Origin of the sequence: Citrobacter sp. TBCS-15 (assembly GCF_005280815.1) — a bacterium.
In the GTDB taxonomy this organism is placed as follows: domain Bacteria; phylum Pseudomonadota; class Gammaproteobacteria; order Enterobacterales; family Enterobacteriaceae; genus Citrobacter; species Citrobacter werkmanii.
This window is the reverse complement of record NZ_SZWK01000102.1, coordinates 633,171-689,329: the sequence shown is the minus strand read 5'-3', so window position 1 is coordinate 689,329 and position 56,159 is coordinate 633,171. Positions and strand designations below refer to the sequence as shown.

The following is a 56,159-nucleotide window of genomic DNA, read 5'->3' as shown; positions in this document are numbered from 1 at the left end:
GCGGCAATATGGCAAACGCTCAATACAGCTTGTTCGTAGCCTGCTATTACAAAGCGATATTTATCAATGGCTGGGTAAACCGGAGTTAACGCTGCAAATGCTGCTGCGAGCGCGGGCAATCATGAAAACATTTCCGGCGGGCACTTATCCGGGCGATCGGGCCGATATGTTTGAACACCTGGCGGCCTTTAATGTTTACAGTGACGATCGCCATATAGAGTATTCATCTACAGAGCAGTGGCGATACGAGATCAAGGTTGATTACCGTCAGCAGATAGCCTGGCAAGAGCAGGCATTAACGTGGCGGCTTAAAGACAAAAAGGCATCGACGAAGGCATTGGTTTATACCTTAAACAGGATGCGCGACGCTTATTTTTATGCGTTGGAAGAGTGGGATGTCGAATGTGATAGTGCGCGTAAAGCCTATTATTTGGCGAAGATAGACGCAACGGAGCGGCAGTGGCTGGGCGTTATTTCACGGGATAAAACCTGGGATAATCGTGAGCGCTACGCCTCTTTTTTGCAGCAGAAAGCGGGTATTGCTTATAATGCAGGGCATATTAGCGAGGCGATTAATGCGCTAAGTCAGGCGCTAAAAATTGAGCAAACGCTTTATGGGGCCGAATTCGGCGAAATGACGGTTGATAGCAATAATCTTGCTGGCTTTTATGCACAGGGCCATCATTATAAAGAAGCGAAAGATCTCTACCTTAAACTTATCGCGTATTACCAGAGCCGTTTAACGCCAATGGCGACGGTAATATCACGATTACGCTTTTATTTGCCCGAAAACATCGACCTGGACAGTACCTCCCCCTATCTCCCATTGCTGGCAGAATATAAACGTCGGCAGTCCGACGTATCCATGGTGTTGTATGGTATTTCTCTGCTTTATCAGGATAATCAACAACTTGAACAAGCAAAAGGCTTTGCGGAACGCGCCTTTGCGCTTGAAACTGCAGCTTATCCAGCAAAGATGCAGCATGGGCTATTACAGCAATTGGCTAATATTGCCGAAGGTCTTGGCGATAACGTACTGGCGCGACGTTACCGACAATTGTCATTTCGCCATCGAATGGCCCACTCGATTTATCCGGGCGATCCGCAATATAACGATTTCGCCAAACCTGGCGGCGATCGTTGTGGATAGTTTGCGTCAGCCCGGCGGTCGCCGGGCATTGCGATGTTCTTATCCTTCGAAGAACCAATACCCGCTATTAACCAGTGCGGCCAGCATGGCAAGGAAGGATGGATCTTCCAGCGCATCCTCAAAATTCTCGGCCGTCAGTACGATATGGCTGGCAAGGGCTTCAAGGGCAGGACGATGCGGCGAGTCAATTTTCTCACCATTGGCGTAGATATCATCGCCGATGCGCAATACACGCAATCCACCCAGACGCACTAATACATCCCCTTGCTTCAGGGCGTCGTAGATTTCGTCAGGCTGATACGGTGGCTCTGGCGGAGCAATATCCAGTTCATGACGAGACTGAGAAATAAACTCACCAAACCATTGTTGGAAATGTTCAGGTTGATTAATCAGCCCCAGCATCATTTCGCGCAGCTTGTCCATCTCCTGCGGTAGAACGTCAGCCGGATGATCGCGGGGCGGCAGATCCGGATCGCTGTAATATGTGCTGCCCAGTTCACGCTGTAAAACGTAATCGGCAAATCCGCTGATCAGCTCGCGAGTGTTTGGCGCACGGAAGCCCACCGAATAGTTCATGGCGTTTTCCAACGCGTAGCCTTCGTGTGGGAACCCTGGCGGAATATACAGAATATCGCCGGGTTCCAGCTCTTCATCGATGATGGCTTCAAACGGATCGACCTGCAACAAATCTGGGTGAGGGCAGTGCTGCTTCAACTGTAGTTTTTCGCCCACGCGCCAGCGGCGGCGTCCGGTTCCCTGAATAATAAACACATCGTACTGATCCAGATGCGGGCCAACGCCGCCTCCGGGTACGGAGAAGGAGATCATCAGATCATCGATACGCCAGTCCGGCAGCTCGCGAAACGGACGCATCAGCGCGGCGGTTGGCTCATGCCAGTGATTGACCGCCTGTACCAGCAGCGACCAGTTGTTTTCGCCAAGATGGTCATAGCTTTCGAACGGACCGTGGTTAACCTGCCATTTACCGTCCTGATGGCTGACGAGTCGGCTGTCGACTTCGCTTTCCATTGCCAGTCCAGCCAGTTCGTCAGGAGAGAGTGGATCAATAAAGTTGTTAAACCCGCGTTTTAAGACCACAGGACGTTTTTGCCAGTGGCGTTCCAGAAAATCGGGCCAGTTAAGTGTGAGTTGGTATTCCATAATGAGCATCCCGCAGGCTGGTATCTGCAACCGATTATAACGGATACTTAACCTCAAGCGTGAAGTCAGTACATATTTATTACATGCGGCGATTACTCGTCTTTCTGACCCGGCTGCTGGCGGCCAAAAATGACTTCCATGCGTGCGCCGCCCAGCAGGCTGTCACCTGCAATAATTTGCCCGTCGTACTGTTCGGTGATTTCACGCGCTACCGCCAGTCCGACACCTTGTCCTGGTCGTAGCGTATCGACTCGTTGTCCACGGTCAAACACTACTTCTCGTTTGCTGTGCGGAATGCCGGGACCATCATCTTCAACCAGAATATGCAGTTGATCCTCTGATAGTCGCGCTGAAATCTCGACGAACTCCAGACAATATTTACAGGCGTTGTCCAGCACGTTTCCCATCACTTCGACAAAATCGTTTTGCTCGCCTACAAAGCTGATTTCAGGTGAGATGTCGAGATTAATGTTAACGCCTTTACGCTGATACACCTTATTCAGCGCCGAGGTAAGTTTATCCAGCAACGGCGCGACAGGATGCAGTTCCCGGCTGAGCAGGGCGCTACTGCCACGCATGCTGGCGCGATGCAGGTAATAGCCAATCTGCTGGGAAATACGGCTGATTTGCTCGAGCATGATCGGTTCCGCGTCGCTTACGTTCATTTTTTCGTTACGCATCGAGCGGAGCGTGCTTTGCAATACGGCCAGCGGGGTCTTCAGGCTATGGGTAAGATCGGTTAACGTGGTGCGGTATTTGTCGTAGCGCTCACGTTCGCTTTTCAACAGCCGGTTGAGGTTGCGGACCAGACTGGTCAGTTCACGCGTGGTCGCGGGATTCAGCATTTCACGATGATGTTCTTCAAGCTCACGAACTTCACGCGCCAGCGATTCAATAGGTCGCAGGCTCCACCAGGCGGCCACCCATAACAGTGGAATGACCAACAACAGGTTGGCGACCAGCACATAAATGAACCAGCTCCAGACCATATACGAGCGCTTTAACTCAATAGGAATGGTATCGACAACCACAATGGTCAGTTGGGGCATTCTGGCGGTGGCAGGATAGACATTCACCGCAACCGAGTGGGTCATTTCAGCGTCGTCGTCATCTTCTCTGACTTCTTTTAACTGCTGCTGTGCGGAGTGATCTGCGCCCAGCAACGTGCTGGTGGCGTCGACATTGGCTTCAATTTCATGAAAGCCGTTCGTCTTAAGCCAGTCAGGTTGAATACTCTGGGTCAGCCAGGGGACGTTGCGCTGTGCCCACAGCAATTTGCCGTTTTCATCATAAATCAGCGACATTGTGGGGCTTTGCATATCGAGATTCTCGGGTAACTCGACATTAATTTTACCGTTATCCCATTTCGCCAGGGTATAGAACAGATTGCTTTCGCCGCGCAACAGGCGAAACGTTGTCTTATCAAAGCTGACGCTATAACCCACCAGGGCAACGATGCCGTAGGCCAGTGAGAGCACCAATACCACGCCAGCCGTTGCCAGTAAAAAACGTAGCCGAAGTGATAACGGGAAAAAATGACGCAATAGTTTATTCATTAGCGCAATTCAAAAAGATATCCCTGGCCACGCACGGTGGTGATGACGTCGTCAGGATACTGCGCCTGTATTTTTTTGCGCAAACGTCCCATCAGAACATCAATAGTATGACTTTCACGCAGCTCGGCATCCGGATAAAGCTGCAGCATGAGCGAATCTTTACTGACCACTTTGCCGTTATTACGGATGAGTGTTTCCATAATGGTGTATTCGAACGCCGTGAGCTTGATCACCTCATCATTGACGGATAACTCACGGCGAGAGAGGTCCACCTGAAAAGGTGGAAGGGAGATAATCTGCGATGCCAGACCGCTGTTGCGACGCATCAACGCCTGCATGCGCGCAGCCACTTCTTCAATGTGAAACGGTTTGGTGACGTAATCGTCGGCGCCGGCGCTGAGCACTTCCACTTTGTCCTGCCAGCCTTCACGGGCGGTTAATACCAGAATGGGGAGCGAAACGTCATTGCTGCGCCAGCGGCGGATCAGCGACAAGCCATCTTCATCAGGGAGCCCTAAATCAACGATCGCGATATCCGGCAGATGTTCATTCAGATAGTAGTCCGCTTCCTTAGCGTCCTCTGCATCATCCACCTGATGCCCTAAATCCTGTAACTGAACCTTGAGGTGGTGGCGTAATAAAGCATTATCCTCGACAACCAGTACGCGCATCATCATTACTCCCTATACGAACGGTATGAATAGTTTAACGCTGATTATGTGGCTGTGGGGATAAACATTTAATAAACCGGGGGAAGGGAGGCTATCACTGGCGAAAAAAGCCGGAAGGCGCTGACGCTTATCCGGCTTGCATACGACATAAACTGGTGGCCGGAACAGGCGCAATTGCTCTCCGGCGCAATACAGATTACTTCAGTTCATCAACCATAGTGACGGCGCGACCAATGTAATTGGCTGGCGTCATTGCTTTCAGGCGAGTTTTTTCGTCTTCCGGCAGGGCCAGACCGTCGATAAACTGCTTCATACCTTCAGCGTCAACGCGTTTGCCGCGGGTCAGTTCTTTCAGCTTCTCGTAAGGCTTTTCAATACCATAGCGACGCATCACGGTCTGGATCGGCTCGGCCAGAACTTCCCAGTTATGGTCCAGTTCATCCAGCAGATGATCGCGGTTCACTTCCAGTTTGCTCACGCCCTTCAGTGTGGATTGATACGCGATCAGCGCATAGCCAATACCGACGCCCAGGTTGCGCAGAACGGTTGAGTCCGTCAGGTCTCGCTGCCAGCGGGAAACCGGCAGTTTGCTCGCCAGATGTTGCAGTACCGCGTTAGACAGACCCAGGTTGCCTTCGGAGTTTTCGAAATCGATTGGGTTAACCTTGTGCGGCATGGTGGAGGAACCGATTTCGCCAGCGATAGTTTTCTGTTTGAAATGGTTCAGCGCCACGTAACCCCAGACATCGCGGTCAAAGTCGATCAGGATAGTGTTGAAACGTGCGATGCAATCAAACAGCTCGGCAATGTAGTCGTGCGGTTCAATCTGCGTGGTGTACGGGTTCCACTGGATGCCCAGCGACGTAACAAACTCTTCGCTGAACTGATGCCAGTCTACTTCCGGGTAAGCGGCGATGTGGGCGTTATAGTTACCCACGGCACCGTTGATTTTACCGAGAATTTCGACCTGGTTAAGCTGGCGGTACTGGCGTTCCATACGGTAAGCCACGTTAGCCATTTCTTTGCCCAGCGTAGACGGGGTGGCAGGTTGACCGTGGGTACGGGAGAGCAGAGGGATATCGCGATACTGTACGGACAGATCTTTCACTGCGTCGATAAGCTTACGCCAGTATGGCAGGACTACTTCGTCGCGAGCGGTTTTCAACATCAGCGCGTGAGACAGGTTGTTGATGTCTTCTGACGTACACGCGAAGTGGATAAACTCGGAAACGGCATGCAGTTCCGGGATATCAGCCACTTTTTCTTTCAGGAAATACTCAACTGCCTTCACATCATGGTTAGTCGTACGCTCAATGGTTTTGATACGCGCGGCATCTTCTTCATTGAAGTTAGCGACGATCGCATCAAGGAAACCGATTGCGTCGGCAGCAAAAGCAGGAACTTCCTTGATCGCTGCGTGCGCGGCCAGTTTTTGCAGCCAGCGTACTTCAACCTGTACACGGAATTTCAGCAAACCGTATTCACTGAAAATCCCGCGCAGCGCGCTGACTTTATCGCCGTAGCGTCCATCGACAGGGGAAACGGCGGTCAGTGAGGATAATTCCATAGATCACAACTCCGGGGTTAAATGAGCAAGAATTTGTTTTGCCTGAGTCGTCAGGCGATTACGAGAAAACATGAGTTGCAGACGGCCTCCACCAACCTGATGCCAGAGCACTGCTGCACGAATGCCAGCCAATAGCGAAGCGCGTACTTTGGCCTGAACTTGTGGGCTCTGGAGGATAGCAGGGGAACCCGTGACCTGAATACGCGGGCCGAGTGGGCTGATGACGTCAACATAAATGCCAGCCATCGCGCTCAGCAACGTTTCTGACTGCAAATCAAAATGGTCCAACTGGCGCTGTAAGCCGTTGATACGGTCTCCCAGCGTGTCCATAGCGCCTTTGGCCGCTGACAGCTTACGCTCCAGTACCATCAGGCTTAACGTGTAGCGGGTGAGTTCCGCGTTCAGCCCCTGACGACTGCTGGCGTTGAGCACGCCGAGCAACGTTTCAAGGCCAAGTCGCAGGTTCGCCTCACTCCCGCCAAAGACTCCAAGCGTCGAGCTGGGGTTCATGTCGATGATACTGTTAAGTGAAACGTGTAACGCATCGGCATCACAATGCCCCTGGTGCGCCAGTTCTTGCACCAGGCGTGCCGACTGGCATATACCTGCCAGGGCGAGGGTGATGTCATAATAATTCTTTGCCACGTTCACTGCTTCCTTGTATCAAATGTGTAAATAATTAGACCGGCAAAGGCAGGCGTTGTTCGATAATTCCGCCGCCGAGGCAGATTTCGCCATTGTAAAAGACAGCCGACTGACCCGGCGTTACCGCCGCAACCGGTTCGTCGAAAATGACTTCAATACGTTCAGCATCCAGCGCTTTAACGGTGCACGGAATGTCGGTCTGACGGTAGCGGGTTTTCACCGTGCAGCGCATTGTGCCGGTGAACGGTTCGCGATCGACCCAATGCAGCTGTTGTGCCACCAGGCCAACGGACATCAGGCGTGGGTGTTCGTGACCCTGAGCGACAACCAGAATGTTGTTCTCAACGTCTTTATCCACCACATACCATGGATCTTCCGTCCCTTCTTTCGTACCGCCAATGCCCAGACCTTTACGTTGGCCCAGAGTGTGGTACATCAGTCCCTGGTGCTGGCCAATCTCTTCGCCGTCAACGGTGATGATTTTGCCAGGCTGAGCGGGCAGGTAGCGACCAAGAAATTCGCGGAACTTACGTTCGCCGATGAAGCAGATACCCGTGGAATCTTTTTTCTTGGCGGTAATCAGACCGAGATCTTCGGCAATTTTACGCACCTGTGGTTTTTCCAGTTCGCCGACCGGGAACAGACTTTGCGCGATTTGCTCATGGCCGAGCGTATAGAGGAAATAGCTCTGGTCTTTATTGCCATCAAGCCCTCGCAGCAGGCGGCTTTTGCCGTCGACATCAGCGCGGCGCACGTAGTGACCGGTGGCGATGTAATCGGCACCTAAATCTTCAGCGGCAAATTCGAGGAAGGCTTTAAATTTTATCTCTTTATTGCACAGAATATCCGGGTTCGGCGTACGACCCGCTTTGTACTCTTCAAGAAACAGCTCAAAGACGTTGTCCCAGTATTCTGCAGCAAAGTTAACGGTATGCAGTTCAATGCCAAGTTTGTCACAGACAGCCTGTGCATCCGCAAGGTCGGCAGCCGCTGTGCAATATTCCTCGCCATCGTCCTCTTCCCAGTTCTTCATGAACAGGCCTTCTACCTGATAGCCCTGTTGTTGCAACAGCCAGGCAGAAACGGAGGAATCGACACCGCCGGACATGCCGACGATCACTTTTTTTGGGCTTTCAGACATAGGAATACTCACGACATTGAACTTCAAGGCGGCATATTCTAGCACGCAGCCCTTTACTTGACACCCTCTGTAAACGGCCAGTTAAATTCACCGATCATTGCCAGCGGATAGCGCTGCCCGCTCTGATAACAGAGAATGCTCTCGGCAACCAGCGGCGAGCGCAGGTTTGGCGCTGAGAGAATCTCTTCTGCGCTGACCCAGCGACAGCAATCAATATCACTGTCATGGGGTTCAGTAGCGCACATATTGGCAAGTTCGATAGAAAACAGAAAACGTAAAAAAGGCGTTCTGTCAGGCGCAATCCATTGGTGCATCCGAATGAAGTGCTGCGGCTGTGCGTTGATGCCTGTCTCTTCCCATAGCTCACGGGCGGCGGCCTGTACCAGGGTTTCGTCTGCTTCCAGGTGCCCGGCAGGTTGATTCCACAAGGCTTTGCCGTTTATGGTTTCCTCAACGACTAAAAATTTATCTTCTGCATGCACAATGCAGGCGACCGTAACGTGTGGTTTGAACATACCGATTCCTTATACAGTTGCATCCCGCCATTCGCCGTTAGCGAGATTATCCAGCGTGTAATTACCCATGGCATAGCGGATGAGGCGTAGCGTAGGAAACCCAACATATGCTGTCATACGCCGTACCTGACGGTTGCGGCCTTCATATAAGGTGACTTTTAACCAACTGGTGGGAATATTCTTCCGTTCACGAATGGGCGGGGTTCTCGGCCACAGCCAGGCGGGTTCTTTTACCACTTCAATGCCTGCAGGCAGCGTGGGACCATCGTTAAGCGTTACGCCAGTGCGCAGGGCTTCCAGCGCTTCGGGCGTAGGTTCTCCCTCAACCTGAACATAATAAATTTTCCCCGTGCGCTTGCCGGGCTGCGTTAACCGCGCCTGTAATGCGCCATCATTGGTCAGCACTAAAAGCCCTTCACTGTCCCGATCCAAACGACCCGCAGCATACACGCCTGGCACAGGAATAAAATCTTTTAACGTTTTGCGTCCCGCTTCGTCAGTAAATTGTGGCAAAACATCGTAGGGTTTATTGAACAAAACCACGCGTTTTGGCTGGTTTTCTTTACGCTGCTTAGTGACTTGTCGTGAGCTGAATCGCTTAACTTGGTGATTTCTAAAAGAAGTTTTTTGCATGGTATTTTCAGATTATGTCAATTGCCGCATTATAGCCTAAGAACGAGTGTCTTTCATGGCGACGAACAATAGGGTAGTATTGACACGCTCATTACAAATCATTAACAAAAAATTGCTCTAACGCAGTCGTGCAGCAGGACGCCAATGCACATGCAGCGCGATGACAGACGAGCAAACCAGAAGCGCTCGAAGGAGAGGTGAATGGAAAGCAAAGTAGTTGTTCCGGCGGAAGGTAAGAAGATCACCCTGCAAAACGGCAAACTCAACGTTCCTGAAAATCCGATTATCCCGTTCATTGAAGGCGACGGTATCGGCGTTGATGTAACCCCACCGATGATCAAAGTTGTCGATGCTGCTGTCGAGAAAGCCTATAAAGGCGAGCGTAAAATCTCCTGGATGGAAATCTACACCGGCGAGAAATCCACTCAGGTTTATGGCCAGGACGTCTGGCTGCCTGCTGAAACTCTTGATCTGATTCGTGAATATCGTGTTGCCATCAAAGGTCCACTGACCACGCCAGTTGGCGGCGGTATTCGCTCTCTGAACGTTGCTCTGCGTCAGGAACTTGACCTGTATGTCTGCCTGCGCCCGGTGCGTTATTACCAGGGTACGCCAAGCCCGGTTAAACACCCTGAACTGACCGACATGGTTATCTTCCGTGAAAACTCCGAAGATATCTATGCGGGTATCGAGTGGAAAGCAGACTCCGCAGATGCTGAGAAAGTGATTAAATTCCTGCGTGAAGAAATGGGCGTGAAGAAAATTCGCTTCCCGGAACATTGTGGTATTGGTATCAAACCGTGTTCTGAAGAAGGGACCAAACGTCTGGTTCGTGCGGCGATCGAATATGCCATCGCGAACGATCGTGATTCTGTTACCCTGGTACATAAAGGTAACATCATGAAGTTCACTGAAGGCGCGTTCAAAGACTGGGGTTACCAGTTAGCGCGTGAAGAATTCGGTGGCGAATTGATCGATGGCGGCCCGTGGGTGAAAATCAAGAACCCGAAATCCGGCAAAGAAATCGTGGTTAAGGACGTTATCGCCGATGCGTTCCTGCAACAGATCCTGCTGCGTCCTGCTGAGTACGATGTGATTGCTTGTATGAACCTGAACGGCGACTACATCTCTGATGCGTTGGCAGCACAGGTGGGGGGTATTGGTATCGCGCCAGGCGCGAACATCGGTGACGAATGTGCGCTGTTCGAAGCGACCCATGGTACTGCACCGAAGTACGCAGGCCAGGATAAAGTGAACCCTGGCTCTATCATTCTGTCTGCAGAAATGATGCTGCGCCACATGGGTTGGGTAGAAGCGGCTGACCTGATCGTTAAAGGTATGGAAGGCGCGATTAACGCCAAGACCGTAACTTATGACTTCGAACGTCTGATGGATGGCGCTAAGCTGCTGAAATGTTCGGAGTTTGGTGACGCGATCATCGAAAACATGTAATCCAGATTCTGGGTTGTATGAAAACGGGAGCCAGGAGGTTCCCGTTTTTTATTATTAGGACTCGAATGGTTATCAAAAAAACAAAACATTAGCTGAGTTTGATAACTTGCTGATTTTTATTAAAAATCCTGACTCAGGCGTGACCTTTATCGGTATTGTGTATGTCTACAATTTAATCTTATTTCCCGATAAGTGTTACTTTTAACCTTCGTGAAAAAGAACTAAAATCATTCTTGCCATACAGTTTAAACAAATTAAACCATCGATTCTTACCGAGATGATTTAGTTTGATTAATTGAGGTTTATAATGGTAGCACATTATAAAAATACCCTGGTCATCATCAACAATATTGTTTCTAAGCGTTTTTATTTGGCACTGGCAAACCAATTCATAAAATTCCTTCCATTTATTTTTTGTTGCAACAATTGCACCGCCAATAATATAAGAACGATTATTAATCATGTGGTCGAAAACCTGATGAAGCGTTTTGACAGTCAACCCTTTTTTTACCGTAAATAAGTTGACTTTGTTTACATCAAATGGATAATTCCATTGGGATAAACCATTTATGACTTCTGCATTACGACAGTAACCAAAGTCAACCCATGCAACCATATTATTATTAACAAGGTTTAACGCTATTGCCTTATTTACGAAGTATGATTTTAGATTGCAAACGAATACGTAGTTTGAGGACCAGTATTCTGGGTTTATTAGTTGGCGAGTTTCAAGTTTATTTCTAAATTCATCATCTTTCTGAATCTGTGAAATTTTATTTTTAATATGTTGGAATTTATTATTGATATCTAAAGAGATTACAACAGTTCGCTTACCATTTCTAATTTTTTCTATTTTTGGTTTAAGATCACTGGATGTAAATATGACCATCTCATTATCTAATTCAGACAGATTTTTAAAATACTCAATGTAAGTATCAGATGTTCTCTCTAAATGAGGAGAGAAACCTTTATCACTCGTCCAATTTCCTCGTCCTATATCGAAAAATGCTGTAACGATGGTAATAGATGTATTCATTTATATGCAGCCCATTTTCTTTATTTATCAAAAAACTACCAAAGTATTAGTAATAAATTTACATGATTTTTTATATTTCGATATTCTATCAGTATTAACATGGGGCGGAAAGCATAATGTGATATTTGAAATGATAAACAACAGGCTGTACCTATGGCTCCTGGGAATTATAAGTTGTAATTGTTTATTATTTTATGTGATATAATACACCATGATACTATTTCTTCTTGGTTTATTTTGCGGTATCTGGAGTAATTAAACTACAGAAGCAAAGATACCCGGACTGGACAAATGATATGTGCTCAGTGATGAGTGTTGCTGCGCCTGCGTCGTATGCCAGAACATAACGGCGGGTAGCCGACAATCTTTCAAGGATTTAAGTCGCAGCAAATTAGAGTAATTAATCTGAGACCAGCCACATATCGGCTTCTTCAAACATTTCCTGAACAGTGCGACTAATCTGTTCTTTCTCGTGCTTACTGGCATCAGTGTTTATTGCTGGTAGGGTCAGCATCGGTTTAACCCGGACATCAGCATCTGGAAAGATCTGGTGCACTCTCTTTCTCAATTCGCCCAAAATGATCTCTTTTGCACCGGGCAGCCCATCAAAATTCCTTTTGTCATAAACGAGTTCCACGAACATTGCTACTTGCCTTTATCTGTATGGATATACAGTCTTTATACTGTGTTTTTATCTGATATACAAGGGGGACAGTCAATATGAATTGACGTCCCCCGGGGATGATTATGTTATGAGGGGATAGAAAGAAACATAAGCATTATAGTGAATAACAAATAAACTAATGCTTTCTACGTTTTTTAGTGCCTATGTTTCTAATCTCATCATTTCAGATGTTTATGTTCAGGCATCATTCTTAAAAGTGTATTGTCCTTCTGTATGGCGTGATGAAATAATGCCGCGCCAGCATGGGCTGCAATCAAGAAATAGCCTACATTTGCCAGAGTTTCATGAATAGCTTTCACGACGGCCTTTATTTCATCATTGCTATGAACGAAAGAGGGGATGTTTAAACCTAAAAAAAACCAACTCTTTCCACCGTAAGCCATCGTCAAGACACCTAATAACGGTAGCGCCAGAAAAGAGACATAGAGCATGATATGCATTAATTTGGCTGATATCCTCTGCCACTGGGGGGGCGTAGGTGTGATAGCTGGATCGTCATACTTATGTTTGAGAATTAAACGTATTATCATTAAACACCAGACAAATACACCTGCATTATAGTGTGTTTCTTTCATCAACAGATAGGAGGCACTGCCTTTGGGAAACCAACCGCGAAATTCCATTGTGGCATAGGTTATCGCGATTAACACCAGAGTTAGCCAGTGCAAGTGAATCTGAATTCTTGAGAATCTGCTCATTATTTTTCCTCGAATGATGCGCCACCACAACCGTATCGTATTGAGCTTAACAAATCCTTATCTTCATTAAGAGATTAGGATTTTGTTATTTCTATTTCGGGTAAAACGATCGCATAGTTGATAGGGGGTCATTGCGAGTTTGTCAGGATTCAATTTTTCGACGAAATTTTATACGGGAAAACATGTAGAGCATTGGCTGCAATGGGGTAAACGCCGAGGCTTTCTGTTCTGGCCTTGATTTCCTCAAATGGGAGGGAAGGAGACGGTTCCCTTCCTCCCCAGAGATTGATCCCTTCCGGAATGTCGTCTCTGCCGTATTCCTCGGCGATTTCAATCGTTTTGCCATTATTCAATTCGATGACAACGCTTTTCCCATCAATGGGGATCAGATTTCCGTCATTGTCAGTAATAAAGATTTTCATTTGCTCTCCTCCTGATTATGCCTTCTCATCATAGCAAATTAAATGTGGGGCAATACTGCTATTGCTCTGAAAATGCACAATGATTATTTACTATTAATCAATGCGTTATGATGAGATTTAGAAAAAGTGATTGGCTTCATGGCGATTTATGTTGCTGTCGACCATGCTCTGTAGAGACAAACATGATTCAGTCAACGTCCGTTTTAACGTGTTCATTTTTCGCCACAGGATATAAGAATGCGCAAAGCACTGTTACCGATACTTGCTGCGATATGTCTGTTCGTAATCGGTGTTTTTATTCTCAATATGCAGCTTTGGTATTCCTCATCAATGGAAGCTCTTGGTGGGGCACGATATGCCGCGAAAAATATGGACAACATACTTAATGAAGCTTTTCAGGCAACGGGTACCGCTAAGCGCATCGCTGAAAAAAAATGCGACCTGGAGAGCCAATACCAGCTCGGAACTGAAGCTGCGCTTCGGCCCCATTTACGAACGCTGATTATTATCCGGCAAGGGAAGGTTTGGTGTACCTCACTGCCAGGTAATCGGATCTTGTTGAAACAGATACCCGTGATACCTGATACGAATTTGCTGTTGGCCTCTGCACAAAATACCGTGAATGAGATACCCGTTTTACTTTATCAGACTCATTTTCAAACAAGTAGTATCATTATCACGATAAGTGGGGTGCATATCCGGGGCGCATTGAATGTCCCATTAAAAGGACTGACCTATTCATTGCGGGTAGGCGACAAAGTGCTTGGTTCATCGACGGAAGTGAAAGTCTTCAAGGCGAGTGCGCAGCAGTCTGGTCAAGTGAATTCTGCAAAGTATCCCTTCAGCATTATTTTCGAACAGCCTCCATTATTTAGCTTAAAAAGGCTCGTCACTAATGGTCTGGGAATTCTGATTTTCATCCTGCTGATCTCGGTCGCTGTGGCTTATGCCATCGATAAATATTTGAATAAGGATGATACCCCTGAAGAAACGTTGCGCAGAGCGATAGATAAAGGGGAGATAGTGCCTTTTTATCAACCAATCGTAAATGGTCGCGATGGAACGTTACGCGGTGTCGAGGTGCTGGCCAGATGGAAGCACCCAAGGGCTGGGTATATCTCTCCGGCCTCTTTTATTCCAGTTGCCGAAAAATCAGGTCTGATAGTGCCGCTGACTCAAAGCTTGATGAGGCAGGTCGCTGCTAATATGAACTCCATCGCCAGCAAATTGTCATCCGGCTTCCATGTCGGAATTAACTTCAGCGCATCCCATATCTCTTCCCCTACGTTTGTGGAGGAGTGCCTGCGCTACAGAGACAGTTTCAGCCGTAATGATTTAAATTTGGTGATTGAGGTGACTGAACGAGAACCGTTGCATGTGGATGATGAGCTTGTGCAGAGGCTCAATACGCTTCATGAAAATGGTTTTGTCATTGCGTTAGATGATTTTGGTACAGGCTATTCTGGACTTTCTTACTTGCATGATCTGCACATTGACTATATCAAAATCGATCAGAGTTTTGTGGGACGGGTAAATGACCTGCCTGATTCAACCCGAATTTTAGATTGTGTCCTCGACCTGGCACGTAAGCTGTCATTAAGCATTGTTGCTGAAGGTGTTGAAACGAAGGCGCAGCTTGATTATCTCAACAAAAACAACATTGTTTTCCTGCAAGGCTACTACTTTTATAAACCGGTCACTTTTACTGAGTTTATTCTTATTCTGCTTTCAAAACCCAAAGTGAAGGTTTTTGTCGAATAAAATGGAAGGTATCTTGTTGATAGAAGTGAGAATGGGGAGGAATTGGTCGTAGAAAACCTGTTTTTTCTTTATCGTGAGATGAATCTCAGACTGTGTTATTCAAAGAGCATATCCTTAGTTGTGTAGCGGTTATTTGCGTTCTCACATACAGCAAACGGATAACAGTATGACAGATATAACCTTTACTAAGGGACACACTTCAAGTCGCGAAGTGACGGTAGTACATAAGAAAAAGTTGGCTGCGCGCACTAGAGTTCAGTACTCAAACCGCGATCAATTAGCTATTGCTGCAGTTCTGTTTGTAGGCGGTATCGCCGGAGCTATTGTTTTGGCAACGTACTTACTGATACTGGAAGGGATATTTCTGTACTAATTGTTTAACTGTTCTTATGTTTTATTACGGTGTTTGTTGTGTTGCTAATGCCATTTCTCAGTAATGATCAATATTATTAACCATCAGTAAAGTTAAGCAGGTATTCCTGAAAACACCTGCTTAAAATATCATTTAGAACAATATACTCTGGCTTCCCGAGGATTATAGATGCCAATCGTGATGATGCGCAAGAAAACATCCATACCAGACTCCTGAACTTCTGTACGAACAACTTTGTCTGCACCGCCGCATACAGAAGCTGCATCGATGGTTTGTGACTGGCCAATACCATTAATGAAAAAATTCTGTCTGGTTTCCTGAGAGGGTTTTTCTGCAATGCCGTTGTTGATTTTAAAGGTTTGCTGAGCGCAACCGGATAGAGCTGTTGCCGCAATAATTGCAATCATTAACTTTTTCATTTTTACCATTTTATAGTGTGGGATAGAGAGCAAATGATCTTCTTTAATGCTGCTGGTACATATCCGACCAGCACTTATGTCTGGCACTATTATGCTGACTGTTTATCTATTATTTAGTTAGATAAATGAGTAATGAATTTTCTGTTTTGACTTTGTAGAACATTAGTGATTGCTTGCGATATCAGCTTACATTTTATCAATGTCAGCATTAAAGTGGATAAAATATATGGGAGTTAATGTGTTTTTCTCGGAAACATCAATACTATATAAGAGAGATCTCGAACAGTTACGTATTTGAACAGAGCTATCAGAGATAGCCCTGCCAATAAAACATTTTAAAATTAGAACTGATAGTTTAAAGAAACCCAATAATTACGGCCTGGATTTACGTATCCAGTGGTGGATTGCGCAGTCTGATAGTAATCACCTGCATAGGTGCTATTACGGCCCACCTGGTACAGTTTAACTTCGCTGAAGTCTTTATCCAGTACGTTATTGACTGCCGTATTTAGCGTCAGGTCTTTGGTCAACTTATAAGACATTCCCATATCGAGAACGGTCCAGGCCTTTAAATCCGCGCCTTTGTCGTCATACACCGCCTTTTGTACCGCGCTGAGGTTCTCGTAATTTTCGGTAAAGCGTGGCGCCTTACCGCGATAACGGGCGCTCAACCAGGCGTTCATATCTTCTGTAGCCTGCCAGTTCAGGCGAGCGTTAGCCATATGCTTGGGGGTGTAGCTCAACGGCGCGCCTTTATTATCACCATCTTTTTGTTTGCTCTGTGTGTAGGTGTAGTTGAGGGATAAACTCAGTACGTCCGACCAGAGAGGGAAGGTGCTGGCGAATTCAATACCATCGGTCCTTGCCTTACCGCTGTTGGTATAGCTGTTGGTATTATCATCAATAGAATATGAGACAATTTTGTTTTTATATTCGGTATAGAAGCCAGTAATGTTGGCGTTAAGCCCGGCATCGTTCTCGTAATACAGCCCGGTTTCGTAGCTGATACTTTCCTCCGGTTTGAGGTCAGGGTTACCGACAGTATTAACAGTTCCTTGCGCAGTTACGCCGCTAATGCCGTTATGCAACTGGCTGAGTGAGGGCGCTTTATAACCTGTAGTAACACCGCCTTTGAGCGTCCACTCATCGGAGACATCCCAAACCATATAGGCGCGAGGACTCAGGTGGCCGCCAAACACATCATTATGCTCATAACGGGTACCTGCGGTTAACGCCAATGAGTCAAGAATATGCCATTCATCTTCCGCGTAGGCTGCCCACGTTTTTTGGTGGAACGTCTCGCCGGTATTGGCCAGTACAACACCGTCTTTCATTCGCGCATCCCAGTATTCCCCACCAAGGGTTAACAGGTGTGAGTCACCTAATGGCGTCAGCAGCACTGAGTCCAGAATGACGTTAGTGTTTTTCAGTTCACGCGCATCACCGGCGCGGCCAGCGTTTTCCGGCGTGAGTGCGGAGGAGACCAGTTGTCGGCCTTTGTTCTCGGTCTCATTCCAGCCGAGGGATGATTTCCAGGTGCCGAACGTTAAGGCGGTATCGTGGCCGAGAGTCACTTTGTTGCGCTCATAGCGCAGCGTTTTATCATAACCCCCCGTCAGGTTGCCCAACTGTCCATCGTCATTGTCATAGCGCTGTCTGGCAGAGTCGAGATCTAACCACAACGTATTGTTCTCATTGGCTTTCCAGTCCAGTCGGGTGCCGATATTATAGTTCTCAGATTCAGTAGGATAGGGTACGCGAGTAGAGGCGGTATCGCTCAAAGAGGTGACGCTTGAACCCTGGCGCTGGGTTGTGCTCCCGCGAACCTGCATATCCAGCACGCCTGCGATTAACGGACCGCTGGACCAGAAGTTGGCGACCGTGCTGTTACCCCATTTATTACTCTCTTGCAGGTTAACGCCAGTATTGATGGAGGTGCTCCATTTATCGGTGCTTTTTTTGGTGATGATATTCACTACGCCACCGATTGCGTCGGAGCCATAAAGCGTCGACATTGGGCCGCGGATCACTTCGATATGATCGATTGCCGCCAGCGGTGGCATAAAGCTGGTATTCATGGCAGAGAAGCCGTTTGGCGTTACATCGCTGCTGCCGTTTTGACGAATACCGTCAATCAGTATCAGGGTATAGCTCGCAGGCATACCACGGATGCTGATCTCCAGACCACCGGTTTTACCGGTGCTGCTTTCAACATCCACGCCCTCTACTGAACGCAAGGCTTCACCTAAGTCATTATATTTATTGGTTTGTAATTCTTGCTGCGAAATTACGGAAACACTGGCTGCTGCGTTGGTAATTTTCTTTTCGTAACCGGAGGCGGTGACGACCATTACATCTTCAGCAAAAACCAGGGGGCTGGTGAAACCCAGACAGGACAGAACGACAGAGGCAACAGGTTTTAAACGCATAGTCAAACTTCCTTTGTTAAAATTCAAAGGCAGTAAGATAATTGATGGAAATGATAATACAAATGATTATCATTACAAATTTACATAACTTGTCACTTCTGGTGTTTTTCTTGAATAAATATACATAAATTGTCATTAATTTAGCGCAAGGGAATGGTAGGGATTACAATAGTCTCCATGGGAAACTATTGGATATAAATTAATATGTTAATGAATAAATCGCTAAATTTTAAACTGTTTCTGGGATTCATATCGTACTCATAACGGAGTATCAGAAAAAAGTATGATAATTTTAGAAAATCGTCATACTTTTCTGCGCCGCATCATTTTTTTCGCCAATTCTCTTCGCCATAATCCCTTTCCCAGGAGACTGCTTAACGACAAGGCATCGTTAAGCGGCATATACATAACGCAAATCTGGATAAAATAATGATCAAAGGCAAGCTGGCACTCCTGACGTGTGCATTGACTCTCGCATTAACCTCACCACTCCTCGCCGCGCAGAATGCGGACGCAGGTCAGACGTTAAAACTGGCGATTGGACCAGAGCCAACGGAAGGGTTTGACCCGATGTTGGGCTGGAGTCATGGCAGCTATTTGCTTTTGCATGCACCGTTATTAAAACAAAATGCAGATATGAGCTGGGGAAACCTGCTGACGGAGAAGGTGGTGACCAGCGCTGATGGCAAAACCTGGACGCTGACGCTAAAACCTGACCTTAAATTTTCTGATGGTTCGCCGCTAACCGCTGAAGATGTTGTGTTCACCTATAACAAAGCAGCAAAAAGCGGTGGGAAAATTGACATGGGGAACTTCGCTCATGCCAGTTTGAAAGATAACCGCACGGTAGAAGTGACACTGAGTAACCCGCAGAGCACCTTTGTGAATGTGCTGGGATCTTTAGGCATTGTTCCGGCAAAGCTATATAACGAAAAAACATTCGCCAAACATCCGATTGGTGCAGGTCCTTATCGGTTGGTGAGTTTCCAACCCGGGCAGCAACTGATTGTGGAGGCTAACCCCTGGTATGCCGGTAAGAAAAATGATTTCAGCAAGCTGGTGTTTGTTTTCCTTGATGAAGATAACGCTTATGTCGCAGCGCGCAGTGGGCAATTGGGATTAGTACGTATTGCGCCTTCGATGGCGGTCGCCCCTCAGCAGCAGAATTTGAAACTGTGGGTGCGTAACAGCGTGGAGAACCGGGGCATTGTGTTCCCGATGATTCCTGCAGGTAAAAAAGACGCCAATGGTTATCCAATTGGTAACGATATCACAGCCGATGTCGCGATCAGACGCGCCATCAATTACGCCATTGATCGTAAGCAGCTCGCCGTGCAGGTTATGGAAGGTCATGCGATCCCCGCCTATAGCGCGGTTCAGGGCCTGCCGTGGCAGGGGCAGTCAGTCGCGTTCAAAGATGGCGACAGCGAAAAAGCACGAATGATTCTGGAGGAAGCTGGCTGGAAAGTGGGGAAAGACGGTGTACGAGTGAAAGAGGGCAAAGAGGCGCGCCTGACTTTATGGTATGCCAGCGGTGACAGTACCCGCCGGGATTTAGCCGAAGCAGTCCGTGCGATGCTGGAGCCTGTGGGTATCCAGGTATCATTGCAATCCGGAAGCTGGGAAACCGTTGAGCGTCATATGCATGCCAACCCGACGCTGTTTGGTTGGGGAAGCCTGGATCCCATGGAGCTGTTCCATCATTACAGCAATCAGGCTGCGGGCGTGGAGTATTACAATCCCGGTTACTACAGTAATTCTGTCGTTGAAGAGCATCTCAAACAGGCTATTGATGCACCGGACTGGCAAAAAGCGCTGCCTTTCTGGCAACAGGTTGAGTGGGATGGCAAGCAAGGCGCTGGTGTACAGGGCGATGCCGCATGGGCATGGTTATTGAATATTCAGCACACTTACCTGGCAAATCCATGTATTGACTTAGGCAAAGGCGCACCGGAAATTCACGGGAGCTGGTCACTGCTCAATAATCTGGATGAATGGACCTGGACCTGCCGTTGATGAAGTCTGTAGTGGGCCATTTTCTCCGGCTGATAGTGTTATTAGTGCTGGTTGCGGCTGGCACTTTTGTGCTGCTCAGCTTTTCTCCGGTCGATCCGATTCGCGCCTATATCGGCAACGATCTCCTGCACGTGCCGCCGGAACAATATGCGCGTATCGCCGCTCGCTGGGGATTGGACCAGCCACTGTGGGAGCGTTTTGGTAGCTGGTTTCTACGTGTATTGCAGGGCGATCTCGGCTACTCGATGTTGTTTAATGCGCCGGTTGCCAGCGTGATCAAGGAGCGCTTTGCTACCTCGTTTGCGCTGCTTAGCGGCGCATGGCTGCTCTCCGGTATAGTGGGGACGGCAATGGGATTTGTCGCCGGACGCTACCTGAATCGCTGGCCGGATAAAGCAATTTGTCGCCTCAGCTATCTGCTTTCCTCGTTGCCGACCTTCTGGATTGGCATGCTGCTGCTGGCATTATTTGCCGTTCGTTGGCCGGTATTCCCGGTATGCTGTGCGTGGGAGCCGGGCAACAACAGTGATATGGCGACACTAACCGAGCGTCTGCGCCATCTGGTGCTTCCTGTTTGCGCGCTAAGTTTGCTGGGGCTGGGGCAGATTACGCTTCATACGCGGGAAAGTATCGCCAGCGTCATGAAGAGCGAATTTGTCCGTTTTGCGCGCTCTCAGGGTGACAAAGGTTGGTCGCTGTTGCGCCATCAGGTTCTGCGCCACGCTATCACGCCCGCGCTGTGCCTGCAGTTCGCCTCGCTGGGAGAACTGTTGGGGGGCGCACTGCTGGCAGAAAAGGTTTTTGCTTATCCCGGGCTTGGGCAGGCGACCATTGATGCCGGATTGCGGGGCGATCTACCGTTACTCATGGGGATCGTCTTATTTAGCACCGTGCTGGTTTTCATTGGCAATTCACTTTCTACCTGGTTTGTTCATGTGTTGAACCGTGCTCTGGAGCGACCCGATGCTCTATAATCCGACGCCGACGCTTATTCGTCTGGTGCTCTCTTTTAGCTGCCTGCTAATCATTGCGGTGTATGGCGCAGCCACGCTGGACAACCCGTTGAGCGTGAATTTACTTGCCCGTCATCTGCCCCCCGATGCGCTGTACTGGTTCGGTACCGATAACCTCGGTCGCGATCTGTGGGTGCGTTGCTTTCAGGGGGCATTAACCAGTCTGCAAATTGGTATTGGAGCGGCCTTGTGCAGCGGCTTCATTGCGTTAATTATGGCGGCGGTTTCGCGCCTGCATCCTCGACTAGACGTGCTTATGCGTCTGATAACTGATGCCATGCTGTCGATGCCGCATCTGCTGCTGCTTATTTTGATTTGTTTTACGCTGGGCGGCGGGAAAAGTGGGGTGATCATGGCGGTGGCGCTAACCCACTGGCCGCGCCTCGCATTGATTCTGCGTGCTGAGGCCGAGCGCGTTGCCCATAGCGATTATCTGACGCTGACATGGCGTCTGGGACATGGTCATTTTTACTGCTGGCGACATCACTATCTACCGGCATTGTTACCCCAATGGCTCACGGGGACATTGCTGATGTTTCCCCATGCGGTGCTGCACAGCGCGGCGTTGAGTTTCCTTGGTTTTGGACTAGCGCCGCATGAACCCTCGTTGGGCCTGCTGCTGGCGGATGCTCTGCGGTTCATCAGTCATGGCGACTGGTGGTTAGTGTTGTTTCCGGGGCTGATGTTATTCAGCCTGGTGATGTTATTCGATCAGCTCGCGAGGGCAGTGCATCGTTTATGGTTGCGAGGTGACATATGTTGAGTTTGAAACAGGTCTCGCTGGACGTGGCGCGTTATCGTTGGTTCGGCGCGAGAAAATGGTCTCCGCTGTTGCAGGATATCTCTTTCGACGTTGCACCCGGCCAGATGGTGGCGTTAGTTGGGGGAAGCGGTGAAGGGAAAAGTTTGCTCCTGCAATGTCTGCTCGATCTTTTACCGGAAAATTTGCGCCTGCACGGTGCAATAACCCTTGATGGCAAAATGCTGAACAGTCAAGACATCCGCGAATGTCGAGGCAATACCTTCAGCTATGTCCCGCAAGGCGTTCAGGCCCTGAATCCGCTGCTCTCAATTGAAAAGCATTTACGTAGAGCAAGTCAGCTCTCCGGCCAAACCTGGAATGCCGGAATAATAGAAAAATTGCTTCAGCGTAGTCAACTGGAAACCAGCGTATTAGATGCCTTCCCGCGTCAGCTTTCGGGCGGTATGGCGAAACGTGTTCTGGCCTGTCACGCGTCGTTGAGTCAGGCCCGCTATATTTTGGCTGACGAAATTACCGCCTGGCTTGATGCGCCATTGGCTAATCAACTGCTTGAGCAGTTGCGTGGTTTATGTGAACAGGGGGCTGGTGTTTTATGGGTAACGCACGATCTCACGCTGGCGGCCCGCCATGCGGATCGCATCGTCGCGCTGCACCAGGGAAGCGTGTCGGATAACGTTAGTCGTGAACAGCTGTTGCGCGGGGAAATTAGCGAGCATCTGCAACGTCAATGGCAGGCTCTGCCTGAGAGAAATCAATTGTTTGGAGTGCGGGATGCTGTGCTGTCGTGATGTCGTGATTCGTCAGGGAGGGAAGGTGCTGTGGCAAAACCTTTCTTTCTCATTGCACTCCGGTGAACGTATTGGGATTTGTGCGCCCAGCGGAACCGGCAAAACGACGTTGGGACGTGTGCTGGCGGGCTGGCAAAAGCCGACCTCGGGCGACATTCTTATCGATGACCAGCCGCTACCGACGCATCAATATTGCACGGTGCAACTGGTACCGCAGCATCCGGAATTAACCTTTAACCCACGGCGTAGCACCGGTGATGCGGTTCATGACGCCTGGCGGCCTGGCGCAGAAATCCTTACCCGCCTGCATATCAAACCGGAATGGTTAACCCGTCGCCCTGGCCAGCTTTCTGGTGGTGAACTGGCGCGAATCGCCATACTTCGTGCGCTGGACCCGCGTACCCGTTTTCTTATTGCCGATGAGATTACCGCCCAGCTCGATCCTTCCATTCAAAGAGATATCTGGGTACTGCTGCTCGAAGAATGCCAGCGTCGACCATTAGGCATGCTGATTATCAGCCATCAGCAGGCGCTGCTTGATCAGATCTGCACGCGGACGCTGCTTACGCCGTAATTTTACCCGTTCTGGTAAGTAACGATATTGATTAAATTGTGATGTTATATTATAACATTTCACTCGCAAATGATTTGAGGGTGAAATTTTGGCTATTCATTTTAAAAAACTGGCAATCGCTCTGGGGATGCTTTTAGCCAGTGGTCAGGTTTTGGCTCACGGTCACCATTCCCATGGTGTTCCAATGAGTGAAACAGAAAAAAAGGCGTCAGAAGGTGTGTTTGATGATAATCAGGTACAGAACAGAGCGCTAACCGACTGGGATGGCATGTGGCAATCTGTCTATCCCTACCTGGTCAGTGGCGAGCTTGATCCGGTATTCAAAAAGAAAGCGGAGAAAGATAAAAGCAAAACGGCAGAACAGATTAAAGATTATTACCGTCAAGGCTATGCAACTAACGTAGACACCATCGGTATTGAAAACGGTGTGATGGAATTTCATACCGGTAATCAGGTTACATCATGCAAATACGACTATGCCGGATATAAAATCTTGCACTACAAATCAGGCAAGAAAGGTGTACGTTATTTGTTTGAGTGTAAAACTGCTGATAGCAAAGCGCCTAAATACGTCCAGTTCAGCGATCATATAATTGCTCCGCGCAAGTCAAGCCACTTCCATATTTTTATGGGAAATACCTCGCAGGCAGCCTTGCTCGAAGAGATGGAGAACTGGCCTACCTACTATCCTTATCAGTTGAAAGGTGAAGAGGTGGTGGATGAGATGCTGCACCATTAATCCGGACTAAGTTTATCTGTACATACCCGCCGTCCGTGGCGGGTATTTTAATTAACAACCTTCTCTTTCCATCCCCCTGCGCATTCGTTAGCATATTGTCTTGCAGCAAGTGCATGTGTTTTTTCAGGAAGAGGTTAACGTGTTTGCAGAGTATGGAGTTCTGAATTACTGGACATACCTGGTGGGAGCTATTTTTATCGTGCTGGTTCCGGGGCCAAATACGATATTTGTGTTGAAGAATAGCGTCGGTCGGGGTGTGAAGGGCGGTTATCTCGCCGCAAGCGGTGTGTTTATCGGTGATGCTGTGTTGATGTTTTTGGCCTATGCCGGTGTTGCCGCCTTGATCAAAACCACGCCTGTTTTGTTTAATATCGTTCGTTATCTCGGCGCTTTTTATCTGCTGTATCTCGGTGCGAAGATCCTGTACGCAACACTGAAATCGAAGGCGAGCGACGCCGCGGCTGAGGAAGTCCCGTTTGGCGCCATTTTTAAGCGCGCCTTAATTCTGAGCCTGACTAACCCAAAAGCTATCCTGTTTTATGTTTCGTTCTTCGTGCAGTTCATTGATGTCAATGCGCCGCACTCAGGGCTGTCATTCTTTATTCTGGCCATTACGCTTGAGATCGTGAGCTTTTTCTACTTAAGCTTCCTTATTTTCTCCGGCGCGTTTGTGACCCAGTACATTCGCACCAAGAAGAAGTTGGCTAAGGTGGGTAACTCTCTTATAGGTCTGATTTTCGTTGGTTTTGCTGCCCGTCTGGCGACGCTTCAGTCGTAATCATTGTCCCGCTGAATATGGCGGGCTTCAATTTTTAGCTTTTCTTCCCCACGCATATCAGCTGCTGGTTATAACCAATAAATGGTATTTTAAATGTATATTTTGAAGCGTACTCTGTGCACAGCAGCGGTTGAATAAGACTCGCTGGTTGTTGACTGGAAAAGGGAAGAAAAATGCTTCAAATTCCACAGAATCATATCCATACACGCTCAACTCCGTTCTGGAACAAAGAAACTGCACCTGCCGGAATTTTCGAACGCCACCTTGATAAAGGCACCCGTGCCGGGGTTTATCCTCGACTGTCAGTTATGCAGGGGGCGGTTAAATATCTCGGCTACGCAGATGAACACAGCCTGGAGCCTGTAGAGGTGATGGTTATTGAAGCCGGTCAGTTTGGCGTTTTCCCGCCGGAAAAATGGCATAACATCGAAGTGATGACCGACGACACTTACTTTAATATCGATTTTTTCGTTGCCCCTGAAGTGTTGATGGAGAGTGCAAATCAACGAAAAGTCGTGCGCACTGGCAAGGAGTAAATCATGGGCAAAGCAACCTACACCGTCACAGTAACCAATAACAGCAATGGTGTGTCTGTCGATTACGAGACCGAAGCGCCGATGACATTATTGGTTCCGGATGTCGCGGCAGAAGTGGTCAAAGACCTGGTCAATACCGTCCGTTCATATGATACCGAAAATGAGCATGAAGTCTGCGGGTGGTAGGGCTTTAACTTCTGCTACCGTTTGAACTAATTGATTTTTAAATTGAAAACCGCACGGCGTTTTGATAGCGCAGGGCGGTTTTTTTATTTGAGTCGAATAGATCGCGGTCCGGAAAAAGATTTCTTAAGAATACCTTAAGAAATTCGCATCGTTTGCTAATAGTTAATCATTCATAGGGGTTATGATCGCAAAATAGTAACAATACAGAACTTTGCGCTTATGAAATTGAATACCCGACTTACATTATCCGCATTCATTCTTGGACTTGTCCTCGTAGCAATCCCGTTCACTGCGAACTGGCATCTTCCTCTGCTCAATGGCGCGGTCGTCACATGGATTGAAAATGGCCAGGCGCTATGGTTATTGTTTGGTGCAGTATTTACTCTCTGCTACATCCGGCCTTTATCACGTCCTGCAGGCGAGAAGCAATTTTGGCTTTGGGCGGCAGTATGGTGGTTGGTATTGCTGGGCCGAAGCACCAGTTGGGGCCGTGATTACTTCCCGGAGCATCCTAAACTGCTGTTCAGAGCTATCTCAGTCGTGTTAATTGCGATGATTATTCTGCCGGTCCTGCTGTCGAAGAACTTACGCCAGGATATTGCCCGGCGCTTGCGCAATGAACCGCTACCGCTGTGGCTACTTGCGATCACCGTCTGCGCATTTTTGATATCCGATACAGTGGAGCATCATCGCCTGCTGGCGCCTGTCTTTTTGCATAATGCCAGTTACGGCGATTTGATTGAAGAATTGTACGAACTGCCGTTTATGGCGGGATTGTTTCTGATGAACCTCGGTTTTATGCAACGGGATAAACAGCACGAGTCTGCCGCTATTCGTTTCAGTGAACCGCAACTGGCGAAGTAGTTGGATAAAGCCTGAGTCTGGAAGGCCAGACTCAGGCGGTCAGGGCGATACTTTACGCAATGGCCTCACATAAGCGTGATTTCATTTCGCTGTACGTTTGTGCGGCATACTTCTCCGCCCATCCCTGATCGGTAATGTGCTCAATTTTGACAGCACAATATTTGGTTTCCGGCGTTTTCGAGATCGGATCAAGGTTATCCTGTGTTAACTCGTTACACGCGCCAATCCACCATTGATAGGTCATATACACTGTTCCGGCATTAATACGCTCGGAGACATCCGCACGGCTGATGACCTTGCCTCGGCGCGAGCTTACCCACACCAGGTCACGATGACGGATGCCCAGTTTTTCTGCATCATCGGTGTTGATTTGAACATATCCTGGCTCATCTGCCAGCGCCTGTAATGCCGCGCAGTTGCCGGTCATCGAGCGGCAGGAGTAGTGCCCAACTTCACGCACGGTACACAATACCAGCGGATAGTTCTCATCAGGGACTTCAGCAGGAGCGCGCCACGGCGCGGCAAACAGTTTGCCTTTGCCATTAGCGGTATCAAACTGGCTGTGTGCATAAAGATACGGTGTTCCTGGGTGATCGAGATCCGGACAAGGCCACTGAACATGGCCCATTTGACCCATTTTCTCATAGGTTACGCCATAGAACAGCGGGCACAGTTCGCGCATTTCATCCCAGATTTGTTGGTTATTTTGATACTGCATCGGGTAGCCCATTTCGCTGGCCAACAGACTGATAATTTCCCAGTCACGTTTTACATCCCCGCTGGGTTCAATCGCTTTCTCGAAACGTTGGAAGCCACGATCGGCGCAGGTAAAGACGCCACCGTGTTCGCCCCATGATGTTGCCGGCAACAGGACGTCGGCCATCTCTGCCGTTTTGGTCATGAAGATATCCTGCACGACGATAAAATCGAGCGCGTTAAATCCTTCCCGGACCAGCCCCAAATCAGCCTCGGTTTGCAGCGGATCCTCGCCCATGATGTAGTAGGCTTTGATTTTGCCCTCAATCGCCAGATGCGGAACTTCGGTGATGCGCGTTCCGACCTTGTCATCCATCTGATTAACGTCAATCCCCCAGGCGGTGGCGAATTTCTCCCTGACGGCAAAATCGGTCACGTCCTGATACCCCGGAAACTGGTTAGGCAGTACGCCCATATCACATGCGCCCTGCACGTTATTTTGCCCGCGTACCGGGCCAACACCGACATTTGGACGTCCCAGATTCCCGGTCAGTAAGGCCAGGCTCGACAGTCCACGCACCACATCAACGGCCTGGCCAAACTGCGTGACGCCCATCCCCCACATCACGGTTGCCGATGGTGCTGCCGCAAATGTACGCATCGCCTGACGAACCTGTTGTGCAGGGACGCCGGTTAAATGTTCTACGGCTTCGGGGGCATAGTCCTTAACGGTTTCCCAGTATGTTTCCAGACCTTCGGCATGCTTATGCACGTACTCGCGATCGTAAAGCTGCTCTTCAATAAGCACATGGCCAAAAGCGTTGACCAGCGCCATGTTGCAGCCATTTTTTAACTGCAAATGCTGATCGGCGATACGGGCGGTTTCAATACGGCGAGGGTCGCAAACAATGATTTTCGCGCCGTTCTGACGAGCTTTAATCACCCGACGGGCCACTATGGGGTGTGAGTCCGCGCAGTTATAACCAAAGATGAGCAGGCATTTTGAGTTTTCAATGTCGCTGATGGAGTTGCTCATTGCGCCATTGCCCAGCGTTTCCTGTAGACCCGCAACGGAAGGGCCGTGACAGACGCGGGCACAGCAGTCGACATTGTTGGTGTTGAGCACCCCACGGGCGAATTTTTGCATCACGTAGTTGGTCTCATTGCCTGTTCCCCGGGAGGAACCTGTCGTCATGATGGCGCGAGGACCATAGGTATTTTTGATTTCAGATAAGCGTTTAGCGGTGTAACGAATGGCCTCATCCCAGCTAACGGGAGTGAATTTTCCCCCTTTTTCATAACGGATCATCGGGCGAGTCAGACGGGGAGTCAGAAGGCGGGTGTCGTTCAGAAAGTCCCAACCATAATAGCCTTTCAGGCATAACTGATTTTGGTTCGTTACACCCTCAGCGGCTTCGGCGCGGATGATTTTGTTATTTTCAACAACAAGCTTGAGCTTGCACCCGGCCCCACAGTATGGGCATACACTGGTGATTTTTTTCATCAATAACAGACCTGTTAAATGCTGAAATAGCGCGAATTGTAGACGAAGCCACGTGAATAGATATCACGGGCTACGATGTGTCGTAGTGACGGGCTGTTAAAGCATAAAGCATGCCAAAGATGAAAACCCAGCATTGGCAGGGGTGCTGCCCAAGGAGCAGAGAGGAATGACTGTCGATTCGTCACTATTGACGAGAAGCGTCAAAAATATCACCGTTTTGACGCTGGGCTAACTCCATGAAACATCGGAAAAAGATGAAAAACACAGGTGATACCGATCACAAATTTTAATTTTTCAGCGCTATGCTATGCTTTTATACAACGAGTCAATCGTTAACCTAAAAGCATAAGTGAGGAAAATAATGGGCATTCTTTCATGGGTAATTTTCGGTCTTATCGCGGGGATTTTGGCAAAATGGATTATGCCGGGTAAAGATGGCGGCGGATTCTTTATGACCATTATCTTAGGGGTTGTTGGTGCGATGGTTGGCGGCTGGATCAGTACCTTCTTTGGCTTTGGTAAAGTTGATGGCTTCAACTTCGGTAGTTTCGTCGTAGCGGTTATCGGCGCGATCGTGGTGTTGTTTATCTACAGAAAGATCAAAAGCTAACTATATATACAGAGATGAAAGGCCACTGAAGTGTGGCCTTTTTATTGGTTACCACCAGCCTAGTTCCGTACCCAGAACCACGATGATAGCCACGCAAATCATAATGAGCGTTGTTTTTTTCATCGTTATGCACCCGGCGCAGCGTAGCCGCCAACAAAAAACCAGGATAAGAAAACGACAGCGGAAATAAAAATGATGACGGGGAAAATAATACCGAGTCGCATAGGATTATCTGCCAGAGTTATTTAAAGACGAGCCAGCATAGCAGGGCTTAATGTACGACAAAAGTGGTTTTATCCTGCCGCTTTTTATCTTTGTACATGGCGCTGTCTGCCAAGTGGAGCGCGCAGTTTACATCGGTCTCATGCGGATCAATTTCCACCACGCCCAGACTGGCTCCAGGATAAAACAGATGGACGCTGCCCAAGTGATAGTCGCCACAAATTCGCTGTTGCAGCTGATTTTTCACCTTTTGCAGACGCTCGCATCGATCGCTTTCACTTTCCGGCGACAGGCTAACGACTAAAAATTCGTCACCGCCCAGTCGACCAAGGATATCATTGTCGCCGCATTCGTGGAGCAGACGCTGTCCTATCTGGATCAGGAACTGGTCGCCAACCTCATGACCAAAACGGTCATTAATCAGTTTAAAATCATCCAAATCAATATAGGCAACGACGACCTTCTGCCGAAGATGTCGGGCAAGCGAAAATAGGGTTTCAACATTTTCAAAAATCGAGCGCCGGTTCGGTAACCCGGTCAGCGCATCGGTGTAGGAATGAGCAATCAGCGCGGCGTTGGCTTCGCGTAACTGAGCGACCAGCGACTCTTTTTGAATAGACTGGGCGATCAGTCCTGCAAACAGATGCAGCACCTGTTCACCTCGCTCGCTCAATGCCTGCTGGCGGCGACTGGTGGCGCAGAGCGTACCGTAAAACGTTCCATCCGGAAGATGAACAGGCGTGCTCAGAAACGTGGTGATTTCCAGCGCGCGGGCTGCGCTGCATTCCGGCCAGCGTGCGGGCACGTTGTCGCTGTACAGGCAGTTATCCTCGATGGCGCGTTTGCATAGCGTCTCATCCCACGGGACGGATAGCCCTTCCGGGATCTGCATTTGTTTGCTATTGCGCGCGTACAAAATATGCTGCAGGCGAGCATCTAAATCGACTTTGGTTAAATAGGTTGATTCCATCTCTGTCACCACCTCCAGCATCTCCAGAAGTTGCCGAACCAGACTCTCAACAGTCTGCTCCGTGGCTAAGGATTGTGAGACTCTGGCGAGGATCATGTCCGACATGAGGTGTAAATACTCCTGAGTAATGACAAGGCTGGTGTTGTCCGCATGATAGAACATCAAGGTGTAAGATGAAACAAGCTATCCAGCTCAGAATGTAAACATAAAATGGATAGTTAGCAGGAAAACATGGAGATAGATGGAAAGTCGGGGTAACCTGCCAAAATAAGATTTTTAACAGGAGTAGATATGAAACTGGCGTTTGTTGTTTTGCCCGGCATGCTGGTGCTGGCAGGGTGTAGTACCCCGCAACCAGAAGCGCCAATGCCACCGAAAATTGGCATGGCGAATCCGGCATCGGTGTATTGCGAACAAAAGGGCGGCTCGCTGATTGCGATACAGACTCCGCAAGGGGTAAGGTCTGACTGCAAACTCCCCGGAGGGGAAACGATCGATGAATGGGAACTCTGGCGTAGAGACCATCCGGCAGCGGGGAAGTGATCTGCTGTTAGTATTGACGTAGCCATTCAGCCAGTACCAGCGCGTGGTTTTGCTGAGTATTCTTCGCCGCATACAGTAGCGTTAAGGTTTGCTGCCGGGCAATCTCTGCGAGACGCTTTCCTTCCTGCTGCTGTTGGGCCAGTTCGGTACGGTACTGCTGAGAGAAGTGCGCAAAATCAATCAGTTCTGCGTGAAATGCTTTACGTAAATCTGATGACGGCGTCAGCGCTTTATTCCATTCATTGAAAGCAAGATCAGTCTTTTTTATCCCACGTGGCCACAACCGGTCGACTAGGACGCGATAACCATCGCTTGCTTCTGCCGGGTCATACACGCGTTTACACTGAATATTCATCTCTTCATCCGCTCTGTTAAGCTGCCGCTTTGCTATTTAACATCATTTTTATTACGGTTAAATAAGATCCTAAAACGTGACCATTATAGCATTTTGCCAGCCTGGACTCCCAATTTAAGGGATTGTGATACCGATGAAAAGTCGGTAGGCTGAGGCTCCTTATGTTGTCCCTCATTGTCTGGACATAAGGAAACCTTAATGGACATTTCCCCGATAAAAGATACGCTTCGCATTGCGCTGGTGGGCGATTACAACCCCGATATTGTGGCGCACCAGGCTATTCCCCTTGCTATTGATGATGCTGCTGCCGTGCTGGAGTTGGTGGCTGATTATGACTGGCTAACCACTTCTGATATCAATAGCAGCGAAGATCTGATTGGCTACGATGCCATCTGGGTCGTGCCAGGCAGCCCCTATCGACACCCAGAAGGTGCGCTGATTGCGATACGCTACGCACGCGAAAACAGCATTCCATTTTTAGGCACCTGTGGTGGTTTCCAACACGCCATACTGGAGTATGCCCGTAACGTGCTGGGCTGGAGCGATGCCGCGCATGCCGAAACGGATACCACTGGGCGAATGGTGATCGCGCCGTTGACCTGCTCGTTGGTAGAAAAAACGGATGATATTGAGCTCCGGGCCAATACGCTGATTGCGAAAGCCTATGGACGCGATGCTATCTCTGAGGGGTATCACTGCAACTATGGTGTGTCGGACGCTTTTGCCGCCGAGCTTGAGAGCGGCGATCTCCGGGTGACCGGTTGGGATGATGCCGGAGATATTCGCGCCATTGAACTGGTAACGCATCCTTTTTTTGTTGGCACACTCTTTCAGCATGAACGTGGCGCGCTGGCGGGTAAACCCGTGCCGTTAGTCCAGGCGATGCTCCGCGCCGCGCGGGGATAAAATGTAGGGCAGGAGGTTAGCTAACCTGCCCGCTACATTATGCGTTCGCGATCTCCCGATCGCGCCCTGCGCACAGACCAAACACGGCCATCAGCACCGCTAACCCGGCGACACCCGCTAATGGAATCAGCCAGCTACCGTTGAGGTCGTGAATTTTACCCATCAACGGTGGCCCGCAGGCGGCCAGTAAATACCCGACAGACTGCGCCATTCCGGACAACGCCGCGGCCTGATGTGCAGAGCTTGCGCGCAGGCCAATGAAGGTCAAGCCGAGGATCATGGTCGCACCTGAGCCAAAGCCAAACAGAATGGTCCACAGCAAAGCCTGATCGGGCATTATGGCGAATCCCGCCGCGCCAACGGCGCACATTACCGAAACCAGGGCGGCGATGGCTCGCTGATCCTTGAATCTGTTCAGGACGAGGGGAATCAATAACCCTGGCGCGGCGGTCGCCAGTTGCAGTAAACCGTGCAATGAACCGGCCTGCGCCTCGCTGTAACCGTGGCTGATTAAAATGGCGGGCAACCAGCCGATGATCACGTAATAGATAAGTGAGTTGATTCCCAGAAACAGGGTCACCTGCCAGGCGAGGCTGGAGCGCCAGATTGCACGGGAATGTAATGCGCGTGAGTTACTCAGGCTGGCATTGGTCGTCTGACGGCATTGGGGTAACCAGATAACCAGCGCCAGCAGCGGAAAAACCATCAACACCATCAGTGCGCCCCGCCAGCCAAATCCATTTAACGCCAGCGGAACAACCATGGCTGAACCCAGCGCCGCCGCTGCGCCCATGGTCAGCGAGTATGCGCCAGTAAGTTTTGCCACATGCTGGGCATAATCACGCTTTATCAGCCCCGGCAACAGGACATTGCCCAGGGCGATTCCGCACCCGATGATAGCGGTACCGATAAACAGCAATCCCGGTGAGGGCAGCGAGCGTATCGTAATACCTGCGCAAATCAGCAGCATAGCGGCAAACAGGCTGCGTTCGATGCCCCAGCGGCGCGCAACGGCTGCGGCCAGAGGGGATACCAGCGCGAAGGCCAGCAGCGGAAGGGTGGTCAACAGTCCCGTTTGGGCGGTACTCAGACCGTAGTCGGCACGAATTGCATCTAATAGCGGGGCGGCACCGGTAAAGGTAACGCGCAGCGTGGTGGCAATCATCAGGATACCCGCGATCAGCAAAGCAGCGTTTTTACCGCGGGAAGAAGGCGTATTTATCATTTTTTCCTCATCTTGTCAGGCGAGGCGATACCTTAGCGTTTTTACGCCATGAGTGAATCAAGCTAAAATGACAGTTTATCGCTAAAATCGGACATTCTTATGTTGGGACTAAGATTGGATGGGTATGAACCTGACCTTCACCATGATGCCGCGGTGGCGTTCTGCATTCAGGCCCGGGAAGATGAACTCTTTAGTCCGCTGCATCAGCATCGTAAGGGGCAGTTGATTCTGGCTTTGCATGGCGCGATTACCTGCGAGGTCGAAAATGCCATGTGGATGGTGCCTCCCCAATATGCGGTGTGGATCCCTGGTGAAATTCCGCACAGTAACCATGTAACCGTAGGCGCACAATTGTGTTTCTTGTTTATTGAACCTCATGCCGTCGTGATGCCTGAGCGCTGTTGTACGCTAAAGATATCTCCCTTGTGTCGGGAGCTTATTCTGGCGCTGGCGTCGAAAACGGACGGCCAGCGGCTGGAACCGTCAACTCAGCGACTGACGCAGGTGTTGTTTGATGAACTCCCGCAGCAGCCGCAGGAGCAACTGCAGTTGCCGGTTTCCGATCATCCTAAAATCCGCAGAATGGTCGCGACGATGGCGCGAGAGCCCGCCCAATGGCAGACGCTGGGGCAGTGGGCCAGCGTATTTGCGATGAGTGAGCGCAACCTTGCCCGGCTGGTCGTCAAAGAAACGGGATTGAGCTTTCGCCGCTGGCGTCATCAGCTGCAGTTGATTCTGGCGCTGCAGGCGCTGATCGATGGTCATAACGTGCAGCAGGTCGCGCAAATGCTCGGTTATGATTCAACCACCGCATTTATCACGATGTTCAAAAAAGGCCTGGGGCAGACTCCAGGCCGTTATCTGAGCTGACTTGCTACTGCTTCCCAACAATCAATGAGACCAGACCTGCCGCAATAAGCGGCCCCACCGGCACGCCGCGAAACAGCGCCACGCCCAGCACCGTACCGACCAGTAAACCGGCAACAAGCTGGGGCTGGCTGCCCATCAACGTGACGCCGCGCCCGCCAAGCCAGGAGACAACCACGCCGACGGCAATCGCGACCAGGGATTTCCAGTTTACAAAGGAGTGAATGAGCGTGGAGGGCGGTAGCGTTCCGCTGGCGATCGGGGCCATTACGCCGATAGTCAGAATAATAATCCCGACGGTCAGGCCCTGTTTTTCTATCCACGGAAAGAACGTATTCAGAGGGGTTACACGGACGATGATCAGCACCAGAATTGAAACAGCGACAGTGGTGTTGTGGCTGACAAAGCCCAGAGCTGCCAGTCCGAGGAGGATCAGCAGAGTGACATCAAACATCGTAGTTTCCTTGCCAAAAGAAAAAATAAGCCTGCTTACTGTACGCGTAAACGCGTGACGGAACAGGCTTTATTTAATGATAATGATTTTTTTTGAGCTAATGCACTATGTGACGTTTTTTACTGCTAACTCGGCTGTGATTGAACGCGGCGGAACGAAATTAATTCCGGTTGTGCAATTCGCAGGTAATCAGCAGTATCCATGATCACGGATTTCTCCAGCATTCCGGCATTAAACGCAATTTCATTAAAACGTTCAAACAGCAGCGGATCGGCGACCAGTTTGAGATTCGGATGAAAACTAAACGGTGGGATGGCGCCAAATACGCAACCTGTCAGTTCATCGACTTCCGCCGGGCTGGCGAGCGATGCTCTCAACCCGCCGATATGACTGGCCAACAGGCTCAGGTCGGCCTGCTGGTCAGCAGAGAGAATCGCCAGTACATGCTGATTAACGCCGTTACCCTTTACTTTACAGACCAACGCTTTTGCGCCCTGACCCAGTGCAGTACCGCGAATTTCAGAGACCGCTTCACATTTGCCGACGGCTTCATGGCTAACCACACGATACGTCGCGCCCTGTTCTGATAACAGCGAAATTAAACGCTGATGCGTTGCGTTACCTTTGTTCACTTCCGTCATGACTTGCTCCTGGTACAACAATAAAAATCCTGGCTGAAAAATGATTACGCATCGGCGCGTTTTTTCTGTTTGTTCAGGTAGAGTTGCGCATCCGATGCTTTGTAAGCATCATCAATGGTGTCGTTTGGCTGCATATTATAAATCCCGACAGAGAAGCTGATTGATATATCTTGCGCAATAATTTGTAAGTTGTAGCGAATCCGTTCCAGCATGCTGTGCGTTAATTCACTGGGATGATCGATAAGGATGATGCAAAATTCATCCCCGCCAAGGCGGATGGCATAGTCGCTTTTGCGAATAGAGCTCTGAATGGCCTTGGCCAGAAGGGTGATAATGCGATCGCCTTCCTTATGCCCCAATGTGTCATTAATAACTTTTAGCTTATCGCAATCAATGGCGATAAAGGTCACGAGGGTTCCCGTGTTGACCAACTGCTGCAAACGTTGTTCGAGCATCGGCGTCAAAATTTTACGGTTATAGAGTCCGGTCATTGCATCGCTGATATTTTCCCGTGTGACGTTGTGATACAAGCGAAAATGAGTTCTGACCATATTCAGCAGCAGTATCGTTGCCAGAAGATAGAAGACGAATATTTTCCACGATGAGACGATAAAGTACATAAAATCAAGAGATAAGGTGACGCGTATGCCACCAGGGATGTCCTTCTCGTAGTGAACGTAGCGGAATAGATTGGTCTCACTTTGGTGAACGTGGATCTCTTTACCTGAGCTGATATCAGAGAGCGTCACGTTAAGATAGCGCCAGACCAGAGGACGATCGCTGGTATAGAAAATATTCTTTAAATTTTCTTTGTTGATATCCACCATCACCACGCCTTTTAGCTTACCGGCATAGTAGACCGGGGTTAAAAAGCTCATCACCTTTTTCTCGGTCAGGTTATCCTCATAAATGCTGGAAATCACCGTGCGACCCGTGAAAATACCGTCAATATCATTCTGATCGATGCCCAGCGAGCCTTTTTGCAAAAATGTCCAGTTGTGTATCGCAAATTTCCGTGAGTCGATCAGATTATAAAAATAGACGTAGTTATTCTTGAGATCGACGTAGTAGCGAAATTTATACTCCAGCGTTCCTAATCCCTGACCGTAATCTTTTTGCAGGCGATTGACGTTCACCGCCCGGTCAAAAGAGGGTAACAGGAATACGTCTTCGAGTTGCCCGCTACATTTGGTTGAGGTGGTCTGCAGCGTACCGTGTAATGGCAGGTAATTATGCGTTGTGAGATTGAGCCCATGTGTACCGTTAACGCTATCGAAAGCATCGCAGAACGCTTTTTGTTGTTCGACAGATGCGGGTTCCTTAGGGGATGAAAAGGTGCGCATCAGATGGGCTGCAATACTCTGATTGGTGTACTTATCATAGAGAAAGGAGGAGTCGGCTTTCTCATTGATATAGCGCATATAGGCATTCATTGCCTTATCGCTGGCAATCAGTTCATAAACCAAAAAAGAAGATGTCAAAACAATAACGCTGACTGAGATAAAGAGCCTGAGCGCTTTATGATGCAACTTCATAATGAATTACAGCCCATAGGTTAGAGATGCGATTTTACCACATGCTCCACATTCGCTCTAACGAAGCGGCGGGATAAACCATTGCAAAATGTCACGATCATGATACAGGGTAATGTAATCAGCCGAAGCCGAAGCCTCGGCTGAAAGTGGTCGCTTAATTATTGCTGGTGGTACTTTGCTTATGAAACAGTTCGCGGAATACCGGATAAATGTCATCCTGATCGCGGATATGCTGCATCGCAAAGTTTTCAAAGGTTGATTGCAGATGTTCGTATTCACGCCACAAGGTCTGGTGCGCGCGGCGGGTAATTTCGATATAGCTGTAATATCGCACTACCGGCAGCAGTTTTTTCGCCAGAATCTCATGACACAACGGTGAGTCATCCGCCCAGTTATCACCATCCGATGCCTGTGCGGCATAGATATTCCACTGGGCAGGGTCGTAGCGCTCTTTCACCACTTCATCCATTAACTTCAGCGCGCTGGAGACAATGGTTCCCCCGGTTTCCTGAGAGTAGAAGAACTCATGCTCATCTACCTCTTTCGCCTGGGTGTGGTGGCGAATATAAACCACTTCCACGTTCTTATAGGTGCGGCTTAAGAACAGATACAGCAGAATATAAAAACGCTTTGCCATATCTTTGGTCGACTGATCCATCGAACCGGAGACATCCATCAGACAGAACATCACCGCCTGACTGGAAGGATCGGGCCGTTTTTCATAATTCTTGTAGCGTAAGTCAAAGGTGTCGATAAATGGCACACGTTCGATTTTTGCCCGTAGTTCGGCAATTTCTTTGCGTAACCGTTCTTCTTCCAACAACTGAGCGGGTTCACTTTTTGTGATGGTCTCCAGATCCGCTTCGAGCGCATGCAGTTCGCGACGCTTACCTGCCGTCATTGCCGTGCGGCGCGCCAGTGAATTTTGCAGGGAGCGCACCACGCTGATGTTGGCTGGCACACCGTTAGAGGTAAAACCAGCCCGGTGCGTTTTGTACTCCGTTAGCTGACGCTGCTGATTCTGTTTAAGATTTGGCAGAGCTAAATCTTCGAAAAGCAGATCGAGATATTCATCTTTAGAAATCTGGAAGACGAATTCATCCTGACCCTCGCCATCCTGACTCGCCTGGCCTTGTCCGCTTCCCGAACCGCCGCCTCCGCCCTGTGGACGTTCAATACGGTCATTCTGCACAAAATGGTCGTTACCCGGATGCACGCGATGGCGCAGACCACCGCGCCCCTGATGGAACATCGGTTCGCTAATATCATCGGTAGGAATAGAGACAGATTCGCCGCTATCCACATCAGTCACCGAACGCTTGTTAATGGCCTCGGAGATCGACTGTTTAATTTGCGATTTATAACGGCGTAAGAAGCGCTGGCGGTTTACCGTGCTCTTGTTTTTGCCGTTAAGACGCCGGTCAATAAACCAGGTCATAAGCCCCCCGTACTGCATTTGCCAACTTACGCTTCATCCTTCAAGTTGTCTCCGCGTTGGCTGCATTCGCTCACCCAGTCACGTACTTATGTACGCTCCTGGGAATTCACTCATTTGCCGCCTTGATACCTCTTGAATGATTTCGCGTACAGAAGAAATATTGGCCCGGTAAACGGATAAATTGTCCGGGCCATTTATGCTCTTAAGACGATTTACGTACGCGCAAATACCATTCGCACAGTAAACGTACCTGCTTACGCGTGTAGCCTTTTTCCATCATACGGTCGACAAAATCGTCGTGCTTTTTCTGCTCGTCAGTCGAGGTTTTGGCGTTGAACGAAATAACCGGCAGCAGCTCCTCGGTATTAGAGAACATTTTCTTCTCAATCACCGTGCGCAGTTTTTCGTAACTGGTCCAGTTTGGATTGCGACCGCTGTTATTCGCTCTGGCGCGCAGAACAAAGTTGACGATCTCGTTACGGAAGTCTTTCGGGTTACTGATACCCGCTGGCTTCTCAATTTTCTCCAGCTCTGCGTTCAGCGACTCGCGATCGAACAGTTGACCGGTATCCGGGTCACGATACTCCTGATCCTGAATCCAGAAATCCGCGTAGGTGACATAACGGTCGAATATGTTCTGTCCGTATTCGGAATAGGATTCGAGATAAGCCGTCTGAATCTCTTTGCCAATAAATTCAGCATATTTAGGGATCAGATAGCCTTTCAGGAACTCAAGATAACGTTCTGCCATTTCCTGCGGGAACTGCTCACGCTCGATTTGTTGTTCCAGGACGTAGAACAGATGCACCGGGTTTGCCGCGACTTCGGCATGATCAAAGTTAAAGACGCGAGAGAGGATCTTAAACGCGAAACGCGTGGACAGACCGTTCATACCCTCATCGACCCCGGCGTAATCCCGATACTCCTGATAGGATTTCGCTTTTGGATCGGTATCTTTCAGACTTTCGCCATCGTAAACCCGCATCTTCGAGTAAATGCTCGAGTTCTCAGGTTCTTTCAGGCGAGAAAGAATGGTGAAACGAGAGAGCGTCTCCAGCGTGCCTGGTGCGCAAGGCGCATGGGTCAGCTCACTGTGGTTAAGCAATTTCTCGTAGATTTTGATCTCTTCGGAGATCCGCAAGCAATAAGGCACTTTGACAATGTAAACACGGTCAAGGAACGCCTCATTGTTTTTGTTATTGCGGAACGTCACCCATTCGGACTCATTCGAGTGGGCAAGAATAATTCCGTTAAACGGCAGGGCAGAGATACCTTCTGTCCCGTTGTAGTTTCCTTCCTGGGTGGCGGTCAGCAGAGGATGCAGCACTTTAATCGGTGCTTTAAACATCTCTACGAACTCCATAATCCCCTGGTTAGCGCGGCACAACGCACCCGAGTAACCGTAGGCATCAGGATCGTTCTGAGCATGGTGTTCGAGTTTACGAATATCCACTTTCCCGACCAGCGCAGAGATATCCTGGTTGTTTTCATCACCAGGTTCCGTTTTGGCGATAGCGATCTGCTCCAGAATAGACGGCCAGACTTTGACGACGCGGAATTTCGTGATGTCCCCGCCAAACTCGTGCAGACGTTTCGCCGCCCATGGCGACATGATCGTCCCGAGATAGCGACGCGGGATCCCATACTCTTTTTCCAGGATCTGCGCGTCTTCCTGTGGATTAAACAAGCACAACGGATGATCGTTAACCGGGCTACGTTCGCCATTGGCGCTCAGGACATAAATCGGAACTCTCTGCATCAGCGACTTGAGTCGTTCAGCGAGAGATGATTTCCCCCCTCCCACAGGCCCCAACAGATACAGAATCTGTTTCTTCTCTTCCAGACCTTGAGCTGCATGTTTCAAATAAGAAACAATCTGCTCAATGGCGTCTTCCATGCCGTAAAACTCTTCGAAAGCGGGATAGCGTGCAATTACCCGATTCGAAAAGAGTCGAGAAAGACGAGGTTCGTGGGCAGTGTCAACCATGACAGGTTCACCAATAGCCATTAATAGCCGCTCTGCCGCGTTGGCATAAGCACTGCGATCTTGCCGACAAGTGGTAAGAAACTCCTGCAGCGTGAACTCTTCGTCCTTGGCAGCTTCATAACGCTGGCGATAGTGATCGAATATATTCATGGTATGCCGTCCTTTCGTTTTTTAGCACATGTTAAGAGCCGTTCATATGAATAGTAGAGGCCCCTGAAGAGGTAAACTGAACGACGTCGCTGCTGAAGAAATAAGCAACTCTCATGCCATTTTGATGGTCAGGAGATCAACGTATTCGGTGATACACCTTCTAAAATTAAGCGTAGATGGCATTTGCAAAACTTGCATGGATGCGCAAATGAATTTCAACGGCATATCAATAACTCATCAGCAAAAAAAGCACACCTTATGTAAAGAAATGGGGCAGATTTCATGCAGTGTTCACTGTCCTGCAAGCAAAATGTCATCACTCATTGAGAAATTAGGGGGTTACATTCCTGGACTAATACGTAAAATAGTTGGGCTGAAGCGTATTGGCGATTACACTTTGACCGCTACACATTTGAATAAGGAATTATGGATTGTGACCAAACTCAAACTTCTGGCACTTGGCGTCCTTGCCGCAACCGCAGTTAGCACCGCACAGGCGGAAAGCCAGTGGACTGTTGGTGCAGGTGTCGGCGTGATTAACAGCCCGTACAAACAGTATGACCGCGATGTTTATCCCGTTCCGGTTGTCACCTATGAAGGCGATAACGTCTGGTTCCACGGTCTGGGTGGCGGCTACTATCTGTGGAATGACGCGGCAGATAAGCTCTCCATCATGGCATACTATGATCCGACCCACTTCAAGCCGGGTGACAGCGACAGCCATGCTTTGCGCCAACTCGACAAGCGTAAAAGCAGCCTGATGGCTGGCCTCTCGTATGTACATAACACCCAGTATGGTTTCCTGCGTACCGCTCTGGCGGGTGATACCCTGGATAACAGCAACGGCTTTATCTGGGATCTGGCATGGCTCTACCGTTACACTAACGGTGCGCTGACTTTGACGCCGGGTATCGGTGTGCAGTACAGCAGCGAAAACTACAACGACTATTATTATGGCGTGTCCAATCACGAGTCTCGCCGCAGTGGTCTGAAAAGCTACAGCGCTGACGATGGATGGGATCCATACCTGGAGTTGACCGCGAGCTATAACTTCCTTGGCAACTGGAACGTATACGGCACTGGCCGTTATGTGCGTTTGAGTGATGAAGTGAAGGATAGCCCGATGGTCGATAAGTCCTGGTCTGGCATCTTCTCGGTAGGTGTGACCTACAAGTTCTGATGCTACTGCGTGTCATACACAAGCCTGCAGACATGCAGGCTTTTTTATGTTTTGTGGGGATGAATATTGATCTAAAACATGAGATTGCATCTTTATAGTGGTTTTGCGTTTCGCCTGGCCGCAACGATTATTTAACCTGATAGCTCTTTCGCCGTTACGAAAAATAAACCTCTCATTTTATTAGCCTGGTATCTATTCTTTTTTGCATGAGGTAATATCGCCATGCCTTAATGATTTATTGTTATGGGCTGTCGTTTTCTGGATTCATAATTTATTGATAATACAGGGGTTTGTTGTATCGCGATGCGCGGGGTATTTATTCTCAACTGGCATAAAGATAACTGATAACTATTTTGGCTTGTTTTGAATGTTAACTTTCAGGTGAAAAAAATAAAAATTAATCATTTGTTTTTATTTTACATCCTTTAGGTATTTGTCTGAAAAAATTAAAATTGACATTAAATATCCTATTGCCGATATTCATTAAACTTTAAAAGTAGTGATAGCAACTCTCGTGGTAAGGCCTTAAATATGCCACGAGGATATCTTGAGTAAAAACCTGGTAAAAATAATGAAAAAGTTAATCATGATAGCTGTGATGGGCGGGATCCTGGCTGGATGCACCAGCGAGGCTTCACGCATGAGTGCATGCGAAAACAAAGGGATCAGCCGCGATGCCTGCTACATCGCCGAACAAAACCGTCAGGCGACAATCAATGCCGCGGCTGAAAAACAGGCCCTGGAAAACGCGCAAAATCTGTATAGCTCTGATGGCACCCATTCCGACCATCACCACAAACACGATAAATACTAAGGTTTAACACATGAAGAAATTGATTATTATCGCTGCGCTGGTGGCTTCATCTGCTGCGCCTGCTTATGCTATCAGCGAAGCATATCGTCAGCAATTACAGCATGAACACAAAACTCAGGTCAGCGACGCTAATGCCCCGGTGCACGCCAGCAAAACCACATCCGTGCATGTGAATAAGCTGGGCGTGGACTTTAAACGTGGCGCTGATGGTATTGCATATATTAATGGCAACCCTGCGGCAAATGATGAAAATAATGCCGATGCACAAACTTACAGTGCGGGTTTGATTTCCGTCATTGTCTATAAAAACGGAAAAATTAACGCCATGAAAGAGGGCAAATATTTAGGTCGGTTGAAATAAGCGCTGGCTAGTGAAAATTTTGCATTATTTAGGTCCGTGATCTGCATCAGATCCCGGGCCTTTTACTTTAATCGCATTAACGGGCGACACGCCAAACTATGATGGTGCAATTTGTGCACCATAACAGGACACATGTCTGTTGTTTTGCTTTACTGTGGTGCATTAACACAGGAGGGTGCGATGACAGCGAAACAGGTGATGTTTACGGAGCAGGTATCGCTTCCTGCGATTGGGCAGGGAACATGGTACATGGGCGAGGATTCAGCCCGACGTCGGGATGAAGTCGCCGCGTTACGGGCTGGGCTGGATCTTGGCCTGCGATTGATTGATACAGCCGAAATGTACGCAGATGGTGCAGCGGAAGAGGTTGTTGGCGAGGCGCTGTCAGGTCGGCGTGATAGCGCTTTTTTAGTTTCGAAGGTTTATCCATGGAATGCCGCGGGCAAGAAAGCGATTGCCGCCTGCGAAGCCAGCCTGCGTCGTTTGAAAACCGATTATCTGGATCTCTATTTGTTGCACTGGACGGGAGACTTTTCATTTGCTGACACCGTCGACGCTATGGAAACGCTTATTGCGCAGGGCAAAATCCGCCGCTGGGGCGTCTCTAATCTTGATTACGATGATATGCAGGCATTATGGCAGGTTGCAGGTGGACGACACTGTGCAACTAATCAGGTGCTCTATCATTTAGCATCACGCGGCATTGAATATGATTTACTGCCATGGTGCCAGCAACAGCAGATGCCGGTTATGGCCTACAGTCCGCTGGCTCAGGCAGGGCGGCTCCGGGGGGACTTGCTTTCTAACCCAGTGGTCAATGACATTGCGCGCGCCCACAATGCCAGCGCTGCGCAGATTTTACTGGCATGGGTTATTCGTCTTTCGGGGGTGATAGCCATTCCGAAAGCCGCGAATGTGGCGCATGTCGAACAGAATGCCGCGGCACTGGAGATAACGCTCTCTGCCGATGAGCTGAAGCAGTTAGATAAGGCATATCCGGCGCCAAAAGGTAAAACGGCGCTGGATATGGCCTGATTTGCCGCATGGCGCGCTGAGTTGCCTGATGGCGCAAACACTATCAGGCAACTGACACGATCTTAGCGCTTAGCAACACGAATCGTTTGTGCCAGACGAGACGGTTTTTCTTCGGTGGTTTTCTGCGGTGCCGTGGCGTAAGCCGTTTCTACGCAAACAAATGTTTTGTAACCGTCATCCGGCATGTCGCCCATGCTGACAGACAGCGCCGGGCCTGGGTTCCAGCCCACGACATTCAGATGGTGGTGGTGGATTACGTCAATATTGCGATTCAGCGCATCATCATGAATGACGCTGCATGCTTCCGGATTCAGATAGACACGATCGGTACGGTCCGGGAAGGTCTGGATACCATCAGCCAGTACGTCTTCTTTGGCATCATTCACTTTATCGATCAGACGATCGCCAAGACCGCTGACCTTCACTGCCGCAATATTACCCACATTGAAATAGGTATGCAGCGCGGAGGTAGTTTCAAACTCACCGTGCGCTTCCAGCTCCATCTCGCAGGTGGCGCCCACTTTGAACCGGGCCAGCAGACAGAACTCGTGCGGCCAAAGCTGACGCGTTTCAGCGCTACTTTGTAGTTCGAACGTCAGAACTACACCATTCTCGTCTTCGTTATGCGCTTTCAGCGTCCATGGCAGGTTACGGGCAAAACCATGAGACGGTAGGCCAGGCTGAGCGGCAGGGCCAAACCACGGCCAGCAAATCGGTACGCCGCCACGCAGCGCAACACCGGTTTTAAACGGCGTATTGTTACTTAACCACAGGACTTCTTCTTCACCGTTTGGTTTCCAGGAAAGAAGATGTGCGCCCTGCAGCGCAAAAGAGGCTTTAACCTGCGGGTGATCGACAACAATGACCTCAAGCTCATCAAGCTGACGGCGGGAGAGGACCGGGGCAATTTGTTCGACTACCGGAAGTGCAAAAATTTTATTAATCATTACGCAATCCTTTTTAACCCTAAATAATTCGGGTTGCAGGACGGCGGCAAGTGAACGACAAATTCGTCAGGAACGAATTTGAACAACCGAAGGTTGTCTTCGGTCAGGGACATGGATGTCCCTGATTCACCCCGATGAGCTTACTGTAGTAAGTGATTCGGGTGAGAGAGCGTAGCCAACACACCTGCAACTCGAAGTATGACGTGTATCTTCAGGCAAAAAAAAGAGCGACCATAGTCGCTCTTACAGATTACTGTTTCATCTCAACTTATTTGGAGATGTGAGCAATCAGATCCAGAACTTTGTTGGAGTAGCCGGTTTCGTTGTCGTACCAGGATACCAGTTTCACGAAGTTGTCGTTCAGTGCGATACCTGCTTTAGCATCGAACACGGAAGTGCAAACTTCACCGTTGAAATCGGTAGATACTACGTCGTCTTCGGTGTAACCCAGAACGCCTTTCATCGGGCCTTCGGAAGCAGCTTTGATTGCTTTCTTAATTTCTTCGTAAGAAGCAGCTTTTTCCAGACGAACGGTCAGGTCAACAACGGATACGTTCGGGGTAGGAACGCGGAACGCCATACCAGTCAGTTTGCCGTTCAGTTCTGGCAGTACTTTACCTACAGCTTTAGCAGCACCGGTAGAGGACGGGATGATGTTCTGGGATGCGCCGCGGCCGCCGCGCCAGTCTTTGTGAGACGGGCCATCAACGGTTTTCTGAGTAGCGGTGGTCGCGTGAACAGTAGTCATCAGACCTTCGATGATGCCGAAGTTGTCGTTGATAACTTTAGCCAGCGGAGCCAGGCAGTTAGTGGTGCAGGAAGCGTTAGAAACGATGTCCTGACCTTCGTATTTGTCAAAGTTAGCGCCTTTAACAAACATCGGAGTGTTATCTTTGGACGGACCAGTCAGAACCACTTTTTTCGCGCCAGCAGTGATGTGCTTACGAGCGGTTTCATCTGTCAGGAACAGGCCAGTAGCTTCAGCTACTACGTCAACACCAACTTCGTCCCATTTCAGGTTAGCCGGATCACGTTCAGCGGTAACACGGATTTTTTTACCGTTTACGATCAGATGACCGTCTTTCACTTCAACGGTACCGTTGAAACGGCCGTGAGTGGAGTCATATTTCAGCATGTAAGCCATGTAGTCAGCGTCTAACAGGTCGTTGATTGCAACGATCTCGATGTCAGAGCGTTCTTGAGCAGCACGGAAAACAATGCGACCGATACGGCCAAAACCGTTGATACCTACTTTGATAGTCATATATTCCACCAGCTATTTGTTAGTGAATAAAAGGTTGCCTGTAAAATTACAAAAACCTTACGCAGCGTCAAGCGGAATCGTGTCAATCATTGCGACAAATCAATCTGCTGCCTAAGCTTTGCGCAACTGACTCGCCTCACTCTTCCTTTGGGCTTGAAACCACATGGGGTCGGCGGCCCGAATTTTAAAGGGCAATCAAGATAAAAACGTGATTATGATCACGAATTGCAGGCTGCCATTTCGCAAGGATCAAGTTTAGAACAAAAGTTCGCACTCCGGTGTTAATGTTTTGTTAGAATCTGTCTCGTGATGTGAGTTTAGATAAAGCGAGATGTGAGCAAATGGCTAATCAACCTTCTCCAGAAGAACTGAAAAAAAATTTAACAGAAATGCAGTTCTACGTGACGCAGAATCACGGGACAGAACCGCCATTTACCGGGCGTTTGCTGCATAACAAGCGTGACGGCATCTACCACTGTTTGATCTGCGATAAACCGCTATTTCGTTCCGAGACAAAATATGACTCTGGCTGCGGCTGGCCCAGTTTTTACGAGCCGGTCAGCGAAGAGGCTATCCGTTACATAAAAGATACCTCGCATGGTATGCAGCGCATTGAAATCCGCTGTGGGAACTGTGATGCGCACCTGGGACACGTCTTCCCGGATGGTCCAAAACCTACCGGTGAGCGCTACTGCGTTAACTCAGCCTCTTTGAACTTTACCGATGGCGAAAACGGTGAACAAATTAAGGGTTGAAGAAACGATTCAGCAAATTATTCTACGGAGAGTGGATTTAACATGAATCTTGATGAGATGATCAACAGCATGACGCCGGAAGTTTATCAGCGCTTATCTACCGCCGTTGAACTCGGAAAATGGCCGGATGGCGTGGCGCTAACGGTGGAACAAAAAGAGAACAGCTTACAGCTGGTGATGTTATGGCAGGCGCGCAACAACGTTGATGCGCAGCATATGACGATTGATACCAACGGTGAGATGGTGATGAAGAGCAAGCAGCAGCTAAAAGTCGAATTTGGTATTACGCCCGAACCTATTGCAACGTTCAAATCCTGAGAATCCTGGCCCGGCAGTCACGATGTCGGGCCCGCTGTCGCTGTTATTTTTTGTTCATCATCGCCTTCAGATCGGCAAATGGATTATATTTAGCTTCGCCGACAGCCTTCTGCGCATCTTCGCCGGCAACCACCGTTGAGCCATACTGATCCGCTTCTGTATATTTGGAATGTTCGTGATCGTGGCAATACAAGCACAACATTTCCCAGTTGCTACCATCTTCCGGGTTATTGGAGTGATCGTGATCGATATGGTGTACCGTCAACTCGCGCAAATTTGAATAGACAAACTCACGGGAACAGCGTCCGCAGACCCAGGGGAAGAGCTTAAGCGCTTTTTCCCGGTAACCAACTTCCAGACGGGCGTAATTTTTAGGGATAAAAGCCATAAAAGCTCATGCCTCCAATAGAAAATGAAGAGCTGCGCCAAAGGCTGGCGCAGCGGAATTCGGTAATCATAACCTATTGTGTCAGGCGTTGGGATCAGTGTTTGATGCCTAATGAATCAGCCAACTGCTTAGCCAGTTGATTGTTGTCATCCGCACCGTATTCCCAGAACATAGCGCCTCCCAGCCCCTTACTCTTGATGTAGTCGGCTTTGATCGCCACCGAGCGCGGGTTTTCATAGGAGAGGGCAAAGAGCGTTTTCCCGTCTGCTGACTGTACCGACAGCCACGGTACTTTCGCCTCATCATCCCAATGCTGGCTAAAGCGCTTCTGCGGATCGTTGATCAGCTTTGCCACGATATCGTTGTACTTCACATAGGTATCTTTGCTCAGATCGACGCCCAGTGATTTGAACAACGCAATTTGTGCTGCTTCGAAATAGGGTTGGGTGGCAGGATTCTTCTGCGCGTCAGGTTTGCTCCAGTCAATTCCCGGTTCAACAGCGCGTTTTGGCACGCGTCCATAAAAACCAATACCCAGATTCATCTGGCTCGGCTTTAACCCGGCGGCGAGATAGTTATTAACCACAAAGTCAGCACTGTACTTATCAGCGGCGGCGACCGTCGGCCATTTCGTCGAATCATACAGGTTTGAGTTGAAATATTGAGTGCCGTAGGCCATGTCATAGGTCATCAGATTGATATAGTCGAGTGATGGCGCAATGGCTTTCACATCCACCCAACTTTTCGGACTTTCCGCATTCGCGCCCACGGCAATGGTCAGTAGCTTTTTGTGTCCCAATGCTGCCCGCAGCTCTTTTAACAGCGCGGTAAAGTTAGCGCGGTCGGTTGGTTGGCTTTCGACCAGTCCCCAGGCACCATTGACCGGATATTCCCAGTCGAGGTCGATGCCATCCAGACCGTATTTCTCAATGATCTCCTGCACAGACTGAATGAATACTGCTCGTGTTTCTTTCGTCGCCGCCGCGCCTGAGAATCCACGCGCACCCCAGCCCCCAACAGAAAGCAGAACTTTCAGATTCGGGTTCTGCTTACGCAGTTCCGGGATTTTCTGCAAATCAGCCTGCACCTTCTCTGAAAGCCAAATCTGATACAGCTTGCTGGCGTCTTTTAAGGCGGCATTGGTTTCGTCTTTTTCGTTGTTGTAGATCAGACCGAACGAATAGTTGAGGTGGGTTATCTGGCGCACATCCAGTTTATTGATATCGCCACCAGGATTGGCAGTGACATCGCCGCCACCATTAAAGTAACCAACTGACATCAGTGAATTGGCGGAAACAACGCTGGCGCAGAGCAGGGGGAATGCTGCCAACAAAGGCAATAGTTTCATCGGTGTTCCTCTTTGACATTTAAACAAGTAAACACGCCACGGAAATGGCGTGGCGAAAAAAACAGCTCTTGCAGATTAACAGTTCCATAACAGGAAAAATGCGAAGGGGTTCACGGCGTACAGGCGAAGCGGCTTCCACGTTTCTTTGTGTTTCAGTGCATCTTTGCACTTATTTGTGATCTAAGTTGTGAAATGCAGATCATAATCTGTGTTTTAAAGATTTTGTGTTGACCTCAAAAATTATATGGATAAGTATGATGACCACTGATGCAAAACTAAACACAAAGGAAAATTCAATGAAAGCACTGGCAAGATTTGGCAAGGCCTTTGGTGGCTACAAGATGATTGATGTTCCGGAACCGGTATGTGGCCCGGATGACGTTGTGATTGAAATCAAGGCGGCTGCTATCTGTGGCGCGGATATGAAACACTACAATGTTGATAGCGGTTCCGACCAGTTTAATTCGATTCGTGGTCACGAATTTGCCGGTCGAATTGTCCAGGTCGGCGACAAGGTTAAGGACTGGAAAGTGGGTCAGCGCGTGGTTTCTGACAACAGCGGGCACGTTTGCGGCGTCTGTCCGGCCTGCGAACAAGGGGATTTTCTTTGTTGTACAGAAAAAGTGAATTTAGGCCTGGACAACAATACCTGGGGCGGTGGTTTTTCGAAATATTGTCTGGTTCCTGGAGAGATCCTCAAAATTCACCGCCATGCGCTGTGGGAAATCCCGCCAGGTGTTGATTATGAAGAAGCGGCAGTCCTGGACCCCATCTGTAATGCCTACAAATCTATCGCTCAACAATCCAAATTCCTCCCTGGTCAAGACGTGGTGGTTTTCGGTACTGGACCACTAGGACTCTTTTCCGTGCAAATGGCACGCATTATGGGGGCCGTTAATATCGTAATGGTTGGTCTTGAAGACGACGTTGCGGTGCGTTTCCCCATTGCTAAAGAAATGGGGGCGACGGCAGTTGTCAACGGTTCAAGCGAAGATGTGGTCGCACGTTGTCAGGAAATCTGCGGCAAAGACAATCTGGGATTAGTTATCGAATGTTCCGGCGCCAATATTGCCCTGAAACAAGCTATTGAAATGCTGCGTCCTAACGGTGAAGTTGTTCGCGTAGGGATGGGTTTTAAACCTCTCGACTTCTCCATTAATGATATTACCGCATGGAACAAAAGCATCATTGGCCATATGGCCTACGACTCCACTTCCTGGCGCAACGCCATTCGTCTGCTCGCTAGCGGCGCGCTCAAAGTCAAACCGATGATCACTCACCGTATCGGCTTATCGCAATGGCGCGAAGGTTTTGACGCCATGGTCGATAAGACCGCGATTAAAGTCATCATGACTTACGACTTTGATGAATAAAATATTTATTAAAGGGACGTTATCGCATGGAACAGATTGCAAAACCGCACTGCGGCGCCAGGCTGGACAGGCTGCCTGATTGTCGCTGGCATACGTCGATGTTTGCTATGGTCGCCTTCGGATTATTGGTTTGCTGGAGTAATGCCGTTGGCGGATTAATTCTCGCGCAGTTAAAAGAACTTGGTTGGACCGATAATTCTACCACCGCCACGTTTTCCGCCATTACTACGGCGGGCATGTTTCTTGGTGCACTCGGTGGGGGAATTATTGGCGATAAAACCGGGCGTAAAAACGCGTTTATCCTGTATGAAGCGATTCATATTATTTCCATGGTAGTTGGCGCGTTTTCACCCAATATGACCTTTCTGATCGCCTGTCGTTTTGTTATGGGGATTGGTTTAGGCGCGTTGCTGGTAACCCTGTTTGCCGGGTTTACCGAATATATGCCAGGCCGGAATCGGGGCACCTGGTCCAGTCGGGTCTCGTTTATTGGCAACTGGTCTTATCCGCTCTGTTCACTGATTGCGATGGGGTTAACGCCACTGATCAGTACGGAATGGAACTGGCGCGTACAGCTGTTGATTCCGGCGGTGTTGTCGCTTATTGCAACCATTATTGCATGGCGCAGTTTCCCGGAGTCGCCCCGCTGGCTGGAGTCTCGCGGACGCTATCAGGAAGCTGAACAGGTGATGCGGGCCATTGAGGAAGGCGTCATTCGACAGACAGGTAAGCCACTACCGCCGGTCGTGACAGAAGATGATGACAAACAACCGCGTTCAGTTCCGTACTCTGCCTTATTAACGGGAGTATTGTTAAAACGGGTGGTTCTGGGCTCTTTTGTTCTGATCGCCATGAACGTTGTGCAGTACACCTTAATTAATTGGTTACCGACAATATTTATGACTCAGGGGATTAATCTGAAAGACTCCATAGTCTTAAATACCATGAGCATGTTCGGGGCGCCGTTTGGGATTTTCATCGCCATGCTGGTAATGGATAAAATCCCAAGGAAAACTATGGGCGTGGGGTTATTAGTGTTAATTGCCGTGCTGGGTTATATCTATTCGCTGCAAACCAGCATGTTGCTAATCACATTAATTGGTTTCTTCCTGATTACCTTTGTCTATATGTACGTTTGCTATGCTTCCGCGGTATATGTTCCAGAAATATGGCCGACTGAAGCGAAGCTTCGCGGGTCAGGGCTTGCGAACGCGGTCGGGCGTATTAGCGGTATCGCCGCCCCATATGCGGTCGCTGTATTACTTAATAGTTATGGCGTTACTGGGGTATTTGTACTGCTGGGCGCAGTCTCAATTATTGTCGCTGTTGCTATTGCCACCATTGGAATTGAAACAAAAGGCGTCTCTGTCGAGAGTCTCGGTATTGATGCCGTTACCAGCAAATAATATTGATGGGAAATAAAATGAAAAATTCAAAAGCGATATTAAAAACGCCGGGCACGATGAAAATTATTGCCGCCGATATCCCAGTACCTAAAGAGCATGAAGTGCTAATTAAAGTTGAATACGTTGGTATTTGCGGTTCAGACGTTCATGGTTTTGAATCGGGCCCCTTTATTCCGCCGAAAGATCCCAATCAGGAAATAGGTCTTGGGCATGAATGCGCCGGTACGGTGGTGGCAGTGGGAAGTCGCGTCAGTAAATTTAAACCGGGAGACCGGGTCAACATTGAACCCGGCGTGCCGTGTGGCCACTGCCGCTACTGTCTGGAAGGGAAATACAACATCTGTCCTGACGTCGATTTTATGGCAACACAGCCAAATTATCGCGGCGCGCTAACGTACTATCTGTGCCACCCAGAGAGTTTCACTTACAAGCTCCCCGATAACATGGACACCATGGAAGGTGCGTTGGTGGAGCCAGCAGCGGTCGGCATGCATGCTGCAATGCTCGCAGACGTTAAGCCGGGCAAGAAAATCGTCATTTTGGGGGCTGGCTGTATTGGTTTAATGACCCTACAAGCCTGTAAATGTTTGGGGGCTACCGACATCGCTGTTGTTGATGTTCTGGAGAAACGCCTGGCGATGGCCGAACAGCTTGGGGCTACGGTCGTTATCAACGGGGCAAAAGAGGACACCGTTGCCCGCTGCCAACAGTTTTCTGGCGATATGGGAGCGGACATCGTTTTTGAAACTGCCGGTTCGGCTATAACCGTTAAGCAGGCGCCATATCTGGTAATGCGCGGCGGGAAAATCATGATCGTGGGCACAGTGCCTGGTGATTCAGCAATTAATTTCCTCAAAATTAACCGTGAAGTCTCAATCCAAACTGTTTTCCGCTATGCCAATCGCTATCCGGTCACCATTGAAGCCATTTCCTCCGGGCGTTTCGATGTGAAGTCGATGGTAACGCATATTTATGATTATGCAGATGTTCAGCGCGCGTTTGATGAATCCGTCAATAACAAACGCGAGATTATTAAAGGCGTTATTAAAATCAACCATTAATTAAAAAGGGAGAAATAACCATGCTGGCAGATATTAAATATTGGGAAAACGATGCCCAAAATAAACATTATGCGATTGCCCACTTCAATGTGTGGAATGCGGAAATGTTAATGGGGGTTATTGATGCGGCGGAAGAGTCCAAATCGCCGGTGATAATTTCCTTCGGCACGGGTTTTGTAGGTAATACCTCGTTTGAAGATTTTTCGCAAATGATGGTTTCTATGGCGAAAAAGGCTTCGGTCCCGGTTATTACACACTGGGATCACGGACGTAGCATGGAGATCATTCACAACGCCTGGGTTCATGGCATGAATTCTCTGATGCGCGATGCTTCGGCATTTGATTTTGAAGAGAATATTCGTCTGACCAAAGAGGCGGTGGACTTCTTCCATCCGTTGGGCATTCCGGTCGAAGCGGAATTGGGGCACGTAGGGAATGAAACGGTGTACGAAGAGGCGTTGGCAGGTTATCACTATACTGACCCAAGCCAGGCTGCGGAATTTGTCGAGCGTACCGGCTGTGATTCTCTGGCGGTGGCGATTGGCAACCAGCATGGGGTGTATACCTCCGAGCCAAAACTGAATTTCGAGGTTGTTGAGCGCGTACGCCGAGCGGTTTCTGTTCCACTGGTGCTGCACGGTGCGTCAGGTATCAGCGACGCGGATATTAAAAAAGCCATCTCATTAGGCATCTCAAAAATCAATATTCACACCGAGCTGTGCCAGGCGGCAATGGTGGCGGTGCGCGAGAATCAGAATCAGCCATTCCTGCATGTTGAACGTGAAGTTCGTAAAGCAGTAAAAGAGCGAGCATTGGAAAAAATTAAATTGTTTGGCTCTGACGGTAAAGCGGAATGACAATATGGATAATATCGAGGTTATTTGTATAGGGGCGGCAATTGTTGATATTCCTTTGCAGCCAGTGAGTAAAAATATCTTTGATGTAGACTCTTATCCTTTAGAAAGAATAACCATGACCACGGGCGGCGACGCTATTAATGAAGCGACTATTATTTCTCGCCTTGGGCATCGTACTGCGTTAATTAGTCGGGTAGGGGATGATGCGGCAGGTCATTTTATTCTCGACCACTGCCGTCGGGAGAACATTGATATCCAGAGCCTGAAACAGGATGCGGGTATTGATACTTCCATTAACGTGGGTTTGGTTACAGCTGATGGCGAACGCACCTTTGTCACCAACCGCAACGGCAGCCTGTGGAAACTGAATATAAACGATGTTGATTTTGCTCGATTCTCTCAGGCAAAGCTGCTGTCGCTGGCGAGTATTTTTAACAGCCCGCTGCTCGACGGCGAAGCATTAACGGCGATTTTCACTCAGGCGAAAGCGCATCAGTTAATTATTTGTGCCGATATGATCAAGCCGCGGCTTAATGAAACACTGGACGATATTCGCCAGGCGTTAAGCTACGTCGATTATCTGTTTCCCAATTTCGAGGAGGCAAAACAGCTTACCGGCAAAGAGACGCTGGATGAAATTGCCGACAGTTTCCTGAGCTGTGGCGTAAAAACGGTAGTGATTAAGACCGGTAAAAGAGGCTGCTTTATCAAGCGTACCGATATGAAAATGGAGGTCCCGGCGGTTTCAGGAATTACCGCTATCGACACCATCGGCGCGGGAGATAATTTTGCCTCGGGATTTATCTCCGCGTTACTTGAAGGCAAGTCGCTGCGCGAGTGCGCACTGTTTGCTAACGCAACGGCAGCAATATCGGTACTGAGCGTGGGCGCCACAACGGGCGTAAAAAACAGAAAGCTGGTTGAACAACTTCTTGATGAATATGAAGGGTAATAACGGCAGATGAAAAAGATTCCTTTAGGCAGTACGGAGATTATGCTTTCCCGCATGGGATTAGGGACATGGGCCATTGGCGGCGGTCCGGCATGGAACGGCGATCTCGATCTACAGGTTTGTATCGATACCATTGTTGAGGCGCATCGCTGCGGTATTAATCTGATTGATACCGCTCCAGGCTACAACTTTGGTAATAGTGAAGTCATTGTTGGGCAGGCGCTGAAAAAGTTACCGCGTAAAGATATCGTGGTTGAAACTAAATGCGGCATCGTCTGGGAGCGGACGGGCAGCCTTTTTAACAAAGTGGGCGATCGCCAGTTGTATAAAAACCTCACGCCCGAGTCGATTCGTGAAGAGGTCGATGCCAGTTTGCAAAGGTTGGGTATAGAAAGCATTGATATCTATATGACCCACTGGCAATCGGTCGAACCTTGTTTTACACCGATTGCGGAAACCGTAGACACGCTGAACGCACTTAAGAAAGAAGGCAAGATTCGATCTATCGGTGCCGCCAACGTGGATGCAGGGCATATCAGGGAGTATCTTAAACACGGCCAATTGGATATCGTGCAGGCCAAGTACAGCATCCTTGATCGCGCACTGGAAGCTGAATTGTTGCCGTTATGTCAGCAGCATGGCATCGTCGTGCAGGTTTATTCACCGCTCGAACAGGGGTTACTGACTGGAACAATCGCGCGGGATTATATTCCTGGCGGCGCACGGGCCAACAAAGTCTGGTTCCAACGGGAAAATATGCTGCGGGTGATTGATATGCTCGAGCAATGGCAGCCATTGTGTGAAAAATACCGTTGCACGATCCCCGCGTTGGCGTTGGCGTGGATTTTAAAGCAAAGCGATTTAATCACCTTACTGAGCGGTGCTACCGCACCTGAACAGGTTCGCGAGAATGTTGATGCGCTGACCATTGCCCTGACTGATAGCGATTCATCGTTGATGAGAGAAATGGCAGAAGCGTTGGATATAAAATAATCCAGCTGGCAATGACCTCTGTTTCTGTGTAAAAGAGTACTAAATCTGTGATTCAGACATGTTCTTTTGAAAATAAACATAGCCTGTGAGATACTAGGGTCTTATTATTACTTTGCAGGAAACAGAGGTGTCATCGTGGCGGCAAAAGACAGGATTCAGGCCATTAAGCAAATGGTGGCTAATGATAAGAAAGTGGCGGTATCTAATTTAAGTTCCATCTTTCAGGTAACTGAGGAAACAATTCGCCGCGATCTGGAGAAGCTGGAAGATGAAGGTTTTTTGACCCGAACATATGGTGGTGCGGTACTTAATACCACCGCGTTGTCTGACAATATTCATTTTTATAAACGTGCAAAGTCTTTCTTTGAAGAGAAGCAGATCATTGCTCGTAATGCATTACCGTTTATTAAAAATAAGACCACAATGGCCGCTG

General features: G+C 48.9%; 59 protein-coding genes and 1 pseudogene (2 of these 60 cut by a window edge). 31 read left to right on the top strand and 29 right to left on the bottom strand.

Annotation, left to right across the window (positions count from 1 at the left end; all coding sequences use genetic code 11):
* Positions 1–1,150 carry the 3' portion of a hypothetical protein gene (locus FDW96_RS10130; protein ID WP_137365623.1) on the top strand. It extends 185 nt beyond the left edge of the window, so only the last 1,150 of its 1,335 coding nucleotides appear in the window; its start codon lies beyond the left edge, outside the window; the stop codon is at positions 1,148–1,150.
* Positions 1,151–1,189: 39 nt separating this feature from the next.
* On the opposite strand, the gene roxA is transcribed toward FDW96_RS10130, so the two are convergent.
* From roxA to rluE, 8 genes are all read right to left on the bottom strand, one after another.
* The gene (roxA, locus tag FDW96_RS10125; protein WP_042309081.1) at positions 1,190–2,311 is read right to left on the bottom strand and encodes a [50S ribosomal protein L16]-arginine 3-hydroxylase; all 1,122 of its coding nucleotides are present in this window, start codon (positions 2,309–2,311) and stop codon (positions 1,190–1,192) included.
* A gap of 92 nt (positions 2,312–2,403) precedes the next feature.
* Positions 2,404–3,867 carry a two-component system sensor histidine kinase PhoQ gene (gene phoQ, locus FDW96_RS10120; RefSeq protein WP_042309080.1) on the bottom strand — a complete coding sequence of 488 codons (1,464 nt, stop codon included), beginning with the start codon at positions 3,865–3,867 and terminating at the stop codon, positions 2,404–2,406.
* Positions 3,867–4,538 (bottom strand): two-component system response regulator PhoP, encoded by a 672-nt coding sequence (phoP, locus tag FDW96_RS10115; RefSeq protein ID WP_042309337.1) that lies wholly within the window; start codon positions 4,536–4,538, stop codon positions 3,867–3,869. The genes phoQ and phoP overlap by 1 nt, the downstream gene beginning before the upstream one ends.
* A 196-nt stretch (positions 4,539–4,734) precedes the next feature.
* The gene (purB, locus tag FDW96_RS10110) at positions 4,735–6,105 is read right to left on the bottom strand and encodes an adenylosuccinate lyase (RefSeq protein WP_016153410.1); all 1,371 of its coding nucleotides are present in this window, start codon (positions 6,103–6,105) and stop codon (positions 4,735–4,737) included.
* Between the two features lie 3 nt (positions 6,106–6,108).
* Positions 6,109–6,750 carry a high frequency lysogenization protein HflD gene (gene hflD, locus FDW96_RS10105; protein WP_042309320.1) on the bottom strand — a complete coding sequence of 214 codons (642 nt, stop codon included), beginning with the start codon at positions 6,748–6,750 and terminating at the stop codon, positions 6,109–6,111.
* 34 nt (positions 6,751–6,784) lie between these two features.
* Positions 6,785–7,891, bottom strand: a complete 1,107-nt coding sequence (gene mnmA, locus FDW96_RS10100) for a tRNA 2-thiouridine(34) synthase MnmA (protein WP_061381741.1) — start codon at positions 7,889–7,891, stop codon at positions 6,785–6,787.
* Between the two features lie 53 nt (positions 7,892–7,944).
* Positions 7,945–8,406 carry an NUDIX hydrolase gene (locus tag FDW96_RS10095; protein ID WP_042308976.1) on the bottom strand — a complete coding sequence of 154 codons (462 nt, stop codon included), beginning with the start codon at positions 8,404–8,406 and terminating at the stop codon, positions 7,945–7,947.
* A gap of 9 nt (positions 8,407–8,415) precedes the next feature.
* Positions 8,416–9,039, bottom strand: coding sequence for a 23S rRNA pseudouridine(2457) synthase RluE (rluE, locus tag FDW96_RS10090; protein WP_042308975.1), 624 nt, complete (start codon positions 9,037–9,039; stop codon positions 8,416–8,418).
* Positions 9,040–9,240: 201 nt separating this feature from the next.
* Between rluE and icd the strand changes: the two genes are divergently transcribed.
* Positions 9,241–10,491 carry an NADP-dependent isocitrate dehydrogenase gene (gene icd, locus FDW96_RS10085; protein ID WP_042308974.1) on the top strand — a complete coding sequence of 417 codons (1,251 nt, stop codon included), beginning with the start codon at positions 9,241–9,243 and terminating at the stop codon, positions 10,489–10,491.
* Positions 10,492–10,669: 178 nt separating this feature from the next.
* Here icd and yibB read toward each other — a convergent pair whose 3' ends face one another.
* From yibB to FDW96_RS10065, 4 genes are all read right to left on the bottom strand, one after another.
* A complete protein-coding gene (gene yibB, locus FDW96_RS10080) occupies positions 10,670–11,527 on the bottom strand; it encodes a protein YibB (RefSeq protein ID WP_079224537.1) in 858 nt (285 codons plus the stop codon).
* A gap of 400 nt (positions 11,528–11,927) precedes the next feature.
* On the bottom strand, positions 11,928–12,170 hold the full coding sequence (locus FDW96_RS10075; RefSeq protein ID WP_137365622.1) for a DinI family protein: 243 nt from the start codon (positions 12,168–12,170) through the stop codon (positions 11,928–11,930).
* A 200-nt stretch (positions 12,171–12,370) separates the two neighbouring features.
* Positions 12,371–12,910 carry a cytochrome b gene (locus tag FDW96_RS10070; RefSeq protein WP_079224535.1) on the bottom strand — a complete coding sequence of 180 codons (540 nt, stop codon included), beginning with the start codon at positions 12,908–12,910 and terminating at the stop codon, positions 12,371–12,373.
* Between the two features lie 149 nt (positions 12,911–13,059).
* Positions 13,060–13,332, bottom strand: coding sequence for a hypothetical protein (locus FDW96_RS10065; RefSeq protein WP_042308953.1), 273 nt, complete (start codon positions 13,330–13,332; stop codon positions 13,060–13,062).
* A gap of 237 nt (positions 13,333–13,569) precedes the next feature.
* Between FDW96_RS10065 and FDW96_RS10060 the strand changes: the two genes are divergently transcribed.
* Entirely contained in the window at positions 13,570–15,093 is a 1,524-nt protein-coding gene (locus tag FDW96_RS10060; protein WP_137365621.1) for a cyclic diguanylate phosphodiesterase, read from the top strand.
* A gap of 166 nt (positions 15,094–15,259) precedes the next feature.
* Entirely contained in the window at positions 15,260–15,466 is a 207-nt protein-coding gene (locus tag FDW96_RS10055) for a hypothetical protein (RefSeq protein WP_042308948.1), read from the top strand.
* Between the two features lie 128 nt (positions 15,467–15,594).
* Here the strand turns inward: FDW96_RS10055 and FDW96_RS10050 are convergent, their stop codons facing one another.
* A complete protein-coding gene (locus FDW96_RS10050) occupies positions 15,595–15,885 on the bottom strand; it encodes a Bor family protein (protein ID WP_137365620.1) in 291 nt (96 codons plus the stop codon).
* A gap of 341 nt (positions 15,886–16,226) precedes the next feature.
* On the bottom strand, positions 16,227–18,314 hold the full coding sequence (locus FDW96_RS10045) for a TonB-dependent receptor (RefSeq protein WP_137365619.1): 2,088 nt from the start codon (positions 18,312–18,314) through the stop codon (positions 16,227–16,229).
* Between the two features lie 429 nt (positions 18,315–18,743).
* Here FDW96_RS10045 and FDW96_RS10040 point away from each other — a divergent pair, with 429 nt between their 5' ends.
* From FDW96_RS10040 to FDW96_RS09995, 10 genes are all read left to right on the top strand, one after another.
* On the top strand, positions 18,744–20,330 hold the full coding sequence (locus tag FDW96_RS10040; protein ID WP_137365618.1) for an ABC transporter substrate-binding protein: 1,587 nt from the start codon (positions 18,744–18,746) through the stop codon (positions 20,328–20,330).
* A complete protein-coding gene (locus FDW96_RS10035; RefSeq protein ID WP_137365688.1) occupies positions 20,330–21,304 on the top strand; it encodes an ABC transporter permease in 975 nt (324 codons plus the stop codon). The genes FDW96_RS10040 and FDW96_RS10035 overlap by 1 nt, the downstream gene beginning before the upstream one ends.
* A complete protein-coding gene (locus FDW96_RS10030) occupies positions 21,294–22,106 on the top strand; it encodes an ABC transporter permease (RefSeq protein ID WP_042308942.1) in 813 nt (270 codons plus the stop codon). The genes FDW96_RS10035 and FDW96_RS10030 overlap by 11 nt, the downstream gene beginning before the upstream one ends.
* The gene (locus tag FDW96_RS10025; protein ID WP_137365617.1) at positions 22,100–22,894 is read left to right on the top strand and encodes an ATP-binding cassette domain-containing protein; all 795 of its coding nucleotides are present in this window, start codon (positions 22,100–22,102) and stop codon (positions 22,892–22,894) included. The genes FDW96_RS10030 and FDW96_RS10025 overlap by 7 nt, the downstream gene beginning before the upstream one ends.
* The gene (locus FDW96_RS10020) at positions 22,878–23,468 is read left to right on the top strand and encodes an ATP-binding cassette domain-containing protein (protein WP_061381494.1); all 591 of its coding nucleotides are present in this window, start codon (positions 22,878–22,880) and stop codon (positions 23,466–23,468) included. The genes FDW96_RS10025 and FDW96_RS10020 overlap by 17 nt, the downstream gene beginning before the upstream one ends.
* 88 nt (positions 23,469–23,556) lie before the next feature.
* Positions 23,557–24,207, top strand: coding sequence for a metal-binding protein ZinT (gene zinT / locus FDW96_RS10015; RefSeq protein WP_042308936.1), 651 nt, complete (start codon positions 23,557–23,559; stop codon positions 24,205–24,207).
* Between the two features lie 139 nt (positions 24,208–24,346).
* The gene (gene leuE, locus FDW96_RS10010) at positions 24,347–24,985 is read left to right on the top strand and encodes a leucine efflux protein LeuE (RefSeq protein WP_032940118.1); all 639 of its coding nucleotides are present in this window, start codon (positions 24,347–24,349) and stop codon (positions 24,983–24,985) included.
* Positions 24,986–25,158: 173 nt separating this feature from the next.
* Complete coding sequence (gene yeaR / locus FDW96_RS10005) at positions 25,159–25,521, top strand: DUF1971 domain-containing protein YeaR (RefSeq protein ID WP_061381493.1); 363 nt, start codon at positions 25,159–25,161, stop codon at positions 25,519–25,521.
* Between the two features lie 3 nt (positions 25,522–25,524).
* Positions 25,525–25,707: a DUF1869 domain-containing protein gene (locus FDW96_RS10000; protein ID WP_003832433.1), complete on the top strand. Its 183-nt coding sequence runs from the start codon at positions 25,525–25,527 to the stop codon at positions 25,705–25,707.
* 219 nt (positions 25,708–25,926) lie between these two features.
* Complete coding sequence (locus tag FDW96_RS09995; RefSeq protein ID WP_042308932.1) at positions 25,927–26,571, top strand: hypothetical protein; 645 nt, start codon at positions 25,927–25,929, stop codon at positions 26,569–26,571.
* A 52-nt stretch (positions 26,572–26,623) separates the two neighbouring features.
* On the opposite strand, the gene fdhF is transcribed toward FDW96_RS09995, so the two are convergent.
* On the bottom strand, positions 26,624–28,771 hold the full coding sequence (gene fdhF, locus FDW96_RS09990; protein WP_137365616.1) for a formate dehydrogenase subunit alpha: 2,148 nt from the start codon (positions 28,769–28,771) through the stop codon (positions 26,624–26,626).
* A gap of 361 nt (positions 28,772–29,132) precedes the next feature.
* On the opposite strand from fdhF, the gene FDW96_RS09985 reads away from it, so the two are divergent.
* Positions 29,133–29,381, top strand: coding sequence for a GlsB/YeaQ/YmgE family stress response membrane protein (locus FDW96_RS09985; RefSeq protein ID WP_137365615.1), 249 nt, complete (start codon positions 29,133–29,135; stop codon positions 29,379–29,381).
* A gap of 48 nt (positions 29,382–29,429) precedes the next feature.
* On the opposite strand, the gene yoaJ is transcribed toward FDW96_RS09985, so the two are convergent.
* The 3 genes from yoaJ to FDW96_RS09970 are packed head-to-tail and all read right to left on the bottom strand — an operon-like array spanning position 29,430 to position 30,678.
* The gene (yoaJ, locus tag FDW96_RS09980) at positions 29,430–29,504 is read right to left on the bottom strand and encodes a protein YoaJ (protein ID WP_137349652.1); all 75 of its coding nucleotides are present in this window, start codon (positions 29,502–29,504) and stop codon (positions 29,430–29,432) included.
* A gap of 2 nt (positions 29,505–29,506) precedes the next feature.
* Positions 29,507–29,605 carry a YoaK family small membrane protein gene (locus FDW96_RS09975; protein ID WP_038640017.1) on the bottom strand — a complete coding sequence of 33 codons (99 nt, stop codon included), beginning with the start codon at positions 29,603–29,605 and terminating at the stop codon, positions 29,507–29,509.
* A 47-nt stretch (positions 29,606–29,652) separates the two neighbouring features.
* Complete coding sequence (locus tag FDW96_RS09970; RefSeq protein WP_137365614.1) at positions 29,653–30,678, bottom strand: sensor domain-containing diguanylate cyclase; 1,026 nt, start codon at positions 30,676–30,678, stop codon at positions 29,653–29,655.
* 186 nt (positions 30,679–30,864) lie between these two features.
* On the opposite strand from FDW96_RS09970, the gene FDW96_RS09965 reads away from it, so the two are divergent.
* Positions 30,865–31,116: a DUF333 domain-containing protein gene (locus FDW96_RS09965; protein WP_079224523.1), complete on the top strand. Its 252-nt coding sequence runs from the start codon at positions 30,865–30,867 to the stop codon at positions 31,114–31,116.
* Positions 31,117–31,123: 7 nt separating this feature from the next.
* On the opposite strand, the gene FDW96_RS09960 is transcribed toward FDW96_RS09965, so the two are convergent.
* On the bottom strand, positions 31,124–31,471 hold the full coding sequence (locus tag FDW96_RS09960) for a DUF488 domain-containing protein (protein WP_042308923.1): 348 nt from the start codon (positions 31,469–31,471) through the stop codon (positions 31,124–31,126).
* A 198-nt stretch (positions 31,472–31,669) separates the two neighbouring features.
* On the opposite strand from FDW96_RS09960, the gene FDW96_RS09955 reads away from it, so the two are divergent.
* Positions 31,670–32,377 (top strand): CTP synthase, encoded by a 708-nt coding sequence (locus tag FDW96_RS09955; RefSeq protein ID WP_042308921.1) that lies wholly within the window; start codon positions 31,670–31,672, stop codon positions 32,375–32,377.
* Positions 32,378–32,414: 37 nt separating this feature from the next.
* Here FDW96_RS09955 and FDW96_RS09950 read toward each other — a convergent pair whose 3' ends face one another.
* Positions 32,415–33,602 (bottom strand): CynX/NimT family MFS transporter, encoded by a 1,188-nt coding sequence (locus FDW96_RS09950; RefSeq protein ID WP_042308919.1) that lies wholly within the window; start codon positions 33,600–33,602, stop codon positions 32,415–32,417.
* Between the two features lie 99 nt (positions 33,603–33,701).
* On the opposite strand from FDW96_RS09950, the pseudogene FDW96_RS09945 reads away from it, so the two are divergent.
* Positions 33,702–34,500: pseudogene (locus tag FDW96_RS09945) on the top strand (helix-turn-helix transcriptional regulator).
* On the opposite strand, the gene FDW96_RS09940 reads toward FDW96_RS09945, so the two are convergent.
* The 5 genes from FDW96_RS09940 to yeaG form a co-directional block, all read right to left on the bottom strand.
* On the bottom strand, positions 34,477–34,923 hold the full coding sequence (locus FDW96_RS09940) for a DUF441 domain-containing protein (RefSeq protein WP_042308914.1): 447 nt from the start codon (positions 34,921–34,923) through the stop codon (positions 34,477–34,479). The pseudogene FDW96_RS09945 and the gene FDW96_RS09940 overlap by 24 nt on opposite strands.
* Positions 34,924–35,048: 125 nt before the next feature.
* Positions 35,049–35,564, bottom strand: a complete 516-nt coding sequence (locus FDW96_RS09935) for a YbaK/prolyl-tRNA synthetase associated domain-containing protein (protein ID WP_137365613.1) — start codon at positions 35,562–35,564, stop codon at positions 35,049–35,051.
* Between the two features lie 44 nt (positions 35,565–35,608).
* On the bottom strand, positions 35,609–37,099 hold the full coding sequence (gene dgcJ, locus FDW96_RS09930; protein ID WP_042308909.1) for a diguanylate cyclase DgcJ: 1,491 nt from the start codon (positions 37,097–37,099) through the stop codon (positions 35,609–35,611).
* Between the two features lie 154 nt (positions 37,100–37,253).
* Complete coding sequence (locus tag FDW96_RS09925) at positions 37,254–38,537, bottom strand: YeaH/YhbH family protein (protein ID WP_042308907.1); 1,284 nt, start codon at positions 38,535–38,537, stop codon at positions 37,254–37,256.
* 202 nt (positions 38,538–38,739) lie between these two features.
* Complete coding sequence (gene yeaG / locus FDW96_RS09920) at positions 38,740–40,674, bottom strand: protein kinase YeaG (protein WP_042308906.1); 1,935 nt, start codon at positions 40,672–40,674, stop codon at positions 38,740–38,742.
* A 433-nt stretch (positions 40,675–41,107) separates the two neighbouring features.
* Here yeaG and FDW96_RS09915 point away from each other — a divergent pair, with 433 nt between their 5' ends.
* The 4 genes from FDW96_RS09915 to FDW96_RS09900 all read left to right on the top strand — a co-directional run bounded on the left by FDW96_RS09915 (position 41,108) and on the right by FDW96_RS09900 (position 44,064).
* The gene (locus FDW96_RS09915; RefSeq protein ID WP_042308904.1) at positions 41,108–41,854 is read left to right on the top strand and encodes a MipA/OmpV family protein; all 747 of its coding nucleotides are present in this window, start codon (positions 41,108–41,110) and stop codon (positions 41,852–41,854) included.
* 571 nt (positions 41,855–42,425) lie between these two features.
* Complete coding sequence (locus FDW96_RS09910) at positions 42,426–42,668, top strand: hypothetical protein (RefSeq protein ID WP_042308901.1); 243 nt, start codon at positions 42,426–42,428, stop codon at positions 42,666–42,668.
* 10 nt (positions 42,669–42,678) lie between these two features.
* A complete protein-coding gene (locus tag FDW96_RS09905; protein ID WP_042308899.1) occupies positions 42,679–43,029 on the top strand; it encodes a hypothetical protein in 351 nt (116 codons plus the stop codon).
* A 180-nt stretch (positions 43,030–43,209) separates the two neighbouring features.
* Positions 43,210–44,064 carry an aldo/keto reductase gene (locus FDW96_RS09900; RefSeq protein ID WP_042308898.1) on the top strand — a complete coding sequence of 285 codons (855 nt, stop codon included), beginning with the start codon at positions 43,210–43,212 and terminating at the stop codon, positions 44,062–44,064.
* A gap of 62 nt (positions 44,065–44,126) precedes the next feature.
* Here FDW96_RS09900 and FDW96_RS09895 read toward each other — a convergent pair whose 3' ends face one another.
* Positions 44,127–45,011, bottom strand: a complete 885-nt coding sequence (locus FDW96_RS09895; protein ID WP_137349623.1) for a D-hexose-6-phosphate mutarotase — start codon at positions 45,009–45,011, stop codon at positions 44,127–44,129.
* A gap of 268 nt (positions 45,012–45,279) precedes the next feature.
* Positions 45,280–46,275 (bottom strand): glyceraldehyde-3-phosphate dehydrogenase, encoded by a 996-nt coding sequence (gapA, locus tag FDW96_RS09890; RefSeq protein ID WP_003030697.1) that lies wholly within the window; start codon positions 46,273–46,275, stop codon positions 45,280–45,282.
* A gap of 341 nt (positions 46,276–46,616) precedes the next feature.
* Between gapA and msrB the strand changes: the two genes are divergently transcribed.
* Together msrB and FDW96_RS09880 are read left to right on the top strand one after the other, a co-directional pair.
* Complete coding sequence (msrB, locus tag FDW96_RS09885) at positions 46,617–47,030, top strand: peptide-methionine (R)-S-oxide reductase MsrB (RefSeq protein WP_006684886.1); 414 nt, start codon at positions 46,617–46,619, stop codon at positions 47,028–47,030.
* A 42-nt stretch (positions 47,031–47,072) separates the two neighbouring features.
* A complete protein-coding gene (locus FDW96_RS09880) occupies positions 47,073–47,348 on the top strand; it encodes a YeaC family protein (protein WP_042308895.1) in 276 nt (91 codons plus the stop codon).
* A gap of 43 nt (positions 47,349–47,391) precedes the next feature.
* Here the strand turns inward: FDW96_RS09880 and yajD are convergent, their stop codons facing one another.
* Together yajD and FDW96_RS09870 are read right to left on the bottom strand one after the other, a co-directional pair.
* The gene (yajD, locus tag FDW96_RS09875) at positions 47,392–47,736 is read right to left on the bottom strand and encodes an HNH nuclease YajD (RefSeq protein WP_003832478.1); all 345 of its coding nucleotides are present in this window, start codon (positions 47,734–47,736) and stop codon (positions 47,392–47,394) included.
* Positions 47,737–47,830: 94 nt separating this feature from the next.
* Entirely contained in the window at positions 47,831–49,084 is a 1,254-nt protein-coding gene (locus tag FDW96_RS09870) for a glycoside hydrolase family 18 protein (RefSeq protein ID WP_137365612.1), read from the bottom strand.
* Between the two features lie 296 nt (positions 49,085–49,380).
* On the opposite strand from FDW96_RS09870, the gene FDW96_RS09865 reads away from it, so the two are divergent.
* The 7 genes from FDW96_RS09865 to FDW96_RS09835 all read left to right on the top strand — a co-directional run.
* On the top strand, positions 49,381–50,457 hold the full coding sequence (locus FDW96_RS09865) for a zinc-binding dehydrogenase (protein ID WP_137365611.1): 1,077 nt from the start codon (positions 49,381–49,383) through the stop codon (positions 50,455–50,457).
* A 26-nt stretch (positions 50,458–50,483) separates the two neighbouring features.
* Positions 50,484–51,863 (top strand): MFS transporter, encoded by a 1,380-nt coding sequence (locus FDW96_RS09860; protein ID WP_137365610.1) that lies wholly within the window; start codon positions 50,484–50,486, stop codon positions 51,861–51,863.
* 17 nt (positions 51,864–51,880) lie between these two features.
* Positions 51,881–52,924 carry an NAD(P)-dependent alcohol dehydrogenase gene (locus FDW96_RS09855; protein ID WP_061381522.1) on the top strand — a complete coding sequence of 348 codons (1,044 nt, stop codon included), beginning with the start codon at positions 51,881–51,883 and terminating at the stop codon, positions 52,922–52,924.
* 20 nt (positions 52,925–52,944) lie between these two features.
* A complete protein-coding gene (locus FDW96_RS09850; RefSeq protein WP_061381478.1) occupies positions 52,945–53,781 on the top strand; it encodes a ketose-bisphosphate aldolase in 837 nt (278 codons plus the stop codon).
* A 4-nt stretch (positions 53,782–53,785) separates the two neighbouring features.
* Entirely contained in the window at positions 53,786–54,733 is a 948-nt protein-coding gene (locus tag FDW96_RS09845) for a carbohydrate kinase family protein (RefSeq protein WP_137365609.1), read from the top strand.
* A 9-nt stretch (positions 54,734–54,742) separates the two neighbouring features.
* Positions 54,743–55,726 carry an aldo/keto reductase gene (locus FDW96_RS09840; protein ID WP_061381476.1) on the top strand — a complete coding sequence of 328 codons (984 nt, stop codon included), beginning with the start codon at positions 54,743–54,745 and terminating at the stop codon, positions 55,724–55,726.
* A gap of 135 nt (positions 55,727–55,861) precedes the next feature.
* A protein-coding gene (locus FDW96_RS09835) for a DeoR/GlpR family DNA-binding transcription regulator (protein ID WP_137365608.1) crosses the window boundary here: on the top strand, positions 55,862–56,159 show its 5' portion. The gene runs 461 nt beyond the window's last position; the window shows 298 of its 759 coding nt (coding positions 1–298); the start codon lies at positions 55,862–55,864; the stop codon falls past the right edge of the window.

Excerpts from the sequence above, each read along its gene's own strand:
- phoP (WP_042309337.1), bottom strand. The coding sequence starts at position 4,538 with ATGCGCGTACTGGTTGTCGAGGATAATGCTTTATTACGCCACCACCTC.
- dgcJ (WP_042308909.1), bottom strand. The coding sequence starts at position 37,099 with ATGAAGTTGCATCATAAAGCGCTCAGGCTCTTTATCTCAGTCAGCGTT.
- FDW96_RS09940 (WP_042308914.1), bottom strand. The coding sequence starts at position 34,923 with ATGTTTGATGTCACTCTGCTGATCCTCCTCGGACTGGCAGCTCTGGGC.
- msrB (WP_006684886.1), top strand. The coding sequence starts at position 46,617 with ATGGCTAATCAACCTTCTCCAGAAGAACTGAAAAAAAATTTAACAGAA.
- FDW96_RS10070 (WP_079224535.1), bottom strand. The coding sequence starts at position 12,910 with ATGAGCAGATTCTCAAGAATTCAGATTCACTTGCACTGGCTAACTCTG.
- FDW96_RS09935 (WP_137365613.1), bottom strand. The coding sequence starts at position 35,564 with ATGACGGAAGTGAACAAAGGTAACGCAACGCATCAGCGTTTAATTTCG.
- FDW96_RS10040 (WP_137365618.1), top strand. The coding sequence starts at position 18,744 with ATGATCAAAGGCAAGCTGGCACTCCTGACGTGTGCATTGACTCTCGCA.
- FDW96_RS09870 (WP_137365612.1), bottom strand. The coding sequence starts at position 49,084 with ATGAAACTATTGCCTTTGTTGGCAGCATTCCCCCTGCTCTGCGCCAGC.
- FDW96_RS09860 (WP_137365610.1), top strand. The coding sequence starts at position 50,484 with ATGGAACAGATTGCAAAACCGCACTGCGGCGCCAGGCTGGACAGGCTG.
- FDW96_RS10045 (WP_137365619.1), bottom strand. The coding sequence starts at position 18,314 with ATGCGTTTAAAACCTGTTGCCTCTGTCGTTCTGTCCTGTCTGGGTTTC.
- FDW96_RS09895 (WP_137349623.1), bottom strand. The coding sequence starts at position 45,011 with ATGATTAATAAAATTTTTGCACTTCCGGTAGTCGAACAAATTGCCCCG.
- FDW96_RS10075 (WP_137365622.1), bottom strand. The coding sequence starts at position 12,170 with ATGTTCGTGGAACTCGTTTATGACAAAAGGAATTTTGATGGGCTGCCC.
- roxA (WP_042309081.1), bottom strand. The coding sequence starts at position 2,311 with ATGGAATACCAACTCACACTTAACTGGCCCGATTTTCTGGAACGCCAC.
- purB (WP_016153410.1), bottom strand. The coding sequence starts at position 6,105 with ATGGAATTATCCTCACTGACCGCCGTTTCCCCTGTCGATGGACGCTAC.
- icd (WP_042308974.1), top strand. The coding sequence starts at position 9,241 with ATGGAAAGCAAAGTAGTTGTTCCGGCGGAAGGTAAGAAGATCACCCTG.
- FDW96_RS09985 (WP_137365615.1), top strand. The coding sequence starts at position 29,133 with ATGGGCATTCTTTCATGGGTAATTTTCGGTCTTATCGCGGGGATTTTG.
- FDW96_RS09910 (WP_042308901.1), top strand. The coding sequence starts at position 42,426 with ATGAAAAAGTTAATCATGATAGCTGTGATGGGCGGGATCCTGGCTGGA.
- FDW96_RS09880 (WP_042308895.1), top strand. The coding sequence starts at position 47,073 with ATGAATCTTGATGAGATGATCAACAGCATGACGCCGGAAGTTTATCAG.
- FDW96_RS09960 (WP_042308923.1), bottom strand. The coding sequence starts at position 31,471 with ATGAATATTCAGTGTAAACGCGTGTATGACCCGGCAGAAGCAAGCGAT.
- FDW96_RS09995 (WP_042308932.1), top strand. The coding sequence starts at position 25,927 with ATGAAATTGAATACCCGACTTACATTATCCGCATTCATTCTTGGACTT.
- FDW96_RS09970 (WP_137365614.1), bottom strand. The coding sequence starts at position 30,678 with ATGTCGGACATGATCCTCGCCAGAGTCTCACAATCCTTAGCCACGGAG.
- phoQ (WP_042309080.1), bottom strand. The coding sequence starts at position 3,867 with ATGAATAAACTATTGCGTCATTTTTTCCCGTTATCACTTCGGCTACGT.
- FDW96_RS10000 (WP_003832433.1), top strand. The coding sequence starts at position 25,525 with ATGGGCAAAGCAACCTACACCGTCACAGTAACCAATAACAGCAATGGT.
- mnmA (WP_061381741.1), bottom strand. The coding sequence starts at position 7,891 with ATGTCTGAAAGCCCAAAAAAAGTGATCGTCGGCATGTCCGGCGGTGTC.
- FDW96_RS09975 (WP_038640017.1), bottom strand. The coding sequence starts at position 29,605 with ATGCGACTCGGTATTATTTTCCCCGTCATCATTTTTATTTCCGCTGTC.
- FDW96_RS09905 (WP_042308899.1), top strand. The coding sequence starts at position 42,679 with ATGAAGAAATTGATTATTATCGCTGCGCTGGTGGCTTCATCTGCTGCG.
- FDW96_RS10035 (WP_137365688.1), top strand. The coding sequence starts at position 20,330 with ATGAAGTCTGTAGTGGGCCATTTTCTCCGGCTGATAGTGTTATTAGTG.
- FDW96_RS09955 (WP_042308921.1), top strand. The coding sequence starts at position 31,670 with ATGGACATTTCCCCGATAAAAGATACGCTTCGCATTGCGCTGGTGGGC.
- FDW96_RS09965 (WP_079224523.1), top strand. The coding sequence starts at position 30,865 with ATGAAACTGGCGTTTGTTGTTTTGCCCGGCATGCTGGTGCTGGCAGGG.
- yibB (WP_079224537.1), bottom strand. The coding sequence starts at position 11,527 with ATGAATACATCTATTACCATCGTTACAGCATTTTTCGATATAGGACGA.
- FDW96_RS10020 (WP_061381494.1), top strand. The coding sequence starts at position 22,878 with ATGCTGTGCTGTCGTGATGTCGTGATTCGTCAGGGAGGGAAGGTGCTG.
- FDW96_RS09840 (WP_061381476.1), top strand. The coding sequence starts at position 54,743 with ATGAAAAAGATTCCTTTAGGCAGTACGGAGATTATGCTTTCCCGCATG.
- FDW96_RS09925 (WP_042308907.1), bottom strand. The coding sequence starts at position 38,537 with ATGACCTGGTTTATTGACCGGCGTCTTAACGGCAAAAACAAGAGCACG.
- FDW96_RS10050 (WP_137365620.1), bottom strand. The coding sequence starts at position 15,885 with ATGAAAAAGTTAATGATTGCAATTATTGCGGCAACAGCTCTATCCGGT.
- FDW96_RS10060 (WP_137365621.1), top strand. The coding sequence starts at position 13,570 with ATGCGCAAAGCACTGTTACCGATACTTGCTGCGATATGTCTGTTCGTA.
- FDW96_RS10095 (WP_042308976.1), bottom strand. The coding sequence starts at position 8,406 with ATGTTCAAACCACACGTTACGGTCGCCTGCATTGTGCATGCAGAAGAT.
- FDW96_RS10055 (WP_042308948.1), top strand. The coding sequence starts at position 15,260 with ATGACAGATATAACCTTTACTAAGGGACACACTTCAAGTCGCGAAGTG.
- yajD (WP_003832478.1), bottom strand. The coding sequence starts at position 47,736 with ATGGCTTTTATCCCTAAAAATTACGCCCGTCTGGAAGTTGGTTACCGG.
- rluE (WP_042308975.1), bottom strand. The coding sequence starts at position 9,039 with ATGCAAAAAACTTCTTTTAGAAATCACCAAGTTAAGCGATTCAGCTCA.
- yeaR (WP_061381493.1), top strand. The coding sequence starts at position 25,159 with ATGCTTCAAATTCCACAGAATCATATCCATACACGCTCAACTCCGTTC.
- FDW96_RS09900 (WP_042308898.1), top strand. The coding sequence starts at position 43,210 with ATGACAGCGAAACAGGTGATGTTTACGGAGCAGGTATCGCTTCCTGCG.
- yeaG (WP_042308906.1), bottom strand. The coding sequence starts at position 40,674 with ATGAATATATTCGATCACTATCGCCAGCGTTATGAAGCTGCCAAGGAC.
- gapA (WP_003030697.1), bottom strand. The coding sequence starts at position 46,275 with ATGACTATCAAAGTAGGTATCAACGGTTTTGGCCGTATCGGTCGCATT.
- FDW96_RS09950 (WP_042308919.1), bottom strand. The coding sequence starts at position 33,602 with ATGATAAATACGCCTTCTTCCCGCGGTAAAAACGCTGCTTTGCTGATC.
- FDW96_RS09855 (WP_061381522.1), top strand. The coding sequence starts at position 51,881 with ATGAAAAATTCAAAAGCGATATTAAAAACGCCGGGCACGATGAAAATT.
- FDW96_RS09850 (WP_061381478.1), top strand. The coding sequence starts at position 52,945 with ATGCTGGCAGATATTAAATATTGGGAAAACGATGCCCAAAATAAACAT.
- fdhF (WP_137365616.1), bottom strand. The coding sequence starts at position 28,771 with ATGAAAAAAATCACCAGTGTATGCCCATACTGTGGGGCCGGGTGCAAG.
- FDW96_RS10025 (WP_137365617.1), top strand. The coding sequence starts at position 22,100 with ATGTTGAGTTTGAAACAGGTCTCGCTGGACGTGGCGCGTTATCGTTGG.
- FDW96_RS10030 (WP_042308942.1), top strand. The coding sequence starts at position 21,294 with ATGCTCTATAATCCGACGCCGACGCTTATTCGTCTGGTGCTCTCTTTT.
- FDW96_RS10065 (WP_042308953.1), bottom strand. The coding sequence starts at position 13,332 with ATGAAAATCTTTATTACTGACAATGACGGAAATCTGATCCCCATTGAT.
- FDW96_RS09845 (WP_137365609.1), top strand. The coding sequence starts at position 53,786 with ATGGATAATATCGAGGTTATTTGTATAGGGGCGGCAATTGTTGATATT.
- FDW96_RS09865 (WP_137365611.1), top strand. The coding sequence starts at position 49,381 with ATGAAAGCACTGGCAAGATTTGGCAAGGCCTTTGGTGGCTACAAGATG.